Annotated in this window: 50 protein-coding genes and 1 pseudogene (1 of these 51 cut by a window edge); 5 read left to right on the top strand and 46 right to left on the bottom strand. The window is 38.5% G+C overall.

The features are described 5' to 3' along the window. The 4 genes from U5921_RS10980 to U5921_RS10965 form a co-directional block, all read right to left on the bottom strand. On the bottom strand, positions 1-812 hold the 5' portion of the coding sequence (locus U5921_RS10980; protein ID WP_324823288.1) for a HAMP domain-containing sensor histidine kinase. 331 nt of this gene lie to the left of the window's left edge; 812 of the gene's 1,143 nt are visible here — the first part of the coding sequence; its start codon is at positions 810-812; its stop codon lies off the left edge, out of view. Next, positions 812-1,564, bottom strand: a complete 753-nt coding sequence (locus U5921_RS10975) for an ABC transporter permease (RefSeq protein WP_324823286.1) — start codon at positions 1,562-1,564, stop codon at positions 812-814. The genes U5921_RS10980 and U5921_RS10975 overlap by 1 nt, the downstream gene beginning before the upstream one ends. A gap of 53 nt (positions 1,565-1,617) precedes the next feature. Continuing rightward, positions 1,618-2,352, bottom strand: a complete 735-nt coding sequence (locus tag U5921_RS10970) for an ABC transporter ATP-binding protein (protein WP_324823284.1) — start codon at positions 2,350-2,352, stop codon at positions 1,618-1,620. A gap of 80 nt (positions 2,353-2,432) precedes the next feature. Continuing rightward, positions 2,433-3,278, bottom strand: coding sequence for a hypothetical protein (locus U5921_RS10965; protein WP_324823282.1), 846 nt, complete (start codon positions 3,276-3,278; stop codon positions 2,433-2,435). Between the two features lie 240 nt (positions 3,279-3,518). Here U5921_RS10965 and U5921_RS10960 point away from each other — a divergent pair, with 240 nt between their 5' ends. After that, positions 3,519-3,974 (top strand): DMT family transporter, encoded by a 456-nt coding sequence (locus tag U5921_RS10960; protein WP_324823280.1) that lies wholly within the window; start codon positions 3,519-3,521, stop codon positions 3,972-3,974. Between the two features lie 10 nt (positions 3,975-3,984). Here U5921_RS10960 and U5921_RS10955 read toward each other — a convergent pair whose 3' ends face one another. From U5921_RS10955 to U5921_RS10835, 26 genes and pseudogenes are all read right to left on the bottom strand, one after another. After that, entirely contained in the window at positions 3,985-4,884 is a 900-nt protein-coding gene (locus U5921_RS10955; protein ID WP_324823278.1) for a YitT family protein, read from the bottom strand. A gap of 2 nt (positions 4,885-4,886) precedes the next feature. Further along, positions 4,887-6,275, bottom strand: coding sequence for a site-specific DNA-methyltransferase (locus tag U5921_RS10950; protein WP_324823276.1), 1,389 nt, complete (start codon positions 6,273-6,275; stop codon positions 4,887-4,889). Positions 6,276-6,301: 26 nt separating this feature from the next. Continuing rightward, complete coding sequence (locus U5921_RS10945; RefSeq protein WP_324823274.1) at positions 6,302-8,086, bottom strand: YgiQ family radical SAM protein; 1,785 nt, start codon at positions 8,084-8,086, stop codon at positions 6,302-6,304. A 69-nt stretch (positions 8,087-8,155) separates the two neighbouring features. Then, the gene (locus tag U5921_RS10940; protein ID WP_324823273.1) at positions 8,156-9,115 is read right to left on the bottom strand and encodes an ABC transporter permease; all 960 of its coding nucleotides are present in this window, start codon (positions 9,113-9,115) and stop codon (positions 8,156-8,158) included. After that, positions 9,115-10,272 carry an ABC transporter permease gene (locus tag U5921_RS10935; RefSeq protein WP_324823271.1) on the bottom strand — a complete coding sequence of 386 codons (1,158 nt, stop codon included), beginning with the start codon at positions 10,270-10,272 and terminating at the stop codon, positions 9,115-9,117. The genes U5921_RS10940 and U5921_RS10935 overlap by 1 nt, the downstream gene beginning before the upstream one ends. Beyond that, complete coding sequence (locus U5921_RS10930; protein ID WP_417765008.1) at positions 10,269-11,807, bottom strand: ABC transporter ATP-binding protein; 1,539 nt, start codon at positions 11,805-11,807, stop codon at positions 10,269-10,271. The genes U5921_RS10935 and U5921_RS10930 overlap by 4 nt, the downstream gene beginning before the upstream one ends. A 325-nt stretch (positions 11,808-12,132) precedes the next feature. Further along, positions 12,133-13,212: a BMP family ABC transporter substrate-binding protein gene (locus tag U5921_RS10925; protein WP_324823269.1), complete on the bottom strand. Its 1,080-nt coding sequence runs from the start codon at positions 13,210-13,212 to the stop codon at positions 12,133-12,135. A gap of 77 nt (positions 13,213-13,289) precedes the next feature. Continuing rightward, positions 13,290-14,111, bottom strand: a complete 822-nt coding sequence (locus U5921_RS10920; RefSeq protein WP_324825990.1) for a carbon-nitrogen hydrolase family protein — start codon at positions 14,109-14,111, stop codon at positions 13,290-13,292. Positions 14,112-14,243: 132 nt separating this feature from the next. Next, positions 14,244-15,035: a CAP domain-containing protein gene (locus U5921_RS10915; protein WP_324823267.1), complete on the bottom strand. Its 792-nt coding sequence runs from the start codon at positions 15,033-15,035 to the stop codon at positions 14,244-14,246. Between the two features lie 96 nt (positions 15,036-15,131). After that, on the bottom strand, positions 15,132-15,779 hold the full coding sequence (locus U5921_RS10910; protein ID WP_324823265.1) for a CoA pyrophosphatase: 648 nt from the start codon (positions 15,777-15,779) through the stop codon (positions 15,132-15,134). 75 nt (positions 15,780-15,854) lie between these two features. Then, complete coding sequence (locus tag U5921_RS10905) at positions 15,855-16,274, bottom strand: hypothetical protein (RefSeq protein ID WP_324823263.1); 420 nt, start codon at positions 16,272-16,274, stop codon at positions 15,855-15,857. 90 nt (positions 16,275-16,364) lie between these two features. After that, positions 16,365-17,387 carry a 23S rRNA (adenine(2503)-C(2))-methyltransferase RlmN gene (gene rlmN, locus U5921_RS10900; RefSeq protein WP_324825989.1) on the bottom strand — a complete coding sequence of 341 codons (1,023 nt, stop codon included), beginning with the start codon at positions 17,385-17,387 and terminating at the stop codon, positions 16,365-16,367. A 356-nt stretch (positions 17,388-17,743) separates the two neighbouring features. After that, positions 17,744-19,063, bottom strand: a complete 1,320-nt coding sequence (locus U5921_RS10895; protein ID WP_324823261.1) for an acetyl-CoA hydrolase/transferase family protein — start codon at positions 19,061-19,063, stop codon at positions 17,744-17,746. A 359-nt stretch (positions 19,064-19,422) separates the two neighbouring features. Then, on the bottom strand, positions 19,423-19,614 hold the full coding sequence (locus U5921_RS16225) for a hypothetical protein (protein WP_417765007.1): 192 nt from the start codon (positions 19,612-19,614) through the stop codon (positions 19,423-19,425). A 439-nt stretch (positions 19,615-20,053) separates the two neighbouring features. Then, positions 20,054-20,131: pseudogene (locus tag U5921_RS10890) on the bottom strand (GTP-binding protein); the annotation flags it as partial. 10 nt (positions 20,132-20,141) lie between these two features. Then, positions 20,142-20,984, bottom strand: coding sequence for a metal ABC transporter permease (locus tag U5921_RS10885; protein ID WP_324823259.1), 843 nt, complete (start codon positions 20,982-20,984; stop codon positions 20,142-20,144). After that, on the bottom strand, positions 20,985-21,755 hold the full coding sequence (locus U5921_RS10880; RefSeq protein ID WP_324823257.1) for an ABC transporter ATP-binding protein: 771 nt from the start codon (positions 21,753-21,755) through the stop codon (positions 20,985-20,987). Further along, positions 21,755-22,645 carry a metal ABC transporter substrate-binding protein gene (locus U5921_RS10875; RefSeq protein WP_324823255.1) on the bottom strand — a complete coding sequence of 297 codons (891 nt, stop codon included), beginning with the start codon at positions 22,643-22,645 and terminating at the stop codon, positions 21,755-21,757. The genes U5921_RS10880 and U5921_RS10875 overlap by 1 nt, the downstream gene beginning before the upstream one ends. A 126-nt stretch (positions 22,646-22,771) precedes the next feature. Next, a complete protein-coding gene (locus tag U5921_RS10870) occupies positions 22,772-23,203 on the bottom strand; it encodes a transcriptional repressor (RefSeq protein WP_324823253.1) in 432 nt (143 codons plus the stop codon). A gap of 306 nt (positions 23,204-23,509) precedes the next feature. Continuing rightward, entirely contained in the window at positions 23,510-27,013 is a 3,504-nt protein-coding gene (locus tag U5921_RS10865; RefSeq protein WP_417765006.1) for a molybdopterin-dependent oxidoreductase, read from the bottom strand. A 17-nt stretch (positions 27,014-27,030) separates the two neighbouring features. After that, positions 27,031-28,782 (bottom strand): NADH-quinone oxidoreductase subunit NuoF, encoded by a 1,752-nt coding sequence (locus U5921_RS10860; RefSeq protein ID WP_324823249.1) that lies wholly within the window; start codon positions 28,780-28,782, stop codon positions 27,031-27,033. A gap of 11 nt (positions 28,783-28,793) precedes the next feature. Continuing rightward, complete coding sequence (gene nuoE / locus U5921_RS10855; RefSeq protein ID WP_324823247.1) at positions 28,794-29,315, bottom strand: NADH-quinone oxidoreductase subunit NuoE; 522 nt, start codon at positions 29,313-29,315, stop codon at positions 28,794-28,796. A gap of 245 nt (positions 29,316-29,560) precedes the next feature. Next, on the bottom strand, positions 29,561-30,454 hold the full coding sequence (locus U5921_RS10850) for a DMT family transporter (RefSeq protein ID WP_324823245.1): 894 nt from the start codon (positions 30,452-30,454) through the stop codon (positions 29,561-29,563). A gap of 63 nt (positions 30,455-30,517) precedes the next feature. Beyond that, positions 30,518-30,682 (bottom strand): hypothetical protein, encoded by a 165-nt coding sequence (locus U5921_RS10845; RefSeq protein ID WP_324823243.1) that lies wholly within the window; start codon positions 30,680-30,682, stop codon positions 30,518-30,520. A 48-nt stretch (positions 30,683-30,730) separates the two neighbouring features. Further along, entirely contained in the window at positions 30,731-31,786 is a 1,056-nt protein-coding gene (gene holA, locus U5921_RS10840) for a DNA polymerase III subunit delta (protein ID WP_324823241.1), read from the bottom strand. Between the two features lie 33 nt (positions 31,787-31,819). Beyond that, positions 31,820-34,201 carry a DNA internalization-related competence protein ComEC/Rec2 gene (locus U5921_RS10835; RefSeq protein ID WP_324825988.1) on the bottom strand — a complete coding sequence of 794 codons (2,382 nt, stop codon included), beginning with the start codon at positions 34,199-34,201 and terminating at the stop codon, positions 31,820-31,822. Between U5921_RS10835 and U5921_RS10830 the strand changes: the two genes are divergently transcribed. Then, complete coding sequence (locus U5921_RS10830) at positions 34,098-34,385, top strand: hypothetical protein (RefSeq protein WP_324826034.1); 288 nt, start codon at positions 34,098-34,100, stop codon at positions 34,383-34,385. The genes U5921_RS10835 and U5921_RS10830 overlap by 104 nt on opposite strands. Here the strand turns inward: U5921_RS10830 and U5921_RS10825 are convergent. Beyond that, complete coding sequence (locus tag U5921_RS10825) at positions 34,382-34,798, bottom strand: HutP family protein (RefSeq protein ID WP_324823239.1); 417 nt, start codon at positions 34,796-34,798, stop codon at positions 34,382-34,384. The genes U5921_RS10830 and U5921_RS10825 overlap by 4 nt on opposite strands. A 264-nt stretch (positions 34,799-35,062) precedes the next feature. Here U5921_RS10825 and U5921_RS10820 point away from each other — a divergent pair, with 264 nt between their 5' ends. Next, positions 35,063-38,521, top strand: coding sequence for a PBP1A family penicillin-binding protein (locus tag U5921_RS10820; protein ID WP_324823237.1), 3,459 nt, complete (start codon positions 35,063-35,065; stop codon positions 38,519-38,521). Between the two features lie 81 nt (positions 38,522-38,602). Here the strand turns inward: U5921_RS10820 and U5921_RS10815 are convergent, their stop codons facing one another. From U5921_RS10815 to U5921_RS10770, 10 genes are all read right to left on the bottom strand, one after another. Next, positions 38,603-39,802 (bottom strand): transglutaminase-like domain-containing protein, encoded by a 1,200-nt coding sequence (locus tag U5921_RS10815; RefSeq protein ID WP_324823235.1) that lies wholly within the window; start codon positions 39,800-39,802, stop codon positions 38,603-38,605. A 132-nt stretch (positions 39,803-39,934) separates the two neighbouring features. After that, positions 39,935-40,357, bottom strand: a complete 423-nt coding sequence (locus tag U5921_RS10810; RefSeq protein ID WP_324825987.1) for a pyridoxamine 5'-phosphate oxidase family protein — start codon at positions 40,355-40,357, stop codon at positions 39,935-39,937. A 94-nt stretch (positions 40,358-40,451) separates the two neighbouring features. Then, positions 40,452-40,811, bottom strand: coding sequence for a helix-turn-helix domain-containing protein (locus U5921_RS10805; RefSeq protein WP_324823233.1), 360 nt, complete (start codon positions 40,809-40,811; stop codon positions 40,452-40,454). A gap of 116 nt (positions 40,812-40,927) precedes the next feature. Further along, positions 40,928-41,410 (bottom strand): GNAT family N-acetyltransferase, encoded by a 483-nt coding sequence (locus U5921_RS10800; RefSeq protein ID WP_324823231.1) that lies wholly within the window; start codon positions 41,408-41,410, stop codon positions 40,928-40,930. A gap of 81 nt (positions 41,411-41,491) precedes the next feature. Further along, the gene (gene ftsY, locus U5921_RS10795) at positions 41,492-42,388 is read right to left on the bottom strand and encodes a signal recognition particle-docking protein FtsY (RefSeq protein ID WP_324823229.1); all 897 of its coding nucleotides are present in this window, start codon (positions 42,386-42,388) and stop codon (positions 41,492-41,494) included. Positions 42,389-42,417: 29 nt separating this feature from the next. Continuing rightward, positions 42,418-45,969 carry a chromosome segregation protein SMC gene (gene smc, locus U5921_RS10790; RefSeq protein ID WP_324823227.1) on the bottom strand — a complete coding sequence of 1,184 codons (3,552 nt, stop codon included), beginning with the start codon at positions 45,967-45,969 and terminating at the stop codon, positions 42,418-42,420. A 3-nt stretch (positions 45,970-45,972) separates the two neighbouring features. Further along, on the bottom strand, positions 45,973-46,659 hold the full coding sequence (gene rnc, locus U5921_RS10785; protein WP_324823225.1) for a ribonuclease III: 687 nt from the start codon (positions 46,657-46,659) through the stop codon (positions 45,973-45,975). Then, positions 46,652-47,665 (bottom strand): phosphate acyltransferase PlsX, encoded by a 1,014-nt coding sequence (gene plsX, locus U5921_RS10780; protein WP_324823223.1) that lies wholly within the window; start codon positions 47,663-47,665, stop codon positions 46,652-46,654. The genes rnc and plsX overlap by 8 nt, the downstream gene beginning before the upstream one ends. A gap of 298 nt (positions 47,666-47,963) precedes the next feature. Next, on the bottom strand, positions 47,964-48,575 hold the full coding sequence (locus U5921_RS10775; RefSeq protein WP_324823221.1) for a single-stranded DNA-binding protein: 612 nt from the start codon (positions 48,573-48,575) through the stop codon (positions 47,964-47,966). Between the two features lie 22 nt (positions 48,576-48,597). Continuing rightward, positions 48,598-49,404, bottom strand: coding sequence for a polysaccharide deacetylase family protein (locus U5921_RS10770; RefSeq protein WP_324823219.1), 807 nt, complete (start codon positions 49,402-49,404; stop codon positions 48,598-48,600). Between the two features lie 150 nt (positions 49,405-49,554). Between U5921_RS10770 and U5921_RS10765 the strand changes: the two genes are divergently transcribed. Then, positions 49,555-50,457, top strand: a complete 903-nt coding sequence (locus U5921_RS10765) for a fumarylacetoacetate hydrolase family protein (RefSeq protein ID WP_324823217.1) — start codon at positions 49,555-49,557, stop codon at positions 50,455-50,457. Positions 50,458-50,481: 24 nt separating this feature from the next. Continuing rightward, the gene (locus U5921_RS10760; RefSeq protein ID WP_324823215.1) at positions 50,482-51,837 is read left to right on the top strand and encodes an MATE family efflux transporter; all 1,356 of its coding nucleotides are present in this window, start codon (positions 50,482-50,484) and stop codon (positions 51,835-51,837) included. Here the strand turns inward: U5921_RS10760 and U5921_RS10755 are convergent. The 5 genes from U5921_RS10755 to U5921_RS10735 form a co-directional block, all read right to left on the bottom strand. After that, on the bottom strand, positions 51,834-52,268 hold the full coding sequence (locus U5921_RS10755) for a GNAT family N-acetyltransferase (protein ID WP_324823213.1): 435 nt from the start codon (positions 52,266-52,268) through the stop codon (positions 51,834-51,836). The two genes, U5921_RS10760 and U5921_RS10755, sit on opposite strands and share 4 nt — an antisense overlap. Further along, positions 52,262-53,185 carry a YegS/Rv2252/BmrU family lipid kinase gene (locus tag U5921_RS10750; protein ID WP_324823211.1) on the bottom strand — a complete coding sequence of 308 codons (924 nt, stop codon included), beginning with the start codon at positions 53,183-53,185 and terminating at the stop codon, positions 52,262-52,264. The genes U5921_RS10755 and U5921_RS10750 overlap by 7 nt, the downstream gene beginning before the upstream one ends. Then, entirely contained in the window at positions 53,163-54,506 is a 1,344-nt protein-coding gene (locus U5921_RS10745; protein ID WP_324823209.1) for a folylpolyglutamate synthase/dihydrofolate synthase family protein, read from the bottom strand. Before U5921_RS10745 ends, U5921_RS10750 begins: the two co-directional genes overlap by 23 nt. Further along, positions 54,503-57,190 (bottom strand): valine--tRNA ligase, encoded by a 2,688-nt coding sequence (locus tag U5921_RS10740; protein WP_324823207.1) that lies wholly within the window; start codon positions 57,188-57,190, stop codon positions 54,503-54,505. Before U5921_RS10740 ends, U5921_RS10745 begins: the two co-directional genes overlap by 4 nt. Before the next feature lie 87 nt (positions 57,191-57,277). Beyond that, positions 57,278-57,454, bottom strand: a complete 177-nt coding sequence (locus U5921_RS10735; RefSeq protein ID WP_324823205.1) for a hypothetical protein — start codon at positions 57,452-57,454, stop codon at positions 57,278-57,280. Between the last annotated feature and the right edge of the window lie 217 nt (positions 57,455-57,671).

Here is a 57,671-nt window from a genome sequence, read left to right as displayed (position 1 = left end):
TTTAGCTTACTGCGGTCCGCAACAATCGTCAGCGGTTCATTTAATAGAGAGAATTCAAATTTCAGGTCTGCCAATTCAATATCTCTTTTGTAATCCTCGACTAAATCCTTTAAGTAAGCGGTTAAATCGACGTATTCAAACGCGTATTGCATGCGCCCCAACTCCAGCTCAGAATACTCTGTCATATTATCCAATAAACGCTCCAGAATCAAGGTTTTACTATAAATCGTATCTAAATACCTTGACTGCTTTTCCGGCGTATCTGCTACACCATCCTTAATTCCTTCTAGATAACCTTTTATTGTGGTTACAGGTGTCCGCATATCATGTGAAAGATTAGCCATAAGCATGTTCCGCTCTTCTTTATTCTGATGCTGCTGCTCTGCAGAAGTTTTTAATTTTTTACGGATTTCATCAAATGACTGACAAAGTGCATTTAACTCACGATCTTCACAAGCCATCACTTCAAAATCCAAATTACCCTCAGCTATGTTAATTGCCGCATCTCTAAGCTCTTGAATGGGTGCCAATACACTTCTTGAAAGATTTATACTCAGCATAATACAAGTTAATAATACCATTCCTCCGACTAGAACAGACCATGCAAATAAATACAATGTTAATTCATTCTTTCTTTGAAAATCACCATGAAAAATTTCTTCAAATCCCTGAATAATGTGAACAAAACCATCCGGCCGGCTCAATGAAAAAATAAATAACAGCAGCAATGACACCACAAATATCAATACTGCTGAAATAATTACCATCATTATGTTTGTTTTAATAAAACGTCCCTTGATTGACCGCATCATTATACTTCTCTTCTTTCAAATAAATAATAACCAATACATCCAAAAATCATCCCATATCCAACCAACACACCCATCTTCGTTACCATTGCCATAAAAGGTATCGTAATCCCAATCCAGAGATTATGCCATTGCAGATACCCCGTAAAAAGCAAACCGCTCATAACTGGAATCAAAATTCCAGTTATACTGAATGCCAAATATGCAATAACACATATAACGATGGAAAGCGATGGACTACTTGTAAATTGGTTTAACATCGCAGCAAATAAAATAAGTACAATTAACGGAAGTAAATCTAAGGAATAGGCCAAGAAATCGCCCCCCAATCCACTTACAGAATGGGCAGTAAATGTTTTTATTATTGTTGTAATTATAAGAAGCCCGCCTAAATATACTGCTGCTAATATTAAAATTGCCAGTATTTTTGAGAAAAATTGTTTAAACCTGCTAACCGGACGCATAAAGGTTGCACGGATAGTTCCATCATGCACCTCTCCGGCAAACAAATCACAAGTTGCCATAAAAATAATAATCGGAATATAGATTTGAATAAAAAAGGACAACATTCCCATAGGCATATTCGAAAAAACAAGAGACATCGGAATCATTCCCGAAGAAGCCTTGCTGACTGCCAAACTAATAAAACTACTTAATAAACAAATTATAATTTCTATTATAAAAAACACTAAAAACTTTTTTCTCGTTGTTACTTTTTTTAATTCATTCTGTAAACTTGCTGTAAAAGTTTTCACAAAAAATCCTCCTAATCACTGATCGATATCAAATAGAATAAGTACAATATGTCTTAGATAAGAACCGATCCTCTTTTCTCTTTTACAATCGATAGAAAATAATCTTCTAAGGAAGGATTCAGCCTCAAAGCTTCCTCCATCGTTTCAAAACTCAATAAGTCTCCTTCATGCACTACCGCTACTTTATTGCATGTTTTTTCTATTTCAAAAGCGAGATGGCTTGCAATTAAAAAAGATGTTCCCTTTTCCTCAGCCATTTTTTTTATCATTTCACGTATTTCAACAGTTCCCTCAATATCCAATCCATTTGTTGGTTCATCTAATATAATAAGCCTCGGATCTGACAAAAATGCCATAGCCAGTCCCATTCGCTGCTTCATTCCTAATGAAAATTTACCCGTTTTATCCTTCTGATATTTTCGCATTCGCACAATATCAAGAACATGATCGATTCTCGCATCATCAACAGTTGGATAAAAGCGTGCCATCATTTTCAAGTTATCTCTTGCCGATAAATATTCATAAATAGCCGGTCGTTCAATCAACCCTCCTACATTTTTCAAGGTTTGTTCTGCATTTTGCTCGATATCATTTCCAAAAATTTTTATGGTACCCTCATTTGCATGGCATAATCCCATAATTGTTTTCATTATAGTAGTTTTACCTGATCCATTGGGTCCCAGTAATCCGACTACATCTTGTTTTTCAATCGAAAAGGTGATGTTTTTGACACCTCTCCCGTTTTTATACATCTTTGTGAGATTCTCTACTTGTAATATTTTCTCCACAGCTTCACCCCTTATTTCATCACAAGATTCCGATGGATATAACCATCGGAATCTTGTATAATATTCTCTATTTTCTCTATTTAATTTTCCTTCACTTTTCCTTCTGGATCAAATACATCTGCTTTTGTACTTTCATAATCTGTAATATCTACAGTAACTTCCATTGTTCCTTTATGCTTTTTCCCATTTTGATCTATACCTACTAGACTTGCTTCAAGTTCATTATTGATTAATCTGCCTTTTTCATCTAAAGTTACTCTCATATTTACATTATCAATATAAGGCTCATTCCCAAATTTAGAGGTCACATCATTCTCATAATCTTCACTGTTACTTGCTGTAAACGCTAAAGATAAGCCTGCATTTACAATTTCCGGAATCTGATTGCCTGAAACATGTATGCTATATTCCTTCACACCATCCTTTGAAGATTCTAAGATGACATTATTTTTTAGATCTCCAATCAAAGTATCTGCAAGCAGCTCAGTAAACCGTACTGCTTTTTTCACTGTCGCATCATCGCTTCCCATCAAGCTTCCACTTCGGTCTGAGGAAATTTTTCCTTCATAGTACGTATTTGTTTCTGGGTAATAGCTGTAATATTTATTTCCCTCTGTAAAAGTATAATAGTCATACACACGAGATTTTTCATCAGATGAATCCCCGCTTTTCTCATAGTGGCTTCTATTCTTTCCAGCCAACTTTTCATTACCTATGAGTGTTTGTATCATTTCATCATCCATCTTAATTTTTGCTTGATAGTTCAGCGTGTAGTTATCTGCCTCAAACAATAAATGTTTTAAAGAATCCTTATAGTTTGTATACCCCTTTGCATCATCATAATTTGCATAAACTGCAGTTGTCAGCACAAGCATACCTACTACTAAGCATACTAACGTGACAAAATGTTTTTTGTGTCTCAGCATCCCATTTCCTCCTTAATAAAACTTCACTAATCTTAAATACAATTTTTCAATTGAAAAAGTATTCGCAGCCGGCATCATAAATATTTTTTCAATCTTACTATCCTTATTGTAAACAATAACACTTAATATACTATAGCTCATTTCTTAACAATTAATAAACAAAGATTAATTCCTCCGACTTTAATAATACAAGCTGTGCTATAATGAAATAATCCAGCAATTACAACAAAGGAGTACAATATGAATCTTTTTTACAGCCTATGGAGTTTTCTGACCGGTATTTCACTTATCATACAAATCGGAATTAACGGAAGATTGAAAGATGTAACCGGGAATTCTGTATTTTCAGCCCTTACAAGCTTTGCCGTCGGTACTCTAACACTTTTAATTGCACTCATAATTGGTATTAAATGTAATCGATTGACGTTCCCATCTTGGGAAATTCTAAAGCAAACAAGTTTTTGGATGTGGAGCGGCGGCATCATTGGTGCTTTTTATGTCTTTGCCGGAGTTATTATTCCCGGTAAAATTGGCTTTTCGAATTTTTTTACTCTTCTGCTTTCCGCACAATTAATTACTTCTGTTATTGCTGATCATTTTGGTTGGTTTGGAAATCCGGTACAGCCAATTTCTTTTTTACGTGTTCTTGGAATTGCCTTTATGATAGTCGGTGTATTCTTCATCCAAAAGAATTAAATAAAATTCCTTATTTTGTTTCAGCAATATTGCTGAAGCCTTTTCCCGCTCCCCATACCGTTTCTACGTGTAACACAGTTACAAATGCATTGCGGTCTGTTTCTGCTACAAATCGTTTAATCAGCATACTTTCTCTCGGAGAGCAGATGGTAATCAATTTGTGTTTCGTTACCTTTGAATACTCACCTTTAATCATCACCGTTGTAACCCCTCGTCGGATTTCATTTAAAATATAATCAATTATAACTTGATTTTTATCACTGATAATTTCAAGCTGTACCACTTTTGGATCAAAACCATACAACAACATCTCTGTTGTCTTTGAAAAAATCACAGAAGAAACCAGTGCATATAATGCTACATTTTTTCCATACACAAATCCAGAGCAAATGATAACCGCAGAATCAAGGCAAAGTAGTATCTGACTCATTGCAATATGAGGAAATATTTTTATTTTAATAATTTTAGCTACAGTATCTGTCCCTCCTGAAGAATAGCCTCTTACAAAAACTAATCCACTTCCGATTCCTGCAATGATTCCAAAGAAAATAGAGGCAAGTGTCATGTCCTTTTGTTCCAAAAGAACAAAGTCAAGTCGTTCAAACAACACAAGAAAAGCCGGATACAGCACCGTCATAAGGATAATTTTTTCTGCCTCTTTTCGTCCAAGTAAAATCCAACAGATAATTAAGATGACCATTGCACCGATGTAATACAGCAAGGAAAAATCAATATTGATATATTGCTGTAAAATACGCACAACGCCAGTGATTCCTCCGCTTGACAAGCCATTAGGTATCATTACACCTATAGACGCGAATGCACCAAAAGCACATCCAAAGCAAAGAAATATTATGTCTAAAATGAGCTTATTCCATTTAAAATTCAAAAATTTAGCTCGTAATTTCATTCTCACTCCCCCATTTTACAAAATGTTCGGCTCCCAAATACATCTACCACGCAAAGCATTACACAGGAAATCCCTTCCTCATCAATTTGTGCCTCCACCTCCAATGCTTTTTTTAATCTCTTATAATATGCAGTTGGTTTAAAAGTTTTTCCATCATAATGAAAATCAATCATCCAATAATCTACAAGAAGAAGCGGTTCTTCTTTTGTCACACGCTCCAATAACTTTTGATGTTCTTCATCCAGTATATCAATCTTTGAAAAACATGGTACATACGACACTAATTTAACTGTAAATAGAGTCTTTCCTTTAGAATCTTTCTTTTTACTAAAGTCTGCTTCTATCTTAGCTTCGTTTTGATTCTCCGTTTTTTCTAGTCTCTTTATTTTTCCTTCCGGATTCCTTTTCCATTCATAATATTGAAATGGGATTTTATTAAAAATAAGCCGCTTATATGTATGTGCAAGGGATAAACTTCCAATATCGCAATGAATAAAAGCCCTTCCCATCTTATGCGCTGCTGCTGCCAGAGTTCCGGAACCTCCGAAAAAATCAGCGCAAATATCTCCTTCTTTTGTGCAGCTTTCTAAAATATTTCTAATGAGAAGCTCTGGTTTTTGTGTCGCATATCCCGTACGTTCACCGGATGTTCTTCCTACCATGTCAATTTGCCAAACATCTTTTTTATTTACCATGGTATACCAGCCAGTTTCATCCTGATATTCTTTCACTCCTTTAAAGCGATACGGTTTGAATCCTCGATTGTAAGATTTTTCTTTTTGTGCTTTAAAATAGTAATTGGGCGTTTTTGAATAGTAGAGCAAAGTATCATGTTTCCTCGCAAAATAGCGTTTGCTCACACCTCCTGATTTATAATTCCAAACGACTTCATTTATAAAGTTATCTTCTCCAAAAATTTCATCCATAATTATCTTTACATAATGGACTACATGCCAATCCAAATGTACCCAAATTCCACCGTCTTCCGCTAGTAGATCTTTCATAAACAGCAAACGGTAAGTAAGCATTCTCAGATAATCCTCCATTCCATTCTGCCAAGTATCCTGATAAGCCGTTTGCTTTAAAATAGGAAGCTTACTTATTTTTTCTGACTCCAGTCGAATTTGCGTCCCATAATCTGATTTCGAATAAAAAGGCGGATCAATGTAAATAAGATTAAGTTTACTTCTTAACTTCCTATTTTTCAACAGGTAGTCCATAAAAAATGCATTGTCACCTTTTGCAAAAATATTTTTAAATTGAGTATTTCTGTTTTCTCCTTCTCCTATCTGCTCTGTCAAAATGAACCCTGTTGGAGCTTGCGTAGTATTCCGTTGATATTCATCCTTGCATTCTTCCAATATTGCTGGGAGCTTTGCCAATAAACCCATCCATTTCCTCCGTTATAAATTTTTCTTCAGCGAAGAATCGAAATCAACTCTTCTTTACCAATCTTTCTTAACGCTTTTTCCACCAAGTGTTTATTTTCTTTCTTATGAAAGTGCATCAATGCCCGCTGCATCTTTTTTTCTTCGATATCTTTTGCTACGTAAACAGAATGCATCGTAAATGGGTCTATCTCCGTATAGTACATACAGGTTGCTAACGTACCGGGCGTTGGATAGAAATCCTGTACTTGGTCCGGTATGAATCCTGTTTTTTTCAAATATAAAGCGAGCTCAACCGCCTCTTTTAGTCCCGAACCTGGATGAGAAGAAATAAAATATGGTATTAAATATTGTTTTTTACCCAATTTTTCATTATTGCGTTTATATTCACTGCAAAACCGTTCAAAAACATCATTTTCCGGCTTTCGCATCATTTTCAGCACTTTCTTAGAAACATGTTCCGGTGCAACCTTTAATGTACCACTCACATGATGTTCACAAAGCTCTTTGATAAAAGTATTTTTCGAATCCGCCATTACATAATCAAATCGAATGCCTGAACGAATAAATACCTTTTTTATTCCGTCAAGGCTGCGAATTTCACGCAGAACTTCCAAATATCCTTCATGATCCACCTTCATTTGTGGACACGGTTTCGGATACAGGCAGTCACGATTTTTACAGACTCCAGCTTTTAATTGTTTTTCGCACGCCAGCGTGCGAAAATTAGCCGTAGGACCTCCGACGTCGTGGATATACCCCTTAAAATCTTTATGCTGACTCAACCTGCGTGCTTCCTTTACAATCGACTCCTTGCTTCTCCCGCGAACCTCTCTTCCCTGATGATACGTTAATGCACAAAATGCACACCCACCAAAGCAGCCACGATTTGCAACAATACTAAATTTCACCTCATGAATAGCGGGCACGCCGCCATCCCTTTCATAGACCGGATGGTACGTTCCCTCATACGGCAATTCGTATACATCGTCTAATTCCAATGTGTTTAGCGGCTCCATTGGAGGGTTTTGTATTATACAAAGTCCTTCATCATATCTTTCAATTAAGCGTTTTCCCATTATCCAATCATTATTTTGGTATTGCAATAGAAAACTTTCTGCATACTTTTTTTTATCTTCTTTTACCGAAGTAAAAGCAGGGAGCAAAATCGTATCTGCCTCCCCTTTCCATTCTGCATCGGTGAATCCTCCTAATTCTTTACAGACAGTTCCACGAATCCAGCCAATATCTTTTACATCAATTCCGGAATCCAGCGCTTCTGCAATCTCAATTACAGCGCGTTCTCCCATCCCGTATATCAATAAGTCCGCCTTTGCATCCAATAAAATAGAGCGACGGATACTTTCACTCCAGTAATCATAATGAGAAAATCGCCGAAGGCTCGCCTCTAAACCTCCGATGATAATTGGTACGTCCTTATATGCTTCTCTTACCCGATTGCTGTAAACAATCACTGCCCGATCTGGTCGTTTTCCTGCGATACCACCCGGTGAATAACTGTCACTCTTTCTTTTATGCTTAAAAACAGAATAATGGTTGACCATAGAATCCACATTCCCTGAATTAACTAAAAATCCTAATCGCGGCCTTCCAAAACGCATAAAATCCTTTTTATCCCGCCAGTCAGGCTGTGATAAAATCGCGACCCTATACCCATATCGTTCTAAAAGACGACTGATAATCGCATGACCAAATGAGGGATGATCCACATAAGCATCCCCTGTAACTAGAACAAAATCGACCGACTCCCATCCTCGTTTCTGCATATCCTCTTGATTCATCGGTAAAAACATAGAAATCCTTTCTAATAAAGCAACAGCCTTCTCTAAGAAAAACAATATCTTATAATCAGGCCTTTTCTTTTATCGGCTCCCCTTATCATACGGAGTCGCAACTGCTTTTGGCGCTTCTGAAGATTTCGAGCTAAAAGCCAGTACGATTAACGTCGCAATAAACGGTATCATTTTATATACATCGCTTGGAATATTTGCAGTCGAAAGCAAAGGAATTACGGAATATGCGGATGCGATTGTTTTCATTAAACCAAAAAATATCGCAGCGAAAAAAACGCGAATTGGCTTCCACTGTCCAAAAATCATAACTGCCAATGCCAAGAAGCCATAACCTGCAACACTTGCATTAAAATTTGTGGAAGTCGGAACTACAAAAATCAAGCCTCCAAGCCCCGCCAATGCACCGGAGATCACAACCCCGGCATAACGCATTTTATAAACATTAATTCCAACTGAATCTGCTGCGTGCGGATGCTCTCCACATGCACGAAGCCGGAGCCCAAACTTCGTTTTATAAATGATTACAACCGACAAAACCAAAATTCCCAGTCCAATATAAGTTGTAATATACGCATTTTTAAAAAACAAATTTCCTATAAAAGGAATCTCTCCCAATATCGGAACGGATTTGATCCGAAAAGTATTCGTAAATCCAATCTGCTGTACACCGTTATCCTGAATCATCCGGGCAACATAGATGGCGAAAGCCGGTGCAAACAAATTCAACGCCGTTCCGCTGATGATCTGATCCGATTTCAAATTAATAGAGGCATATGCATGCAGTAAGGAGAAGATTGCTCCGGTCACTGTAGCAATTAACATGGCAATCAGCAGCAACGTTTGGCCACTCATTTTATCTTGCATCTGATTGATGAAAAAAATACTTGTAAAAGCGCCCATAATCATCATACCTTCCAGTGCAATATTCGTTACGCCACCTCTCTCAGTAAAAACTGCGCCTAAGGCAACGATCAGCAATGGGATGGAAAATAACATCGTCTGTTGTACAATTAAACTTAAAACACCCATTACATTTCACCTCCCATTTCCTTGCTTCCTTTCTTTTTCTCCTCCGAGGATCGAATCCGTTTTTTTACAAATTCAGCAAGAACATCTTTGAAGAACAATGAAAATGCACTAAAGTAGATAATGCAGGCTATAATAATATCGATTACTTCCGGTACAAAATCTAATGACTGAAGATAATGCCCTCCCTGCGTTATGTAGGAAATAAAAACAGCAGAAAAAATAATGCCGATTGGATTAGAAAGCGCCAATAAAGCTACAGGAATTCCATTAAAGCCTTCCACTGCTAAGACGTCTACCACTTTAATGCGCCTTCCATTTCCTCCTGACAGGTACAAAAGTGCCCCGCCTAATCCGGCAAGCATCCCTGCTATCACCATAGAAAGTACAATATTTCGCTTATCATTAATACCTGCGTATTTACTTGCATCCTGACTGTATCCACACGCTTTCAGCTCATAGCCAAAGGTTGTTTTATTCAATATAATATATATAATCACTGCTACTAGAATCGCAATAAAGATTCCACAGTTTACAGTCGATAAATCCCTAGTGGTTCCCAGCGTATTATAAAAGACTTGATCCAGTCCTGCTTTAGGCAAGACCGCCGTATCCGCCACATTCATAGAAAGTGCTTTTTTCGAATCGTAGATGTGCGCCTTTACTAAAAAATTTGCTGAATACATACCAATATAATTCATCATAATCGTCGATATAACCTCATGCACATTCAGATAAGCCTTCAAAATTCCCGGAATTAACGCCCAGATTCCGCCTACAACGGCCGCTCCCAGCAATGCAAAGATCCAGTGCCAAGGTGCCGGTAAAAAAGTCCATTTCACCCCGATGTAAACTGCAGTAAACGCGCCCATGATAAACTGCCCTGGCGCTCCGATATTAAATAATCCTGTCTTGAACGCAAATCCAACAGAAAGCCCTGTTAAAATTAAAGGGGTTGCAAAGTATAAAACCTGCCCAATCCCTTTTGCATGTGCACTGAATCCGCCTTTCAAAATAATTAAAAAGCCATCTATCGCCTGTGACGGATTACTAATAAGTAAAATAAGGAATCCAAATAAAATACCAACGAGTATCGAAAAAATCGAAGAAATTGATCGGTTGAAGCTATCCTTTTCAAATATAGATTGTAACCATTTCATACGACTTCACCTCGCTTTGATCCGGCCATATATAATCCTAGTTCATTAACCGTAATTTCTTTTGGATTTAGATTTGCTACAATTTCGCCTTCGTACATAACTAAAATGCGGTCACTGACGTTCATAACCTCATCCAGCTCTAATGAAACAAGCAGAATTGCCTTTCCTTCATCACGCTGCGCAACAAGTTGTTTATGAATGTACTCAATCGCGCCTACGTCAAGGCCTCTCGTTGGTTGCACCGCAATCAATATTTCCGGATTTGCATCAATTTCTCGTGCCACAATTGCCTTTTGCTGATTTCCGCCTGACATGCTGCGCGTTTCGGTTTGCCTGCCTTGTCCGCTGCGAATATCAAATTGGTCAATCAATTTATCTGCATATTCCTCTGCCCTATGAAAACGCAGGAATCCGTTTTTTTGAAATTCTGGCATATAATATTTTTTTAAAATCAAATTATCTTGTAACGTATAATCTAAAATCAACCCGTCTTTATGCCTATCTTCCGGGATGTGCGCCATTCCAGATTTGTTTCGACGACGAACAGAGAGCCGTGTAATATCCTCTCCATTTAATATAATCTGCCCTTCTTCAGTCGGTAGAAGGCCAGTCAAGGCATAAACCAATTCCGACTGTCCATTTCCATCAATTCCAGCAACACATACGATCTCACCCTTACGAACTTCAAAAGTCACATTGTTTACTGCTTTCTTTAAACCCTGTTTCCCTGCAATCACCAATTTTTTTACTTCTAGCACAGGTGTTCCTACTAAAATTTCGCTTTTTTCAATTTTTAAGTCTACCTTACGTCCAACCATCATCTCAGACATTTCCTCTTTTGACGTATCAGAAACCCGAATTGTATTGATACATTTCCCTTTACGAAGCACTGTGCAACTATCTGCTACTTCTTTAATTTCATTCAGTTTATGCGTAATGAATAAAATAGACTTTCCTTCCGCGGTCAGTTCCTTCATTATTTTCATCAATTCTTCGATTTCCTGCGGTGTCAAAACAGCTGTCGGCTCATCAAAAATCAAAATTTCATTATTCCGATATAGCATTTTTAAGATTTCTACACGCTGCTGCATTCCTACTGTGATATCAGAAATCAATGCATCCGGATCTACCATCAAGCCATAACGGTTTGAAAGCTCCACAACTTTTCTTCGTGCTTCATCCATTTTTAAAAAACCATACTTTGTTGTCTCTACGCCCAGTATGATGTTTTGTAAGACCGTAAAATTATGTATTAGTTTAAAGTGCTGATGCACCATACCAATTCCCAATGCATTGGCATCATTCGGGTCATTGATTTTAACTTCTGTTCCATCTTTCAGTATGGTGCCTTTTTCTGGTTGATACAGACCGAAAAGAACACTCATAAGAGTCGATTTTCCCGCTCCGTTTTCACCTAGCAAGGCATGAATTTCACCTTTTTTTAATTGAAGTGTAATATCATCGTTGGCAATAATACCCGGAAACTCCTTTGTGATATGTAGCATTTCAATTACATATTCAATATGATCTCCCATCCTATTTTTACCCCCATGCAGTGCTATCATGTATTTATGTTTCACTATACTATATATTATAATCGATTTTATGAAAAAAAGAAATCAATTTAAAGGATTCCTGTCTCTTTCTTACTCTCATTTAAATGCTTTTTAATTCAATTACGTATCTAGACAAACATCTAAAAGTCATCCTCATGATTACAATTTACAGATTCTATCTGTAAAATCAGTATTTAGATAATAGAAAAGCCATAAGACTGCATAAGTCTTATGGCTTACATCAGAATAACGCTTGTGGACGCTACTCTTTATTTCTGCTTTTTCTTTTCTGATTCAAAACATGCTATTCAACAAGCTGTAATTTTACAATATTCAACGCTAAATCAGAAGGTTTCAATTCTGTGCCATCTGATTTTTCATCTTTTTGTAAGGTGATTTCATTAGAAGCTAACCTTGCATATACAGCATCATACTCTTTTTGTGTAAATTTTTTAAATTTAGAAGTTTCCATAGGAAGCATTACACCATCCTTGTCTGCCCCCTCAACCAAGCTCTGACCGCCTGGGAATTTTCCTGCATAGTAAGCACTTAGAGCAGACTGTACCGAAGCTTCCAGCCCCTTCATAGCAGAAGTTATTACAGTTTCCGACTCACTGCTCTGATCTACATCAACGCCAATTACAACCTTATCCACTGCTTCTGCTGCAGACATAACGGAATTGCCGACTCCGCCGCCACAAGCAAAGATACACTCAGTTCCTTCGGAATACCAAGAAGCTGCTTTCGTCTGTATTTCAGGAGTTGCTTCAAATCCTCCTGTATAATGGTATTTTAAATCAATTGACTCAATTTCCATTTCCTTTGCGGCTGCTTCCGCACCTTGCGCAAATCCATACCCGAAACGAGTAACCGCAGGCACTTCCATTCCACCCATAAATCCAAGCTTTGTATAGCCTTCTTTCACAGCAGCATAACCTGCTAAATAACCAGATTGCTCTTCGGCATAAACAATACCGACTGTGTTATCATTTGTTCTATAATTATCGTCTCCATCATGCGGATTTCCATCAATTAAAATAAAAGTTACGTCTGGATACTGATCTTGTGCCACATATATCGGTTCTTCAAATAGATATCCGGGAGTTACCACAATCTTCGCCCCGCTTTGTACAGCCAGCTCAATTGCAGCAAGGTAAGCATCATTGCTTTGCTCGGTCGGTTTATAATACTTGTGCGTAATATTATTTTCCGTCGCATAAGCATCAATACCTTCCCATGTGCCTTGGTTAAATGATTTGTCATCGATTGATCCTATGTCAGTAATCATAGCAATTTCATAAGTTTCCGGTTCGGTGCTGTTGCCACATGCAACCATCCCCAAAGCCATTACCATTACCAACAGGAATGCCAATACTTTTTTCATTTCATTTTCCTCCTATAAATTTATGTGTAATCACCATTTCCATTATATCTCATTTTTTCCATACTGCAAGCAAGTTTTTACTGAGAATATAATTCAATCTTCCTTTGCTTTAATAAAGGAAGTTCTTTTCGAATACGATCCAAATATTCTAAATCTATCGTTCCATATGCAATTGCCGGGTTGGAATCGAGCTTTGCACAAAATTCACCCCAAGGGGTCGTTATGCAAGAGCTTCCAAAAGAATGATAACTGCTTTCCAAATTGCGTGCTGGCGATACCCCTGCAAAATAGATTTGATTATCCAAGGCTCTTGCTCTCATCGTAAGATCCCAATGAGCGGGGCCTGTAGTCATATTAAAGGATGCCGGTAAAACAATAAGCTTCGCGCCTTTTAAGGTCATGTTCCGAAACAATTCAGGGAATCGAACATCATAGCAAATTCCGATTCCCACATCACAGAATTCAGTTGTTACAATCGTAACTTCTTCTCCAGGTTTAAAAATATCTGATTCCATAAAACGGATTCCACCCTTTACATCGACATCAAATAGATGCGCCTTCCTATGTTTTCCGATTAAATCTCCATTCGGTCCAAAAACAAAGCAGGTATTATAAAGTGCATCGCCTTCTTGCTCTGCAATCGAACCCCCTATCAGATAAACATGACACTCTTTTGCAAGGGACGCCAACATCGTTACTGATCTGCCATCCGCTTTTTCTTTATTTGCTGCAATACTTTTTAAAGAATAAGGGGTATGAAACATTTCCGGCAGTGCAATCATTTCTGCTCCGTTTTTAGCTGCTTCACGTACCATTTGAGAAGCTCGTTCACGGTTCTCTTCCGGATTAGCTGTTACAAGCATCTGACAAAGAGCCAATTTAAAACTCAAAAAAATCACATCCTTTCCGTTACCACTTCTATTACTACTTCCATCATAGTATAAATTCCCAAAACAATCATCATTAAAAATAAAAATATACAAAAAACCTCTTTCATCTTATGATGAAAGAGGTTTTTCTCTTTTAATGTCCTACGGACGAATAAACATCTGCACCCAGTATGTATTACCATTGCTGTCGGTTACATATCCAACACCAATTTCAGTGTAATTTGCATTTAAAATATTTGCTCTGTGTCCCTCCGAATTCATCCATCCGTTCATAACGGATTCTGGGGATTTCTGACCCATTGCAATATTTTCGCCTGCTGATTTGTAGCTGATACCAAACTGTTTCATCATATCAAATGGTGAACCATATGTTGGTGAGGTATGAGAAAAATAATTTTTATCTCTCATATCCGCAGCTTTTGTCTCTGCAACAGAAGATAGTTCTGTATTCAGGGTAAGCGGTGAAAGTCCCTGTTTTGCTCTCTCTTGATTTACAAGATCTGCTACCTGCTGTTCATATGTACCAATGGATTGGTTCTGTGTTGGTTCTGGCTCCTTTGTCGGATCCGTCGGGTTATTTACTTCCCCTTGATCTTCCGGTGAATTTGTCGGCTGTTCTACCGGTTTAATCGGTGCCGTCACCTCAAAGCAGTTTGTCCATGTATTGGTTGGTATAATTGCTTCTGCACAATTTTGTGGCAGATCACCAATCTCACATGTAAAATTTTCAAAAAACTTTTTTTGAGCATCTGTTTGATTTTTAACACAGTTCAAATCAAACGATTCTAGCTTATTGATATTGTTGAAACAATTATTGTAATCTTTTACTGCGTCTAAACAAGTTTGATCTTTTTCGGCTGCTGAGGCTTGTATCGGTACCGCTACCACCATTAACATGCATAAGGGTACCAACTTTTTAACAAAACGATTCATAGAATTTGTCCTCCTTTTTTTTCTGAGTATTTTGTGTCTACTTACCGCTTGCTTGTCATTATAGTTTAACAAAAACCCCTATTCCAACCCTCAAAATTATCCAATTTTAAATTCTTCCATAAAATGACATAATATACGTGCTGTCATACCCCATATTACATATTTTTTATAATGAAAAATAGGTACGGTATACTCTCCCTCCAGCCACTTATATTTTTCAGGTGAGTTTAACATGTAATAGGGAAAATCCTCTTTAATTTGGGGTTTTACAGCAAATGGATAGACATAGGGTTTCTTATTTTGAAAGAAAGAAATCGGCACAAGAAACAACTCCTTAACCTCACCTAAATTGGAAATATAATCTGCTTTTCCACTATTATCAAAATTTAATAAATTTATCGCTTTTTTGGATATTGTTCCTATAAATGTGTGTATTGTTACATTTGTATAGTTATGCAGGGTATCAAACTGTCCATAAATTTCAATATCCTCCTCATGAATACCTAATTCTTCCGCAGTCTCTCTACAGGCACACTCTTTCAAGGTCTCTCCTTCTTCTCGCCTGCCGCCGGGAAAGCAGACTTCTCCGGGCTGATGTTTTAAAGTATCAGAACGTACTTCAAAAAGCAGTGACAACTCTCCGTTCCATTCTATTATAGGAAGAAAAACTGCATTTTCTTTCTTGATTTCCATAATGCGCGGGCTTCTGTTTCCTAAAGTTTCTTTAATATCACTAATATTCATAAGTTCTTGATTTCTCCTAATTTTTTCATCAAAAAGGCGGTAATTGTTTACCGCCTGATACCATACTCAAATTTTTCAATTTAAGATTTTATACTTCTTTATAAAATCACCAAGTTCTTGCATTTCTACACTAATGCTTACAATAAAATCAGGCCCATATTTTTGTGAGATTCGATCCAAACGCGTTAAAAATTCTTCTAAATCCTTTAATTGAATATCTGCATATTTTAATATGCTCTCAATGTAGATTTCCTCAATATCATGATCCGAACTGATTATACCATACACAAACCCAATGTATTCATCTGAATTCGTTATATGTTCGTAATCTTCCATACAAACCACCCGTATACGATGATTTAAGTCCAGCATAAGTCTATGATTTCTGTTAATGAATACGATGCTGCCATCTTTGGCGTCAACACTTTGGTTTGCAAGAAATATCATTTGTTTGGTCTTTCCGCTACCCTTGTGTCCAATTAATAATTTAACCATTTGAACCGCCTCCTCATTTTCACAATTTTGAGATAATTAAATTATACACTAAGCACTCAAACGGAGCAAGGAAGAATAATGAATCGATTACTATTTTTGATTTAGCCGTAATTGCCCGCATGCAGCCGAAATATCACTGCCTAATTCTCTTCGAATCGTGACAGGAATACCTTTTTGCCCTAGTATTTCCGCAAATTGTCCGGCAAGCGCTCTCTTCGTTCCCCTCCAATTGTTTTCACTCACTGTATTTAAAGGAATCAGATTTACATGACATAGAATCCCAGACAGCTTACTTCTCAATTGCTGTGCATGTTTTGGTGTGTCATTTACCCCTGCAACTAAAGTATACTCAAAGGTAATGCGCCTGCCCGTTTTTTTCGCATAGTCCCTGCATGCCTGTAACAGTTCTTCCATTGGATAACGTTGATTAATCGGCATAAGCTGATTGCGAGCATGCTCATCTGCTGCATGCAGAGAAACCGCAAGATTCACCTGTGGAAAGTCCATTGAAAATTCTTTTATTTTCGGAATGATCCCACACGTAGATACTGTAATATTACGAAGTCCTATATTCAGTCCGTCTTTATCATGAATCAGTTCTATAAACCGGCATAAATTTTCATAATTGTCAAATGGTTCTCCTGTCCCCATTACTACAACATTGCTGATTTTAGAAGCGGTATCCTTCTCCACCATCAATATTTGATCCACCATTTCGCCGGCAGTCAAATTTCGCTGCAACCCATTGGCCGTAGATGCACAAAAACGACACCCCATACGACAACCCGCTTGTGAAGATATGCAAATAGAATTTCCGTGCTTATACTGCATATAAACTGTCTCGATCGCATTTCCATCTAGAAGCCCGAATAAGTATTTACGCGTCCCATCTTTTTCTGAAACTTGTTTTTTTCGTATATCCAAATACTTAATCTGCGCATCACAATCCAATTTTTCTCTTAAATGCTTTGGTAAATTTGTCATTTCTTCAAAAGAAAAGGCCCCACGATACATCCATGAAAACACTTGTTTTGCACGAAATATCGGTTCCCCCATATTCTTAAAAAAAGTCTCGAGTTCTTCTTTGTTCATATCTTTCATGTTTTGTTTCATCTTATTTTCTATACCATATGAAGTCTGAATGGTATCCCTTTCTTTGGTAAATCTTTTTTCTTTTATTATACCACAAATAATCAAGTTATCCTCTGTATTCCGCTATACAGCTATATTTTTATCAAAATGAAAAAAGCATCCTATATAATATAGAATGCTCTTTTATAAAACTAGATAAGTTATCTAGTGCTTCTCACCTTCATGTACGGTTATACTGAGTCGCCTAAGAGCTCGCCATTTCAAAAATGGAGTAAAAAAATTTTTGAATTCAGCTGCCACTATCTTTCAGCAAATGGGGAGAAGCGTTTTAACTCGGATATCACACATCTTTCAAAAGCTTCATAAAAGTCTTTTACTTAGAGTGTTTCACCAAATTTTTTCTTATATAAATCCTTCAATTCTTCACGGAACTGCGGGTGAGCAATTGCGATTAAATTTTTCGCCCGCTGCCGTAGCGTTTTCCCTTTTAATTCAGCAATTCCATATTCAGTAACAACATAATCCGCATCCTGTCTGGACGTTGTCACAGCAGCTCCCTGTTGAATGCATCCTGTAATTTTAGAAATCATCGTTCCATCTTTCTTTACAGTAGCCGATGGCATCGCAATAATTCCTTTTCCTTTCTGATCCAATGACATAGCAGCACCACGCATAAAGTCTACTTGACCGCCGACACCGCTAAATTGCATATCTCCAATCGTATCAGAGACAATCTGCCCCATAAAGTCAACCGACAGCGCTGAGTTAATACATACCATATTGGAATTTTGTGCAATGATAATCGGACTGTTTACATAGTCTACCGTATGCATCTCTAAAACCGCGTTTTTATGTGCAAAATCATACAGGCGCTTCGTTCCCATTAGGAACGTAACGATCATTTTGCCTTTGTGTAAAGATTTCTGAGAGTTATTAATCACTCCCGCTTCATATAAGTCTACAACACCATCTGAAATCATTTCTGAGTGAATTCCAAGATTTTTTTTGTCCTTTAGGGATTGCAGTACTGCATCTGGAATTGCACCAATTCCAAGCTGTAACGTAGCTCCATCCGGAACTAAAGAAGCACAATATTTTCCAATAGTAAGCTCAATGTCTCCGATATGCGGTAAGCTCATGTTTGGAAGCGGTTGCGAACGCTCTACAAACGCATCGATTTCACTTACATGGATATATGTATCTCCAAAAGTCACAGGAACCTGGTCATTTATTTGCGCAATAACCGTTTTGGCCGAACGGATCGCCTGCACTGAATAATCTGCTGAAACTCCTAAATTGCAATAGCCATGTTCATCAGGAGGAGATACCATAGCAAGACAGACATCAACATGAAAAATGTCCTTTCTAATATAATGTGGCACTTCGTGGAAAAATACCGGTGTAAAATCACCTCGATGCTCTGCCACACAACCTCTTGTACATGCACTGAGGAACCAACCGTTAAATTTAAAACGATCTTTATACTCAGGCTTTGTATACTCTCCTTTTCCTAGCGTAACCATTGTACTTATTTCAATATCCCTATATGCATCTGCATTCGCAACCATCGCATCAACCAGTGCAACGGGCTCGGAAACCGCATGAGACAACACTACTTTATCCCCTGATCTTATTAATTTAACAGCCTCTTCTGCTGTCGTCAGCTTCTTTTTGTAATCTTCTCTCCAATTTAACATGAAATCCTCCTATTAACATAGCTACAATCAGATATTTGATTTATTTTTTCAGCAAATAAATCAATATCCTCTTTCCGAATTCATTTATGTAAAATAGTATATCTGTAAAGGTTCATAAATTCAACCCATTTTTGTTTTTTTTTTAACAATAACTTTAGATTTTCTCACTTTACAATGAATTGTTTTATTTATTCACATATGAAGAACTTTATTCAGAATTAATTTTATATATTATCATTTTACCCTGTAATTTTTTCGCACGTTAAAAAGAAAATAAGAGTATGCTTCAAACATACTCTTACTTGTGCTACTATCCATTTTTCTCACTCCGTACCTCTTATTTTATTCGATACACTCGCTTAAAACGGGTAAACATAATACTCACTCGCTGGTTCCGTCGGCACTGTAGAGCTTATATCAATTTGCACGACAGAATCATGAACTGCAATTTTTCCCTCTATCTGTATCCAATCGTCCTCAGCCAGCTGACTGGCAGATTCATAATTACAGATAAAGCCGATGTATGCTACATCTGCAACACAACACGTCATCAATGGGCGTACAAGAGAAAATTGATTTTTTGAAGCTGCTTTCGTTCATACTGGCATCACCCGCTGCGTTATCGATTGGTTCCAATTCCTCCTCATCTAATGATGTTATATTATTCTTTTCTTTGCTACCATCACTCTTTTCTGACGTTAATAATCCGGAAGAATAACCCCCTAAGTCAGTTTCTTGTAAAGATGCGGACTGGGTCAAACTAATCATCAAGACAGGAATAATAAGAATGAAACAATGCATATGCTTCTTTTTAAATCTCCCTTTTATATCTTTTAATAAGTTTGAAGCACCCCAGACTATAAACACGACAACAGAAAAGCAAAGGTAAGGAAGCATTTTAGGCGTAACATAAAACAGATAAGCTCTGCTGCATCCGAGGAAGAGCAAAGAGAGAGTAAAAAAGCAAAGCTCATCATGGTGAACAAAGAGATACCCCTCACGAATCAACTTTTTTAGCAATGTTGTTTTTCCCGCACCTAGAAATCCAGAAATAATATCTACTTTAATATCTTTTAAATTAGATGGAATTTTTCGCACCCTCTTTTTCCTTTCTTCTCCTCTTTGAGATATACACAGTAAAAAGAACTGCATAAACCAAGACCGATAATATGATAATCGTAGCACCAGAAGCAATTCCAAGTTTATAAGAAATCAAAAGCCCGGATAAACAGAACAATGCCCCCAAACCAGAAGCAAGGATCATACGTAATTTCAAGTTATCTGAAAGCAGAGATGCACAAGCTGCAGGAGCGGTAAGCAGCGCAATGACAAGAATAATACCTGCAACACGCATAAGTACAACCGCTGTCAAGGCAATCAGCACTAGAAGCAGATATTCCATGAAGCAGGTTTTCATGCCTAAAATTGTGGCGAAACGGCTATCAAACAAGAAAGACTTCCAATCATTAAAAAACGTAATGATAACAAATACGACGATCACGGTAAGCAGTACCATCATATAAAGATCCGAACGCGTCACAGTCAAAATATTTCCAAAAAGGTATGAATTGAGGTCTGGAGGATATCCTGGCATAAATCCGATGAAAGCAATTCCCAATGCCATTCCCAGCGACCACAATAATGCAATCATAATATCGGTATAAACACCGCCTTTTCTGTGTACATATCCGATTCCAAATGCGGAAGCAACAGCAAACAAGATTGCACCAAACATAGGCTCAAATCCGATAAGATAACCTAATCCGACTCCACCATAAGCGGTATGTGCAATCCCCCCACTCATCATCACTAACTTTTTTTCCACTACAATTACACCAATAATTCCACATATAATGCTTGCAAGCAAACTGGAAAGGACTGCATTCTGCAAAAAATTGTATTTAAACAATGTTTCAATCACTTATATTTCTCCTTCGTCATGGTTTCGTAAGACTCTATGGGGAACCCCATGAGCAATCAAATCGATCGGACAGCCATACATGGCAGTGCAAACATCATCCGTCAGTTGAGGTTCCCCATGATATACAATCCGATGGTTTAGGCACGCGAGTTTATTAATGGACGAAGCAACTGCAAGCATATCATGAGTTACCATAACAATCGTCATTCCAGCATCATTTAACTTTGAAAGTAAATCATATATTTGCGCCCTCGATGCCGGGTCAACACTAGCCGTTGGTTCATCCAACAACAATATTTTCGGATCTGCTGCAAGTGCTCTTGCAATAAGAAGCCTTTGAAATTCGCCACCTGACAACTCAGAAACTTGACGGTGTGCAAGCTTGTCAATCTGCATTCGCTCAAGCTGCTCCATAGCTCGATATTCATCCTTTTTTTTATAAGTAAAAAATGGATGGAATCCATTTTTAAGAAACGCAGTCATCACAGTCTCCAGTGCCGATATGGGAAATTTTTTGTCCATCTCGGCAATTTGCGGTACATATCCAATATAGTCCCGCATATTCTTAACTGCACCATTATAAATTTTTATATTTCCGCTGGTCGGCTTTATCAGTCCCAAAACAGAATTCAAGAGTGTTGTTTTTCCTCCGCCGTTTGGGCCAATGATGCCAAGATATTCGCCTTCCTGCACATTCAAATTTATATTTGTAATCGCAGGTGTATGTCCGTAAAAAACACTCAGCTGGCTGATTTGTATTGCATCATTCATCACTGCATACTCTCCGCCATTGTATTAGCCATACGGCTTAAATTATCGATATAATCTTCCGCTAAAGGAGCAAGCATAATCGTTTCTCCACCAATTTCTTCCGCAAATGACTTTGCTTGTCCTTCCGAAATTTCTGCCTGATAGAAAATTACCTTAATCCCTTCCTCTTTGGCAAAATCGATCATTTCTATCAGCCTATCTGCTGTCGCCTCTTTCCCTTCTTCCTCAAGTGCATACATTTCAAGATCATAATCATCAGCAAGATAGCCAAACGCAGGATGATAAACAATGAATTTCCGATTTTTCACATCACGGAGTGCATCTTTTATTTCTTGATCCACTGCCTCTAGTTTTGCAATATACTCTTTGGCATTTGTTTGGTAAACTTCTTTATGTTCAGGCTCCAATTTGCTCATCTCGTCTGCAATGGTTTCTACTATAACAATTGCCCGCTTTGGCGAAAGCCAAATATGAGGGTCACGACTCTCACCAATCATACGATCAGCGTATACCGACGATACCGCCTCTTTTAATGGAACAACCTTTGTGTTTTCTCCTACATTAGGCATAATATTTTCCTTCTCTGTAGGTACACCGATTGAAAAGTAAATCGATGCATCAGAAAATTTTTGTATTTCCTGTGGCGTTGGCTCGTAATTCTCCGGACTATTGCCAGGAGGAATCATTGTCACAACTTCTGTCAAGTCGCCGCAAACTGCTTTGACAAAACTTGCTTCTGGTACGACAGATACAGCCACTATTTTTTTTGCCCCTTCTTCCTTTATCCCCGGTTCAGCAATCTCTTCATTTTTTGCGTTACACCCACTCAGCACCGCTAGAACCAGAATCATTCCGGTTATCAATACTGTCCATTTTTTGTTTATTGCCATAAAGCGCTCCTTTACATAAAAAAATGAATTCGCAAATAATTTGCAAATTCATTTTAACACCTTCCTATATTAAATGTCAATCTAAAAATGCAATCCATTTGCACATTTGACGGATTGCATTTATTCTTATTTATTTTTTTCTTTTGCAGCATGTTTTTGACGACAATGCCCGCATTCTCCATATAATACTGTATTATCACATTTCAGCTCAAAATCGTGTTTTTTTATGAGAAGTTTTACAAATTCATCTGAGCATTCGCAATCAAGATGAATGAGTTTCCCACAACTAATGCATTGCAAATGTAAATGTTCAAAACACGATCTCTGCTCATTATTCCAGATATAAACAGAAGCCTTTCCATCATCGGAAACATACTTCAATACTGCCTTATCCAAAACGAGGCGCTCAAGGTTACGATAGACGGTTGAAAGATTCATCTGTTCACCAAGAGATAAAAGATACTCATAGATCTCTTTTGCTGAAACGGACGTATTCTCGTTTTCTGTCAGAAAATCCAGTATGTTTTGCTTTAATTTTGTGTTATAGCTGCTGCGCATCTTGATTTCTCCTCTTTTTCATTCCAGCATTGTAAATGCAAAGCAAACGAATATAGACACTCTGACTATTTTGGAATCATGCAAAACTGCATAACGATAGTCAGCTATATAGTATACTGCCATATCTTTGTGAATGCAAGTTTTTCAGCCCATGAATTTTACAAATCCTCAAAATCTATTATTTTCATTGCTTTTATATATGCCTAATCTACTTATTTGAAAAAAATAGATCATACTTTCCGCAATATAAAACAAGCTGCCTTAAAATTTAAAGCAGCTTGTTAGATTTCAATTTGACAGACAGACTTATTTTACCGGTTTTGGCAGTCTTTCATCCATCATATTCATTAGATTATCACTATTTTTCATTTCTTCTACAAATGCTGCTTTTTCTACAGGCACTAAGGTTGGATCTTCACACGAAAGTACTCCCCCTAGAACCTCACCGATTTGCGCATAACGGTAGCTTAGAAGTAAGTCATCCATTTCTCTGGAAATATCAACCTCATCATCAAACGGCATTTCCACTTCAAATACATGAGCCAACTCTGCAGCGAGTTCCCAATTATTAAATGAAATCTCTTCATTTACAGCTTGATTTACAGCCTGAAGTCTTCTTTCTGTATTTGTAAAAGTACCATCTGCTGACGCAAATCCAGTTCCAGGCAAGATTACATCTGCCTTTTCAGCTGTTTCGGTCATATGTGTATCAGAAACCATTAAGAATTCCAATGCAGATAAATCTGCATCCGGATCTTCACCAAATACCAATAAGGCTTTCACGCCGTCCAGTGCCTCTTTGCCTGCACGAATACCCAAGTCAATGAGTCCTTGGCTGTTGTTCTTAGCTTTCACTTGCAAGATACCATCTCTCGGTGATCCAACGTGTCCGGAAACAACTGCAATATCAGCAAGCAGTGTAGCTGCTTCAACCGTAACAAGGTTCTGCTGGAATACGATCATTGCTTTCTTTGCATTTGCATATAATTCAGCTACTTCTTTCACATCTTCTGTGATCTCGGCTTTTTCTACAGAAGCTTTTAATGCTTCTAAGCCGTTCATTCCGTTACCTTTACCCATCCCAATCAAAGCATTTGCAACGCCTTGCAGGAAGGATAAATCATTATCCGTATATACAACTTTAGTTGCATAGTTAAAGAACTTATCTTGATTATAATCTACAGGGTTAACGAGAATAACTTTTGCTCCATTTTCCGCAGCCTGTTTTATCTTTAATTCAATAACCGGATTTTTCATTGTAGCAAAACCAGTGACTAAAATCACATCGGTTGACAGCAATTCATCTATCGTATTTGGAGAAGCATCATAGCCAAGAACCTTAGAAATACCACTTTCTCTATGGTTAAAGCATAAAGTTTTTGCGCCGATTGCCTGTGCAAATTTCTTGATTACATAAGCTTCTTCATTGGTATAACGATCAGAAATGGAAACTGCAACTGCCTGTTTCCCGTATTTTGTACCAATGGATTGTGCTTTCTTAGCCGTCAATACCAATGCCTCATGGTAATCTGCTTCTTCAAAGGTTCCATTTTTCTTAATCATTGGATCAAGAATTTTTCCTTCCAGCTCTACACAATCAAAACCAAATTTCCCTTTGCCACAAAGAAGTCCCTTATTTACAACGCCTTCTTTATCCGGCACAGACTTGATTAACATATCTCCGCAGGTCTCAAGCTTCATGCTGCACCCGACAGAACAGAAAGAGCAAGTTGTTTCTGTTTCTTCCGTCTTAAGAGGAACGGATTTTGCAATAGTAAGCCTTTCCTGCAATGCTCCGGTTGGACATACGCTGACACATTGTCCGCAAGAAATACATCCAGACTCAGCAAGCGGTAATTCCAAAGTAGGTTTTACAACTGTATCAAATCCTCTGTGAACAAGTCCTAACGCACCAATTCCCATTACCTCATCGCAGACACGTACACAAAGTCCGCAAAGAATACATTTATTAGGATCTCTTAAAATGAACGGATGGTCATCCTCATATTCGACCTGGTTCACTTCTCCTGCAAAACGATCCGGTTTTACATCATACTGATTTGCAAAGTCAATCAGCTTACATTCAAAATAGTCATGGCATCCACATTCCAAGCAGCGGGAAGCATCTTCTACAGCCTGTTCCATATCATATCCAAAAACTACTTCTGTAAAGTTATCTTTTCTTTCATCCGCTTCCAGCTGTTCCATCTTCGGACGACATTCTCTTTCTCTGTCCTCAAATGTTTTTTCTGTGATATCATGTCTTTCTACTGTATATGGTTTTTCATATTTAACATCTTCACCAGCTAAATATGCATCAATAATATAGCTTGATTTTTTCGCATCCGCGATGGATTCAATCGCAATGGAAATTTTATCGTTTCCACAGTCACCACCTGCAAATACGCCAGGGATACTGGTCATAAACGTATCCTTATCGTAAACAACACCCTTCTTTCTTGTTAAATCAAGTCCGTCAAATCCACTTGGATTAACCGCTTGACCAATTGCAAGAATTACGGTATCGATATCTAATGTCTCTGTCTTTCCTTCGATCGGCTTCGGTGCTCTTCTGCCGCTGGCATCCGGTTCGCCAAGCTCCATAACTTGAAGCACAACCTGCTTTGCATGACCGTTCTCATCCTTGACGATTTCAATCGGATTAGTCAGATTTTTAAAGATAACGCCTTCTTCTTCACCCTCTTCAATCTCGATCCGATCAGCAGGCATTTCATCTTTCGTACGTCTATAGATATTATAAACGTTTTTCGCTCCCAATCTTACAGCGGTTCTGCAAGCATCCATCGCTGTATTTCCGCCTCCGACAATCGCTACATTCTCACCAAGCTTGATTTCTTCGTTACGCACAACCTTTCTCAAAAAGTCAATACCACCGATTACACCTTCTGCATCCTCGCCCTTGCATCCAACACCGGTAGATATCCACGCACCGATACCAATGCATACCGCATCAAAATCTTCACGAATGGTTTCAAATGGAATGTCCACACCAATTTTCGTATTCGGTCTTAGTTCCACACCCATTCTTTCAATCAAGTAGATTTCTTCGTCTAAAATTTCTTTTGGAAGACGATATTCCGGAATACCGTAACGCAGCATACCTCCAAGTTTAGGCATTGCTTCGAAAATAGTAATCTCATGGCCCATTCTTCTTAGGAAATAAGCAATGGAAAGTCCATAAGGACCACCACCGATTACAGCAACACGCTTCCCTGTCGGAGCTGGAATTTCTGGCAAGAAAGGATCTTCTCCGAACATATCGGTATCAGCAGCAAAACGCTTCAGCCACGCAATGGAAATCGGCTCATCAACCAATTTTCTGCGACAGTGGTCTTCGCAAGGATGTGGACAAACCCTTCCAATCGCTCCCGGTAGAGGAATTTTGTCTTTAATCAGCTCAATCGCTTCTTCGAACTGACCATTTGCAATTAAGCCCACATACCCTTGACAGTCTGTCTGAGCTGGGCATGCCAACACGCAAGGAGGTCTGCAATCACCAACGTGATTGGAAAGCAAAAGCTCTAAATTTGTTTTTCTGGATTCAATAACTCTGCTTGTATCCGTTTTTACCACCATATTCGGCGCAATGGTTGTAGCACAAGCTTTGCATAACTTCGGATTGCCTTCCACTTCTACCATGCAAAGTCCGCACGAACCGTAAATTTCAGTTCTTTCGTCAAAGCAAAGAGTAGGAATGAAAATATCATTTTCTTTTGCGATGTCTAAAATCGTTTGACCTGCAACACCCAAGACTTCTTTTCCGTCAATGTTTAGTCTAAGTTTATTCAAGATGCTCACCTCTCTTCTTATTCTCTAACGACTGCACCGAACTTACAGCCTTCTTCACATTTACCGCACTTAATACATTTTTCCTGATCAATCACATGTTTGTTCTTAACCGAACCCGTAATCGCATCTACCGGACATCTTTTTGCACACAGCGTACAGCCTACACAAGCATCTGTAATTTCGAAATGAATTAATGACTTACAGGATTTTGCCGTACATTTATGGTTATAAATATGATCTTCATATTCATTTCTAAAATATTTGATCGTAGTCAATACTGGGTTCGGAGCTGTCTGTCCCAGACCACACATCGATCCATCTTTGATTTTTGCTGCCAGTTCTTCCAACAGTTCAATGTCTCCGTCTTTCCCTTTGCCCTGTGTGATTCTTTCCAGAATTTCCAGCATTCTTTTTGTACCAACACGACAGTAATTACATTTACCGCAGGATTCTTTTCTTGTAAAATCCAAGAAATATCTTGCCATGTCTACCATGCAAGTATTTTCATCCATTACAATCATTCCACCGGATCCAACAATTGCACCAGTTTTATTAATGTCTTCATAGGTTACCGGCGTTTCGATTAATTCTGCTGGGATGCAACCACCAGAAGGCCCCCCCATTTGAACGGCTTTAAACGCTTTATCCTGTTTAATGCCACCACCGATACCATAAATAACGTCCTTTAGAGGAAGTCCCATCGGAACTTCTACCAAACCGCCTTTTTTAATCTTTCCAGCTAAAGCAAATACCTTTGTACCTTTGCTCTGCTGTGTACCCATTGCCGCAAATGCTTCTCCTCCATTTGCTAATATCCAAGGCACATTCGCAAAAGTTTCTACGTTATTAATATTGGTCGGTTTCTGCCAATATCCCTTTGCTGCCGGAAACGGCGGTTTCAAACGAGGCATACCTCTTTCTCCTTCTAGGGACGCGATCAACGCAGTCTCTTCACCGCACACGAAAGCACCTGCTCCTGCTTTAATACGAAGATCAAAACTGAAGTTCGAACCAAATAGATTCTTCCCTAAGAAACCTTTTTCTCTTGCCTGCTGCATCGCAATTTCAAGTCTAGCAATTGCCAAAGGGTATTCTGCACGCACGTAAATAATTCCCTCGGTTGCTCCCATTGCATAACCGCCGATGGTCATTCCTTCAATTAAAGAATGTGGATCTCCTTCTAATACGCTTCGATCCATAAATGCGCCGGGATCACCCTCATCCGCATTACATACCATATATTTATCACTTGCCATATTTTGCTTGGCCGCATTCCATTTAAACCAAGTGGGGAATCCCGCACCCCCGCGTCCTCGGAGGCCGGAAATCTTAATCTCCTCAATTACTTCATCCTGTGTCATTGAAGTAATTACTTTTTTTACCGCTTCATATCCGCCTACAGCAATGTATTCCTCGATATGTTCTGGATTAATTACGCCTGCATTTCTTAAAACAACTCTCTTTTGCTGGTCAAGAAACGTTTCATCCTTAACAGAAATTGCGAGTTCATCCACCGGCTTTCCACCAACTATATGTTTTTCTACAATCTCGGCAACCTTCTCCGGCTGTACTTTTACATATCTAGTTAACGTTCCGTCATCGTCATAAATGTCTACAATTGGCTCCAAATAACAAGTTCCGATACATCCGGTCTTATCAATGGTCACATTTGTAAGACCTTTTTCAGCAACAAGCTTTTCGAACTCGTTAGAGGTCTTTTTCGCGCCAGTTGCGATACCGCAGCTTCCCTGTCCGATTATCACTTTCATTTCGTTACCTCCTACGCTTCCTTGCTTTTGTAATCAGTTAAGATTGCCTTGACCTTATCTTTTGTCAATTCACCAAAAGTTTCTTCACCGTCCGCAGCCTTAATCATCATGACCGGTGCCAAACTACAGCATCCCAGACAAGCTACATTGTTTAATGTAAACAATCCATCTTCTGTCGTCTCACCGTCTTGAATGTTTAAGTGCTCATTGATTGCCTCTTCAATCATATCCGCTCCGTTTACATGGCAGGCGGTCCCCTTACATAGCATAATTAAATACTTTCCGATTGGCTTTAAACGAAATTGTGCATAAAAAGTAGCAACACCATAAATTTTTGCAGGCTTGATTCCGGTACATTCGGAAATGTAGTGAATCGCATCCATGGAAAGATATCCATAAATGTCCTGTGCTTTTTGTAAAATGGTAATCAGGCTTCCCGGTACCTTTGCGTACTTTTCCAGTACAGGAGCTAATTCAGAGAAGTCCGCAGCTGCATTACCGCCGCACTGACATCCGTCTTTCTTACAAGTCATACTCTCTCTCCTCCTAAATTCTAAGAAATCGCTTTCTTTTTTCTCTAATTACTGTTCCGTTACTCACAATAAAAAGAATCATTAACCTAATCTGTGATCAGGTGTTTCCGTTTTTATAAGGCATACGGTTTCAGTATATCAAAAAGAATACCGAAATACAAGAAAGCAGAATTGTTTCTGCCATCCTTTTTTTCGATATTCTGTAAAAAAAGAGCAAATATTTAGATAAATTGTCAAACTGTCGGTCACACTTCTTCCAGTTCTTTCTTTTTAGCAAATAGTTTTTTAAAATCAATCTCCATGACAAACAGGCTGCTAACCAATAAAAATGCACCTAGATAAGCACGAGGCGATAAAATTTCCCCTGCAAAAAAATAAGCTACAATTCCTGCAAAAACAGGCTCCAAGGCAAAAATTACTCCAACATGTGCCGCACTGGTGTACTGCTGCGCGATTACCTGCACAATGAAGGCCATTCCTGTGCAAAAAATAGATAGAATCAGCACAGAAATCCATACCTTCGAAGAATTTGGCAATACTGGTCTTTCAAAAAAAAAGCTCATAAACAGCATAAAAGTACCTGTAAATCCCAATTGAAATACACCGACCTGAAATACGTTGACCCCTTCCTTTTTTACTACCCGCTCTGTCATTAAAAGATCAATTGCATAAGCAGCAGCGCACATTATGCATAAAAGGTCTCCCACTCTAGGCTTTAGTGACTCAGTCAGGGTGAGCAGAGCAATCCCTGTAAAAGCCATCGCAACTACAAGGGCTAATTTTTTGCTGGTTTTCTGACGCAAAAATAAAAATCCGAATAACGGCGTTAAAACAACGGTCAGCGCACATAAAAATCCTGCATTTGAAAGACTTGTATAAAGAACCCCAAAGGTTGCACCAATATATACAAAGAGCAAAATAAACCCTAATAATGCACTGTATTTTAACGTAATGCGATTCACGGTCCTTACTTTTGGGAATGCACAAATGGCAGCAATAAAAAAGGCTCCCAAAAATCGGTACGCATTTAGTGTGAAAGGGCCCATTGCTTCTAAACTGATATCCATTAGTAAATATGAAATTCCCCAAAAAAGAGTCACCAAAACTAACATTCCGTCTGCTTTCATCTGCTGTGTCATATTTTCCTCCCAAGAATAGCTCTATCATCATTACAGCATTAACTATTTCCATTTATAAGTCACTTATAAACTCAATAGTGCGGTGACGATAATAACACTGCAGACCATAAGTGCAAACGTCCAAGTATCTGTTTTTTCTTTATCACGAATGGCTTTAAGCAATCCGGTTAAGATTGCCGGTGCAGTAAATGCGCAAACCGATACAACTAACGACATAAAAACGCCCATTTCATCACTCCTTCCATTACACATTAAATTTTCTCACTTTTCAAGCAGCTAACTTTCTGCAACCAGCAGCTCCAAGGCCAAGCCTTGTTCCAGCTCACCTGATTTTATATTCTTGTCAACTTCATATGCACGCTTCAGCATCTTTCGCAAATGATCCACTGAGTAACGCTGTGCGAACTGTACCGCTTTTTTGATGCGAAATTCATGCACTCCAAGCGTATTTACCATTGCCGAAAGCGTAAGCCCTTCCGTTTGCATCTCTTTCACGCAAAACATCAGTTCAAATTGTGAACAAATTAAGGCAAGGATTTTATATGTGTTCTCGCCTGACTGTAAAATGTTATGCAGCAATAAAAATCCTTGCTGTTTATCCCCTTTGCTTAAAGCATCTATCATCGCAAAAACATTGGTATCCATATTTGCAGAAGCGGTTCCTGTAAAATCTGCTAGTGTCAGCTCAGGGGTCTGACTAAAAAACAAAGCCTTTTTAATATCATTTTCAAGGCAATACAGATCATAATCGCTTTCTTTATCATAATATCCGGTATAAGAAATAAATTGTGTGATAGCAGCCGGTTTGGCAATCCGCTCTGCACTCTTTAAACGTTTTTGGATAAATGCAACAAGCTGCTTTTCTTCTAATGGACTAAATTCATACGCCGCTCCTGCCTCAGCCACACCTTTATAAAGTTTTCTTCTCTTATCCGCCGTATCAGCCATAAAAACAAGCATTGTCGTTTTCGGTAAATCTTTAATATACTCTATCAGCTTTTTCTCATCTTCTTCAGTAAAGCCTTTTCTTTTTATTCCGGAGAGGGGTACGAAATCTTTAACGATAACAAGTTTCTTCTCAGAAAAGAGCGGCAGTGTTTCGCACGTGTTAATCAGGTCCCTTACGTTGACAAGCGTTCCATCAAACTGAGAGACATCCAACTCTTTTGAAACAGGGCTGATATATTTGCTAATCAATGCCTCTGTTGCCCAATTGGAAAGATAAGTTTCTCTTCCATAAAAAAACAACACCTGTTTCAGCTTGCCGTCTTTCATTTCTTTCTGTACTTTTTGGTAGGCGTGAACTGTCGGCTGTTTTCGTTGATATGCCATAAATCTTCCTTTCCTCTTTCCTGCTTTCTGCACCTATTTGCAAAATTTTTCTATTTTTATGGTTTTAGATGAGAGATTATCCAGAAAAACCGCACCGTCTAAATCATTTCTAGCTAACATTATATCGTATTTCTGAAATAATTCAATCACGCGTGAAGCTGGATGACCAAAATTATTTTTTCCGACTTGGATCACAGCAAGACTAGGCGAAACTGCATTTATAAATTCCTCAGAGGTAGAATATGCGCTTCCATGATGTCCAACCTTTAACACATCACAGTGCAGTTTCTTAAAATTTTCAACCGAATTCATCAAGCTCTGTTCTCCTTCAAATCCTAAATCACCAGTCATCAAGACTGTACAATTCAAATATGACACTTTAATGATTAAACTAGTTGCATTTTCATCTTCCGCATCGAACAGGTTTTCATATTCCTTTAAAGACATCTCTCTTGGCGCCAAAACATCAAGCCAGATTCCTTCGTCCAGTTTAATCTGATCTCCTTTTTTCAGATAAAGAGTCTCTGTCTTCTGAATTTTTTGCCGCTTCGTAAGTTCATTCATTCTTCCTTCTTTTCCTGCATACTCTGCCCCCAAAGAAAATTCCTCTTCCCGAATTTGGTTGCCTTCATAAGTAGCTAAGTAAGTAATGGGCATAAAAATAGAAAGCCCCTGAATTCCTTTGAAATGATCTGTGTGAAGGTGCGTTACGACTGCAAGATCAATGTGGTCTACTCCATTTTTTAATAAGTAAGGTAAAAGGATCTTTTTTCCTGTATCAAAACTGGCACTGCCCCCGCCATCAATCAAAATATTTTTTCCGTTTGGTGTCCTTATGTGAAGGCAGTCTCCCTGCCCTACATCAACAAAAGTCAATTGATGCAGTCTCCTTGAAAAAGGATGAGGCACATCAGCAATTCCTAAAACATACGGTAAAACACAAGCACATAACATAATTACTGTAAAAATAATATAAATCCGCTGTACCTTTTTTCTTCTGTACAGAATACAGTGCATTTCAGTACAAAAGAAAAAAAGTATCCCATAAAATAAAATTAAAACACCGTAGGGCGGACTCACAACCCAAAAATACCCGTTGCCCCATCTTGTAAACAGTTCATTTAAAAACAACATTGCTTCCAGCAGCAAATCAGCAGATTTTGCCGCAATCCCAAAAAGGAACCCACCCGAATAGGGCAGCCAGCAAAGAAAAAGCAGACTCATCCCAATCGGAATGAGCATTCCGGCAAAAAATAAAATGGGTATATTTAAGAAAAAAGCGGAAAATGAAAAGGTATTAAAATAAAATGCAACCATCGGCCCCATCATAATCTGTAATACAAGTAAAGGAGAGAAAAATCTTCCTACATTCCCAATCCATTCATTTCCTGTCTTGAGGATTAATCGGTCAATGCGGCTGTCAACCCAAGGCAATACAACTGCTAAAGAATAGACAGCCAGATACGATAATTGAAACCCAACATTACATATTACATATGGATTATATAGGATCTGAAGAAAACAACTAAAACAGATTGCACTGAAGAAGTCATATCTCTGCATCAAAAGAGAAGCTAAGATATGAATTCCTATCATAAGAGAGGCTCGTACCACAGATGGTGAAAATTCTGCGAGCGTCGCATACAAAAACAAGAAAAGCAGTATCAGCAGGCTTCTTTGTAATTTCGCTTCTCTTTGTAAAAAACGGCTGATGTACAGGTATAGTAAGTGAACATGTATACCGGAAACCGCCAAAATATGCGCAGTTCCATTTTTTTGGAAGGACTCATATAACTCTTCCTCCATATAGTTTTTATCCCCAAAAAGCATTGCAACGAGAAGTCCGCACTTTTCCTCAGTCAAAACTTGCTGCAAGCTTTTGATTCCCTTTTCTTTAAATTGGGCAGCCAACCATACTACTTTATTCGTTTTATTCTGTTTCATTTCAAAATGCCCATAACCCACAGACATAACCCAGTCAATTTTTTTGCTTTTCAGATATTCTGCATAATCAAACATTCCGGGGTTTTTCCCTTGCTGTGGCTTCTCTAATATTCCTTTTACACAAATTTCTTCTCCATATAGACATTTTTCATCTAGCCCATCCTGTTTCCTTATTGTTAATAACACGCGCGCGGAAACGCACTTCCAGTCACCCTCATATGCATTTGCTGAAACTGCATTACTCTTCAATAAGATACGCATGCTATTTTCCTTTTCACTTACCGAGCATACCATGCCTTTTAATACAATCACCTCTCCGGCGTATTTATCTAAAGCTGAATGCAGCTGAAAAAAGGAGGGATACTGAATGCCAATAAAAAATACAAATAAAAAAAAGCCTGCCCTTATCACAGACTCTCTTCTATTATTTTTTTCTAAGAAACAAAAGCAAGCAATAAAAATACCGCTCACGACCTGTAAAAAAAAGGCTGTCCTGGCTTCTGAAATCACAATGTTTTCCAAGACCCCTGCTGCAAAGGAAAAAAACAAAAAAGCAAATAGTCTTCTCAAGATTAAACTCCCTTTCATCGAAAACTACTCTCATGTTGTATTCCCCAATGTCATTTTACAATTTATGTTAATAATTGTCAATTAATTGCCAGGCAAAGAACGATGCCCCAGACCAATCACAACTTCATTTAAATGCAGCAATCCAATACTCATAAACACACAAACGCTTAGATGTTCTTTGTGGCGGCAAATAGCGATCTTTCCGCCTCCATTTAGTCCCGTAGCTTTTGCAATGATTTGTGTCAACGCTTCTCTGGTCGCTCCCGCAATTGCTCCATCCTCCACGTGACATTCCTTTGTTACACTGTTTTTTCTGGAGGCTAAAATCGCCCGTTCAATAATAATATGAATGGAATTGACCACGTCACCACCAACATCAACTGCCGCACCGAATATATCTCTTTCCTTCAACCGTAAAATCATCTGTTCTTCAGCACTTCGAGTCGATGTAACTGCCAGCTTAACGGCAGCTCTAGCTACATCTATACTATCATACATATTTACTCTTTTTCCTTCCTTATTCTTCTCTGTTGAAATGATTATACTACGTCAATCAAATCTATTGCAATGTGAATTCTTCTTTCGTTTCGGAACATTTTCCGTCCTTTTGCTGTCAAATAATTGTATAGTGTGCTATACTATATGCTGGTAAATTAGAATTACTTGTGTAGTATGCGCACATCATCACTGCTAGTTAATTCAAAAAGGAAAGGCAGCAATGACAAGAAAATATAAATCTGACAAGAAAGGTTGGTGATCCTTTTGGGCGATGACTTTAAAAATAAAGACGATTCAAAGCGAGAAATTGATGATTTTCTCCGTCAATTTGAAGAAGTACCCGCCGCTGATAAAAAAGCGGAGCATCACAACATAAATTCAAGCGAATCACACAGTGAAAAAATTGAAGATCGTTTTGATAAAATCAGCAACGATTTCGATCGAAACTACAGAAAAACAAATGATTCCGATGAATTATTTCGGAAAAACATGGCAAAACTCGAATCAGAAACAACGAGGCCTAGCCGAATGCAGCGCCTTCACGGAGATCAAAAAAGCGCAGCTTCGAATAAAATTGTAAAACCATTTTCAAAATCAACTCAAGAAAAAAGGAACTTGCAAACGCCTATTTCTTCGTTACAGCACTCTGAAAATTCCTCCGATCAGGGAAAACAAGGTTTTTTCATGCGTGTAAAATGCTTTCTTATCTCTTTATTAATAAACGCAAAAATTCTGGAACGAAATGATGAAATGCAAGATTCGGAAAGTAACATGAGGACAACAATGGGTGACTCAAAAAAGAAAAAGAAAAAATATCGAATTAACACGAAGCAGCTGTTTAAATTTCTCATTTCCGCAGGACTGGCGTTCTGCATTATTATCGCTGCTATCGTCGTTTCCATCATTGTAACGGCTCCACCGATTGACCCGGATAATATCTATGCTCTTTTATCTGAGAATTCCGTCCTTTATGATGACGAAGGAGAAATTGTAGATAGCTTAAATCAAGGGAAAGGTCTTCGTACCAACGTATCCTATAATCAGCTTCCGCCTGATCTTGTTAATGCCTTTGTATCAATAGAGGATAAAACTTTTTGGAAGCATCATGGATTTAACTTTATCCGTATCTTTGGTGCTATTTTTGAGAGCATAACACAGGGAGAAAAGATTGGTGGTACCAGTACGATTACACAGCAATTAGCTCGTAATTTATATCTCGCAGAAAGTAAATCAAAACGTTCTATGACACGTAAAATTAAGGAAGCTTATTATACGGTTTGTTTGGAGCGTAAATTGACCAAAGAACAAATTATTGAAGCGTACTTAAACACAATATTCTTAGGAAGCCACGCAAACGGGGTGCAGGCTGCATCGCAAGCATATTTTTCTAAAGATGTAGAAGACCTGACTCTTCCGGAATGCACACTATTAGCAACACTTCCGCAACTCCCAAATGCCTATGCCCCTGTCAAACAGGAAAAAAATGAAGTCTTGGATACCGAAGGTCTGGATATTTTACGCCGTGGAGAAGAATACACCGTTTGGTATAACGATTCTTTTATTCCAAGGCAACAACTCGTACTCAAGTTCATGAAAGAGCAAGGCAAAATAACACAAAACCAGTATAAGGAAGCCATTGACTATGACATTCGAGCTTCGATTAATCCAGCACAGGATAATACAAATGATATATCCTCTTATTTTGCTGATTATACCATCAAGCAAGTTCTTAAAGACTTGATTGATAAAAATGGAATGAAGGAAGCCGATGCCCGAAATCTGCTTTACAACGGCGGACTGCGCATTTATACGACGATGAATGTTAACATGCAGAAAATTGCTGAAACAGAATTTGCAAGTGCCTCAAACTTTCCAAAGGTGGTATCCTTAAATAAAGATAAATCCGGAAACGTACGTGATAAGAAAAATCGAATTCTCTTATACAGCAAATCTGCGTACTTTAACCGCGATAACAGCTTTACCATAAAGTCGGGTGAATATCAGAAAAATTCAGACGGGAGTTTGACTCTGTTAAAAGGAAACAATTTAAAATTTATTAAAACACAGGTACACAATGTCGTTGACTACAATATTGAATTTAAAAATAATCTATATACGGTTGAGGATAATATCTTTTATAGTATTGAAGGCGGAATCATTCAAGTTCCTGCGGAATATAAAAGTAGAGACGCAGACGGGAATCTTACCATATCAGCAAAATTCTTGAAAGAGCGTCCACAATTTTTCCAGTTGGACGAAAATGGGAATTTGACGATAAGCAGCGACCATTTTTCATTAAGACAAAAAATAATGCAGCCACAATCAGCAATGGTCATAATGGATAATAAAACAGGCGGTATCAAAGCAATGGTAGGCGGACGAAGTATTGAGGGAAGATTACTCTTCAATCGTACCACCGCAACCCGTCAACCAGGCTCCGCAATTAAACCGATGGCTGTATATGCTCCTGCACTCCAAAGTGCAGTTGACGGGCAGACACATTGGACTGCAGGCAGCGTGATCGATGACGCACCTCTGTACCTACAAGGAAAACTATGGCCGAAAAACTGGTATAACAGCTACCGTGGTCTTCATACACTCCGGGAATCCGTCGAGCAGTCCGTTAACGTCAATGCAGTTAAGGTTTGGATGGACATCGGTGAAAAACGTTCCTTAAACTTCTTAAAAAAATTAGGAGTTACATCTGTTGTCGAATCCGGCTCAGTTAATGATATGAATGCTGCTGCGTTAGCTTTAGGCGGTATGTCTGATGGTATTTCTCCTCTTCAAATGTGTGCGGCTTACAGTACCTTTGCAAATCAGGGAGTTTATAATGAACCGACTTGCTATACAAAAGTCACGAACAAAAAGGGCGAGATTATTTTAGAAAATAAGGCTTCTACTGAGCAAGCTATGGATCGTGGTGTAGCTTTCATTATGACAGATATTTTACGAACAACCGTAACAAATGGAATTGCAAAACGTGCCGCTATTTCGAATCAGCCGGTTGCAGGAAAAACCGGTACGACTACAGATAATTATGATGCTTGGTTCGTAGGATTTACGCCGCAATATTCTGCTTCTGTTTGGATTGGAAACGATGTAAACATTAAGTTAAGTCAAGGTAGCGCTTCTGCTACAAGACTATGGGGTAAAATCATGCAACAGGTTCATGCAAATATTCCTACCGGAACCTTCCCGACTGCTGATGATGTCATCAAAAAAGCCATAGATACCAAATCCGGCAAGCTCCCTAGTGAATACAGCTCTATGGATCCAAGAGGAACGGTAAAAAATGAATATTTTGTTTCCGGTACCGAACCAACTGAAATCGATGATGTCCATGTTCCGATTACAGTTTGCAGCAGTTCCGGCTTACTAGCAACTCCTTGGTGTCCAAATCCAGTTCATAAGGTAGCAATCAAAAGACCCGGAGGTAATGTCTCAGGTGTAGCAGATGCCATTTATGACGTTCCATCTGCTTACTGCCACCTACACAATTTAGATACTTCAAAATATCCAATTAGTAATAACGCTACAGTAGATCCTGACTTTGTTCCACCAGGCTCTTCCGAGGATGGAGAAAACGATACAGATGGTTCAACAGATGGTTCAACAGGTGGTTCAAATGAAGACAACAATCAAACAAATACCACCCCTTTACCTCCTGTTGTAACGAATACACCAAGTAATCCATCAAAGCAACCGGATTGGCTAAATTAAATTGAAATAAATTGATACAAAACAAAGAGGTTATCTCCTGATGGGTTCTACATCAAGAGATAACCTCTTTTCTATATTCTGTTACCATTCACCCTGAATGACTTCATATTTATGACTTTCGGAGAAGTCCAAGTTGTCAAAATAATTTACTCCACCACTTCCAAAGGTTGTATCGACAGGAATCCAGCTTTCTTCCTTGGAATCATAAACTTGATTCCATGCATGTTCCCCCCACTGCACACCATTAAATCCCATTCCTGTAACAAAACGAACCTTGATATCAACCGCCTGGCACATCGTGACGTAAAGGCATGCGTAATCAAAGCAAACCCCTTTTTTTTCCACATACGTTACAATCGCTCCAGAATTTATATGAGAAGAATTTTCAGATATCATTTCAGCTTTCTCTTTATCATACTGAATATTCCTTCGAACCCAATCATAGAGCAAATATGCTTTTTGTCTTTCATTTTCCTCAGTCCCAACAATTTTTCTTGCCATATCATCAATCTCAGTATTCGATTTTACTGCCTCATCCAGTGTCACCCCATTAAAATACTTTATAACCGTTTGTTTCCAATAATTTGAGTCCATGCTTCCATCCTGATTGGAAGACGTAAAATCTTCGTTCGCTTTTTTGATGGAATCGAAAACTGCAACCGGTATATTTTTAGCCAGATCTATGCTGAAAAGAGGGTTCAATATACGCTCACGCACTTGTTGATAAGCAATAGAACGATTAATATAATTAACAGCAGTCGGGTTATTTACATAATTGATATAAAAGCTCAACAACAAAGAAAATACTACAATCATACAGATCGACTTTGGTATTCCCCACGCGATACTCCATACTCGTTTCGCTTTTTCACTCATTGGCTGAACGAAGACAGAAATTTTATTTTTTAACGGATACATAATATACCGATAAAACGGAATTGCACAAAGGTCTAAAATCCATAGAATCATGTATAATAATATAAAAAATACAATGACATAAGCTACGATATCATGCTCATAACGAAACATCCAATTTTTTAAAGATGGATTTAGTTGGTACAACTTCTCGAAAAAACGGTATTCTTCATTAAAAAATATCATTCTAAAAGAATGAAATGTTAAGAGAACTCCTAATATAAATTTAAAATTATTTACCATAGACAATAGAGAATGATATATTCGGCTGCCTGATATCGGATTCAATGCACCAACCACTATGGGCATCAAAAATATTCCAATCATAATAATCGTAATCATGTTAATATCGTTAAATACAGTCATGGCAACCTCTCTTTCTCTTAATTTATAATTTGCGATAAACGCTCACTTTTTTCTATTTACGTTTATTATACATAAAAAATACAAAAACAGCCATCAGCAGAATCTACCAAAACAGAAAAGACAGGACAAAAACTACTCAATGAAGAAATTTTCTGATTTGAAATTAGAATAATACCTTCCCTCACTAACCGTGAAGCGTAAAACACAATAATCCGGGTCCGTTACTCCCTGGTGGTAATACATGGTATCGCCATCTTTCCAAATCATATTTTTGCTCTGAGCATCTTCCAATGCTTCTACTATGCCTTTTAACATAACACCACGAAAAAATCTCTTGTCGCAAAAATAGATACACGCTTTAGAATTGACCCGGTATTGTGATACACGCAATGAGGATGTATTGGTTGAAAAATAGAAAACTTTTATACCCTCTCTTTTTCGTGGTGGTAGCATTGCCTTTGTGTTTGGAAATCCATCATCATCCACAGAGCTAATAAAAGCAATTCTTTGCTTATCAATCAAGTTACCAATCGTTTTCTCCGCATCTTTTAAGATCGTATCACCTCACTATATAATCTTAGATCTTCACCTATGTCAACCATATCATGACACAATGAGAAAGTAAATTACTCACTTTTTTGTGGGTATGTTAATCTATAAATCCATTTTCACGCAGTACATCAAACATACTGTTTTCTTTCATAAAGTCAATACCAATCGTTTGCATAATCGTAATTGCTTCTAATAGTTTTTGTCCACGCCCTGTTAATGAATATTCTACTTTTAAGGGATAGCCCTCAAATGCTTTCTTTTTAATTATTCCAAAATCTTGCAACTCTTTTAGTTGCTCGATTAGCATTTTTTGGTTAATACCGTTTATTTCGCTTTCAAGTTGTGCCAGTGACCGCTTGCCTTTACCAAGCTGCCATAAAATAATAGGTTTCCATTTTCCCTTTATTATGTCATGTGTTAATTCTAATGGACAAGTATATTCATCTCGTATTTTCATGATTTCACCTCAGCGATTATAAAAGAAAAACGGCATAGCCAAAGTCGACTATGCCGTACAAAAACTTACACATTGGAGCCACACTTTACGCAGCTCCATATCCTACTCTTTTTCCTCTAGTTTACACGCATACCGTTTTTCTTATTTGTACCTACAAATGCAAAGCCAACCGAATGCCAGAACAATGCATCTTCTTCATTTGGATTCATCATTAAACTTTCTTCTTTACAGTAATCATTAATCACATATTCCATAAAATGCTTGCCGATACCACCTCTGCGGTAACTCTGGGCAATCATAAAATCTCCTACAAAATACTTTGCATTAATTTCAATTCCGTAGACTTTAGACACACTCTTCTGATATTCTTTGTCATCTAAATTATGAAGAACCGCATAACCTACCGGTATTTCTGCATCTTCATCCTTTTCAACTACCAACAACACGCTAATTGCCTCTGTCAACGGCTGATAACGTAATGTATCAAATCCGCTTGTACGCTTAATCATCGGGCTTTTACGCATTTCCAGATACTCTTCTTCATCCTTCTTTTCGTAAACTTTTACATAAAAATTTCCATTCACCTTTACTTCTTTCATCTTTTCTCCTCCTGTTTTCCAAAATTTTCTCTAAAATACTATATGCTAGTATTGTTTTATTTATCAACAATCCTTTCAGATTTATGATTCGAACAAGCTCTTCGCAAATTCCTGCGGATCAAATTCTTTTAAGTCTTCCATTCCTTCACCCACACCGATAAATTTTACCGGCATATTGTACTCATCTGAAATGGTAATGACAATACCACCCTTTGCCGTACCGTCAAGCTTTGTCAAAACAATTCCAGTTATATCGGCAATTTGCCCAAATTCTTTTGCTTGAGACACTGCATTTTTTCCAGTTGCAGCGTCTAATACAAGCAAAGTTTCTCTTTCTGCCTGTGGATACTCTCTTTCAATAACCTTATACATTTTCTCTAATTCCGTCATTAAATTTTTCTTTGTCTGCAGTCTCCCTGCCGTATCACAAATTAAGATATCAATCTCTTTTGCTTTCGCAGATTGAATCGCATCAAAAATGACAGCCGATGGGTCTGCACCTTCTTGATGCTTAATCACATTTACGCCAAGACGTTCTCCCCAAACCTCAAGCTGTTCGCTTGCAGCCGCACGAAACGTATCTGCTGCTGCGATCAGAACCGATTTCCCTTGTTTTTGAAATTTATAAGCTATCTTTGCAATGGAGGTAGTTTTTCCCACTCCGTTTACACCAATCATTAATAGAACCAACGGTGTTTTTGACGAAATCAAATGAGCTTCCTTTTTATCAATTAAAGCTTCTACAATTTTTTTAATCTGTTCCTTCACACCCTCTGCATTGTTAATCCTCAAACTTTTGATATCGCTTCGAAGCTGTTCAATGATTTTATTTGTTGTCTCCATCCCAATATCTGATGTAATCAAAACCTCTTCCAAATCGTCAAGCATTTCTTCATCAATCTCTGGACGCATAAAAATGACATCTTCTATTTTTTCCTGCAATCGTCCAAAGAAGGATTTTTTTATTCCGAACGCCATAACTCTATTCTCCCTTAAATTTTTTTCAGCTATAACTCAAAACGGTCTCCAAATCGCAACGAGATTACTTTTGATACTCCTTGCTCCGGCATAGTTACACCATACAATACATCCGCAAATTCCATTGTTGCCTTTTGATGTGTCACTAACGCGAATTGTATTTCATGAAAATTTCTTAAATACTGTGCAAAGCGGTCAATATTTGCTTCATCTAAAGCTGCTTCTACCTCATCTAATATACAAAATGGGGTTGGCTTTGCTCTTAATACTGCAAACATCAGTGCAATTGCGGTCATTGTCTTTTCTCCGCCCGACATTAAATTAATATTCTGCAATTTTTTACCTGGCGGCTGTGCTACAATCTCAATTCCGCACTCCAAGGGCCTTGTTTCATCTTCCAAACGAAGCTCCGCTGTTCCGCCTCCAAATAGCTCCTGAAACGCTTTTTCAAAATTTGCGACTATTTTATCAAAGCTATCCTTAAAATTATTTCGTATGGTTTTATCCATATCTGATATGATCTGTTTTAACGCATCTATTGCCTGCAACAGGTCAGAACGCTGCTCTGTTAAAAATTCATATCGTTCTTTAACAGTTTCATATTCTTTAATCGAACCGAGATTAACCTCTCCTAACACTTTCATACGGCTTTTAATTTCACGGCTTTCCTTTACCGCTGTATTCATAATAAATTCTTTTTTTGAAAATTCCATCGCTTGAATATAAGAAATTTCAAAGTCTTCCCAAAGCTTATCCTTAAAAGAATTTACCTGTGTTTCATTTTTTGCCAGCTTCAATTCCAAATCGTGTTTATTTGTCTGTTCCTGTAAAAGCTTCTCATCTATGGATGCTTTGATCTTCTCTGCCTCTTCTAAAGATTGAACAAGCCTTTTCTTTTCTTCTTGAAGATTGACAAGCATCTGTTCCAGTTCTAACTTTTCTTTTTCTTTGGAAGAAACCGCAGATTTCAAATCACCGCCACCCTGCTGTAACAGAGCTTTTCTTTCCTCTATACTGTGAATAGCCGCTTCTTTTGCTTCTTTCTCCTTTGTCAGCTCTTGCAAATAGTCTTCAATCTTCTGATCCATTTGCACAAAACCATTGCACTCGTTTTTTAATGTATTCACTTCAATATGCAGCTTTGTTATGTCTTCCTGCATTTTCTGCAATTCTTGTTTCTTGTCTCTGAATTTTTCTGTTTGTTCTTCAACAGAATCCTCTAAAGCAGATTTTTCCTGCTCTGCACTTGTTATAACCATGCTGAGTTCTTCAATCATCGACCTTGCAGACTGCTCTTCATTTGTTATATGCTCCAGCTCTCTGATCCAGCGGTTTTCACTGCTTTCTGCTTCAGTCAGCTGTAGAGAAACATGCTTCAATTCATTTTCGGTACGCATTGATACCATTTCCGTTTCTCTATATTCTTTTTCCTGTGTTTCTAATGCTGCTTTAGACTGATTGATACGAGCATGCAGTTCTTCTAAAGCTCTATCTCCCTGTGTTTTTTCCTGTTCCATCTTGGATAAAGCATCTTTCAATTTAACGATTTCAGTTTTTCGCTCTAATAAATTCGCCGTATTGTTGCGGTAAACACCACCTGTTATTGCACCGCTCGCATTCAATACTTCACCTTCAAGTGTAACAAATCGAAATCCACCTGAAATGCTTTTGGATAGAGCAACTGCATGTTCTAATTTTTCTACAAGGATCACTCTTCCAAGAAGATATTCCATAATTTTTTTATATTTAGGATCAAATCCGATGCAGTCTACTGCAACCCCCTTAAATCCTGTCGCATTGTTCAACCGGTCATCTCTTGCGTGGTTCCCTGCTCTTATACTGGAGAGAGGCAAGAAGGTCAAACGCCCTGCCCGATTTCTTTTAAGTGCCGAAACTGCTGCCTGTGCACTTTTTTCATCTTCACAGACAATGTTTTGCATTGCTGAGCCCAATGCCGTCTCAATCGCTGTTTCATAGCCCAGCGGCACTTCTATTAAATCAGTAATGACTCCATGGATTCCCGTTAATTCTTTGGAACGCATAATGAAGCGAACTCCATGGTTGTAACCATCATACGCCTGCTCCATTTCTTCCATCATTTTTTGGCGAGTCGTAAGCTGCCCCATTGAAATTCTTAAATCTGCAAGCTTTTGACCTAGTGTTTTTTCTCTTTGTAAATCTTCTTCATACTGGATTTTTGTCACTTGTAAGTTTTCTTTTATTTGTTTCAAATGATCCAAAGCTGCACGATTTTCAGATTGCACCTTTTCAAAAGTCTGTCTCATACCCTTATTCGAAAGAAAAGTCGTTTCCTTCTCTGTATTTAATTGTTCTTGCCTGCTTTTCAGTGTATTCAGCAGACTCAATAAGCTGTTAGACTCTGCTTTTTTACTGCTCATGATTGAATGGAGCTCGTAAATGCGATTTTTTTGCTCTTCCGCCACTGCTTCTTGTGTAGTTACCTCTGAAGAAAGCATTTCATAAGATTGTGTTTTATTATGTAATTCATCCTTATATTTCTGCCATTCTTCTTTGAGCTTATCATATTTCTGCTCGAGCTCTTTGCGGTTGACCATTTCTTTATCGGTTTTTTTATCCAAATTAAGGATTTCCTCTTTTAAACGTTCAGCGTCCTTTTCCATCGTCGATAATTTCTCATCACTTAATTGACTTTGATTTACCAGCGAATTGATTTCTTCTACCTTCTTTAAAAGCAAATCCCTTGTTTCCAACCCCTGTATTTCCAATTGTTCATTGTTCATACGGCTTTCACTCAGTTCTGCATCAACTGTCTTTTTTTTCTCTTTATCGTTCTCTATTTGAATATTTAATTCCGTCAAATCGTCTTTTAAAGATTCATTCTTCAACTCAATTGATTCAATGTTTTTTAATGTAATATTAATCTCTATTTCTTTGTATTTATCACGAAGCACCATATACTCGGATGCTTTCTCACTTTCCTCTTTTAAGGAATCAATACGGCTTTCAATTTCACCAACAATATCGTTGACACGGTCTAAATTATTTTGCGAAGATTCTAACTTACGTTCGGCTTCCGCTTTTTTACTTCTATATTTTACAATCCCAGCGGCTTCTTCAAAAATTTCTCTGCGGCTTTCGGGCTTATTGCTCACTATTTCAGAAATCTTTCCTTGTCCAATCAATGAATAGCCGTCTACTCCGATTCCGGTATCCATGATCAGCTCCCGAATATCTCGCAAACGGCAAGGATTATTATTAATCGAATATGCACTTTCTCCGGACCGATACATCCTTCTCGTTATAGCAACTTCTGCGTAATCAATGGGTAAAACGCCTGTACTATTATCAATGACAAGCGTTACTTCCGCCATCCCTCTCGACTTACGGCTTGCAGTCCCTGCAAAAATCACTTCTTCCATTTTTCCGCCTCGAAGCATTTTGGGACTTTGTTCACCCAGTACCCATCGTATGGCGTCAGAAATATTACTCTTTCCGCTTCCATTCGGGCCTACTATACATGTGATCCCCTCGTGAAATTCGATGCTTACTGGGTCAGCAAAGGATTTAAATCCATGCAGTTCAATTCGCTTAAAGTACAAAAATTAACACCCCATTTTTTTTATTGCAGCTCTCGCAGCATGCTGTTCCGCCTCTTTCTTGCTTCTCCCCTGACCATGCCCGATTATCTTTTTATTTGCAGTCAAGCAAACATAAAAGGTCTTATCATGATCTGGACCTTCCTCTTTCTCTACCTCATAAAGAATGGAAACCTCACCATTGATCTGTAATCTTTCCTGAAGCTCTGTTTTATAATCTGAATATAGTCTCCCAGCCAGTGCATCCTCTATCGTATCCCTAAAAATGTGCAAGATAAAATCTACAGCTGCCTTCCAACCTCCGTCAAGATAGACTGCACCAATCACCGCTTCCATCGCATCTGCTAAAATGGAAGTGCGTTGTCTTCCCCCACTGTTTTCTTCACCTTTACCTAAATATAAATGTTTCCCAACTCCCAATCGAGACGCACATTCCATTAAAGAACGTTCACAAACAACCAAAGAACGCAGCTTTGTCAGTTGACCTTCTTCTACCTCACTCAGACGCTGGTATAAGTAATCACTGATAACTGCATCTAAAATCGCATCTCCTAAAAACTCAAGCCGTTCATTATTATCGCTATATGCCTGCTTGCTTTCATTAATATAAGAGCTATGTGTCAATGCATTTTTTAAAAGGTGAGAATCCTTAAAGGTATGCCCAATTGTTTTCGAAAAATCAAATTCACTCACTTTGTGTTATTTCCTCCAACTCAAGTACTGAATCCTGAATCACTTCTACTACTTTATTCTCTACATATGGTATCCCTTTAATGATAGCATTTTTTACCGCATTTGCATTTGATGAACCATGAATTTTTAATAATACGCCTTTTACACCTAAAATCGGGGCTCCACCATATTCGGAATAATCAAATTCCTGTTTCATCTCATTTAAACGATTGGATAAAAGCAATGCTCCCATTTTGGAGCGCAGCCCTTGTGTAAATTTTTTCTTCATCAGCTGCAGAATGCTCCATGCCAAACCTTCCGTCAATTTTAAAATAATATTTCCCACAAAGCCGTCACAAACAATGACATCACAAACTCCATCCGGAACCTGTCTCGCTTCTACATTTCCAATAAAGTTCAAATGACTTTTGGTTAAAAGCTCATGTGCTCCTTTTAATAAGGTGGTTCCTTTTGATTCTTCTGTTCCGATATTAACTAATCCAACCTTTGGTTTTGTAATGCCAAAGACACGTTCCATATAAATGCTGCCCATTGTGGCAAATTCCAGCAAATTGGTTGGTTTGCATTCCGCATTTGCACCTGAATCCACCATCAGTGACATGCCTTTACCCAATATCGGATAAGTTGTTGCAATTGCCGGCCGGTCAATTCCAGGAATCCTGCCTAAAATAAAAAGGCCTCCTGCCATAATTGCACCCGAATTTCCTGCGGATATCAATAAATCTGCCTCTCCGTTTTTTACCATATTCAGCCCTTTTACAAGAGAAGAGTCCGTCTTTGTTCGGACCGCTTTTACAGGTGCATCTTTCATAGTAATAACATCTGATGCATGTACTATTTTGATTTGTTCTTCTTTATAAGTGTATTTTTTTAATTCATTCTGTATTTCATCTTCACGGCCAATGATATATATTTCATGCTCTATTTTTTTGCTGGCTTCCACACAACCTTTTACGATCTCAGCAGGCGCGTGGTCGCCTCCCATTCCGTCAATGGCAATTTTCATTCACTTCTACTCCTTTTCATCCAGGAAATTGTAATTCTCACAACTATAAAATATATCACAAAGCCATGTTAATTGCAATTTTCCAAAAAAAAAATGTCTAAATTCCATCATTGCCACAATGAAATAACAGCAGGCACTGATAGCATATTCTATTTAGTATACGCATTCTGTCTGCTGTTATTTTAGATTTCTATATTTATCTTATTTTACACCTTATTTTAAGAAACCTCCTCCGACATAATAAAAACAGCTCCTGTTTGCTGCAGAAGCTGTTAATTAAATTTAATAAAATAAGAATTTATGCTTCAATCTTAAGAATTGAAACCTCATAGGCTGTTTTTATGGTTACATTACCTTCTTCATCCTTTTTACGATACTCTCGACTCTGGATCCGTCCGGTAATGCAAAGCTTACTCCCGACCTCTAATTTACTTGTATATCCTGCATTTCTCCCCCATGCTATACAAGGTATGTAATCCGATTTGTTATACATTCGGTTAACGGCAAGCATGATGTCACAAATCTCTCTGCCTAAAGGAGAAACTCTGCCAATCGGCACCTTGCATACAAATCCCTCGAGAAAAACACGGTTTTCATCCTCTTTGCTTTCCTCATCAATACGAAATTCCCTTGTAAAAACAACCACATTCAGCCGATTCCTTCCCTCTGCCGCTTCATTATAGGTACGTATCTGTCCTACAATATGAGCCCTCTGTCCTACAGAAAAAGGAGTTTTCCAAATAAGGCGTTCGGATACGATTACTTGTATCTCATCCTGATAGCCACTTTTTCGTTCCACTCCCAACATAAAACAATAGAACATCTCCCCATAAGATTTATGGCTGAATACCGCATCGCTTAATATGGTCCCCAATAATTCCACACTGTTTGTCTCTAAGCCGTTTTCCACTTTTCTTCCCCCTTGTCATTTTTTATTCCGTAACGGACGATTTACTTTCCTCTGCATCACGCTTAACCTTTCCACTTTGCTCAAGAACTTGTTTTCCTGCGTGGTCAATGTGATATCCTTTTTGATAAATAATCTCTCCTACAGGAACAATTTTATATCCGTCTTCCTGTAATCTATCTAAAATAATCGGCAAATATTCCTCAACGTGTTCTGCATTGTTGTGAAACAACACAATCGATCCTGGTTTTACATTACGTGTCACTCTCTCTACGATCTGGTTTGTACTGATATTTTTCCAGTCTAAACTGTCAACATCCCACTGAATGACATGGTAACCTTCTTTTTCACAGGTTTCGATTACATTGTTGTTATAAGAACCAAAAGGAGGGCGGAAAAGCACAGGTCTGCTTCCTGTTATTTTCTCTACTTTACCCGCTAAATCGGAAAGCTCCTCTTTCATCTGTTCCTCAGAAAGCTTTGCCATATCCGGATGTGTAGATGAATGATTTCCAATCTCATGTCCATTTTTCGCGATCTCTGCGACATCGTCCGGATATTTATCAACCCAAAGACTGACTAGAAAAAAGGTTGTCTTGACTTGATGCTCTTTTAATATCTCTAAGATCGGCTTTGTATGCTCGTTCCCCCAAGAAGCGTCAAAACTGATCGCCACCTTTTTTTCGGAGGTATCCACTGAATAAATCGGCAATTGACGATCTACCCCGATTGCAACCGGAAAATGAAAAACGGATACGGAAACTGCTGCCATGACTATAATTAGCCCGCATAATAAGAAAGCCAGCTTAGGGAATTTTGATAATACCCTCATAATATTACATTCCTTTCTAAAAGCTTCTATTGCATTCTATTCTGTTTTTACTCAGCTTATGCAAAGAAAACTGCAAAGCACTTTTTCCTATTAATTTTTTGTGGTACACTGTGTGTATAAAATATCTTCCAATTATCAAGGAGATGAAATATGAAGCTATTTACCATAAGAAATGAAAAAGAAGAATTTGTTGCAGTTCTAAAAAAAGACCAGAAAACATTGATCCCAATTTCTGCATTGGGACTTTCTCATAAAGATATGAATCAATTTATTACAGATGCTACCGAAGATGAATTTTCTATGCTGAAAGAATCCATTTCTTTGGATTTTCTGCCAGAAAACGTATCCGAAAACTGTATTGCACTTTCCGATGCAGCCATTTGCGCACCCATACCAAAGCCGAATCAAGACGTGATCTGCCTTGGTATCAACTATATGGCTCATGCAGAAGAATCCGCACGTTACAAGGCGGAAGCCTTCGGAGGCGAACGCTCGTATCCTATTTACTTCTCAAAACGGGTAAATCAAGCCATCGGAACCGAATGTGCAATCTCATCTCACAGCAGCATCGTTGATAGTTTGGATTATGAAGCAGAGCTGTCTGTCATTATCGGAAAAAATGCTTTTCAGATCAAAAAAGAAGACGCCTATGATTACGTCTTTGGTTATACGATTATTAACGATGTCAGCGCAAGAAATCTGCAAACACGGCACAAGCAATGGTACTTTGGAAAAAGTTTGGATGGTTTTCTGCCTATGGGTCCATGCATTACCACTTCGGATGAAATCATTTCGCCGCCCAATTTAAAAATCTGTTCCCGTGTAAACGGAGAACTGCGTCAAAACAGCTCAACCGCCGCCTTAATCTTTGATATCGCCTATGTCATTCACGAACTGTCCCAAGGAATGACCTTAAAGGCTGGCACAGTGATTGCTATGGGAACACCAGCAGGTGTCGGAATGGGCTTTCAGCCTCCAAAATGGCTGCACCCCGGTGATGTCGTTGAATGCGAAATTGAAAAAATAGGAATTTTAAAAAATACAATAAAATAATATAAGAAACAGGAGTTAATAAAAATGGAACAGAACAAACAATCTAATACTACACTTATGACAAAAGGAGTGATCTGGAAACAGCTCCTTCTTTTTTCTTTTCCGCTGATTCTAGGAAATCTATTTCAACAATTATATAATACAGTCGACTCCATCGTCGTGGGGAATTTCATCGGAAGCTATGCGCTTGCTGCCGTTGGATCAAGCACTTCCATCATCAATGTTTTAATTGCGCTTTTTATGGGACTGACGATAGGTGCCGGAGTCGTCATCTCCCAATATTTTGGTGCAGAAAAAGAAGTATATGTACAAGAAACGCTTCAAACAGCCGCTGTATTCACCATACTGTTCGGATTTTTTTTGTCCGTTTTAGGCGTTTTTATGGCTGATCCGATTTTAACCTGGATTCACACCCCAAGCTCTGTGTTTTCACAGGCTTCTATCTATCTTAAAATCTTTTTCTCCGGAATCTTTTTTCTATTAATTTATAACATGGGAGCAGCACTCCTCCGAGCGGTTGGTGATTCAAAAACACCACTCTATTATTTGGGTGCAGCAAGCATCATTAACATCATTTTAGACCTCCTGTTTGTAGTGGTATTTCACCTCAATGTCATGGGTGTTGCACTTGCAACACTTATTTCTCAATCAATTGCTGCATTTCTCGTAGTAAGAAAGCTGGTTTTATCGAAAGAAAACTTCCGACTGGATCTTAAAGCTTTAAAAATATATCCAATTAGGCTAAAACGTATTTTATTATTGGGAATTCCTACCGGAATCCAGCAGATGGTGATTAGTCTTTCTAACGTCATTATCCAGGCTTATATTAATAAATTCGGTGCCACTGCTATGGCAGGCTGGGGTATTTTCAGCAAATTAGATGGCTTTTTAATTCTTCCTATTTTAAGTTTTGGTCTGGCAATGACTACTTACACGGGACAAAATGTCGGTGCAAAAAAAACAGACCGCGTCTATCAGGGCGTGCGAGTCTGCATGCTGATGAACTGCGGTCTATGTATCTTTATGTCTTCTCTTTTTTACATAACAGGTAATTTTGTCTTTCAAATTTTTACGAGAGAGCCGGAGGTTCTAAAGTTCTGTGCTCTCATTATACAGAACATGGTTCCTTTTTACTTTCTTTTAGCTATGATTCATGTTTTCAGCGGCACGATCAGCGGTGCCGGCTACTCTTTGCCTTCTATGCTGATCATTACCGGTAATATGTGTATTCTTAGAATTTTTCTCATTTGGTTGCTCTCTTCAAAATACACTGATGTGTCCGTTATTTTTTATGCCTATGTTCTTTCCTGGTTAGGCTGTATGCTCTGCTTTGCCGTATATTATTTCAAAGGAAGATGGAGGCGAGTTTTGGAAGTTTAAAGAACAAGCTTCATCACTTCCGGAAAACATTTTTGTCCACGCTGAGGACAGGTATAGCAATCGAAAAACGCAGGTGGCTCATCCCATCCAACATTTTGAAACCCTTGTTTTCGGAAAAATTCCGGAGCACGTGCCACTAAAAAAATCTGCTTTGCTCCGAGCTGCCTTGCTTTTTCCACCGCTTGATTCAATAAGGCTTTTGCCGTACCACTTTTGCGGTACGGTTCTTCTACGGCAATTCCGTCTATGATATATTCTCCTTCAAAATAAGCCAAAACACAACCACCGATTAACAGATTTTCTTCTGTCTCCGCTTTCCAGCAATGAAGAATATTCGGAGAAATCAATTCTTCCTCGTCCATCTCCAAATCATTTTTCAAAAATAATTCCATAACGGGAAGATAGTCTTTTGTCTCATTAATCTTTACCATTTTGCGCCCTCCATATTATCATGAATCGTATTGATTCGCAGGCATTGCGGAATCACTTCAATATCCAAAGGAAATTCCACGCCCTTTTCTCCATCAACGTCCGTTCCTACCTGCTGATCCGATTCTATAAACAACTTCTTCGTTTTAAACGCAACCACATTTTTATTTTCTATATGCTGGCCAGTTAAAACATTAATTAACAGAGGCGGCAGATCAATAATCGGCATCTCTCGAAATAGCATAACATCTAATAGTCCATCGTTAATCTCAGCAGTTGGTGCAATTCTCTTAAAGCCTCCGGCTGAGCGCCCATTCATAACCAGCATAAAGTATATCTTTTCCTGCGCTGTATATTCTTCACTGGTGATTTTTATCTGAATCGGACGAAGGTTCGGAATTTCCGAAACTCCTTTTAAATAGTAGGAAATCACTCCCAATGTATTTTTTATATTCGGGTCAGTTTTTTGACTTACATCCACTAAAAATCCCATTGCTGCAACATTTATAAAATATTTCTCATTAACGCGTCCCACATCAGCAAAGGTATATTTTTCATCCAAGGCTACTTCGATCATCTGTTCAATTTCGTGGGGGATATCAAAATAATACGCAAAATCATTTGCTGTACCCGCAGGAAAAATAGCTAAAGGTAAATCAATTTTATTGTTCAACATCGCATTCACCACCACATTAATGGTTCCGTCTCCGCCTGCTGCAATCACTTTCCTATATTTCTTCTTCTCAAGATCACGAAATACCTCCGATAAAAAGTCCGGTTTATCCGCACGAATCGGAATAATCTGCATATCCTTTTTTTGAAATTGCTCAATAATCAAATCCAAACTATTTTTAAACATCCCGTTTCCGGCCTTTGGATTGTATATTAACAATACTTTATGCGCGTTCGTATTCTTCATGATTCCACATCTCCCTAATATTACCAATTAAATATAATGAGCCGGCAAATACAATCGCATCAAAATTGTCTTGCTTCTTTTTTGCATACCGCACGGCCTCTTCCGGTAACCCGGCAAATACACAATGAAAACCCGCTCTTTTTATTTTAAGGCATAAATCTTCTGCATTCAATTTTCTTGGATTATCCGGCTGTGTTGCAACCAAAACAGCTCCGGTATCCGCAAAATCAGAAATCATTTTATCGATTTCTTTATCGGCCAGCATCCCGATAATAAGCAAAATCCTTCTTCCCGAAAAGTGCTTTCGCAAAGCATTGGAAAGCGCTTTTGCTCCATCATCATTATGTGCGCCGTCGATAATCACATAAGGTTTCTTCTGCAATACCTCAAATCTGCCTATCTGCTTCGCCTTTTTCATACCCTGTAAAATCATTTGTTTTGATAGATCTATTATATGCTCCTTTTTCAGGATTTCAAGGGCTGTCAAAGCACACAGAGCGTTTTCCACTTGGTGTTCACCAATCATTGTCAATGCTATATCATCATAAACAGTATCCATTATCTTTGCAGAAAAATGGTAACTATCCATTGTTGTGCGATTCAAGCTCACATTTTGAATCGTACAGTCTTTTGAAACGGAATTGCGATCTGCAAGATCATAAAAAGGTGCATGCTTGTTTTTTGCAATAGAAGCAATTGCTTTCGAAGCATTACGATCCTTCACATTACTTATAACGGGGACCTTCTCTTTTATAATCCCGGCTTTCTCATAAGCAATTTTCTCCAAAGTATCACCTAAATATTCCATATGATCAAAAGAAATCGAAGTAATCACCGCGGCAAGAGGCTTTTTCACAATATTTGTCGAATCGCCTTTTCCTCCCAATCCAACTTCCAGTACAACATAGTCTACTTTTTTCTTCCAAAAGTAAAGAAAAGCAATTGCTGTAATTATTTCAAACTCCGTCGGTGATTCAAATCCATCCTGAATTAATTTTTCTGTCTGCGTCAATACTTCCGCCGTACAAATGCTTAAATCTTTTTCAGAAATAGGCTCGCCATTTCTTTCAATACGCTCTGTAAATTTCTCAATATAGGGAGAGGTATATAACCCCGCCCTATATCCATGCTCCAACAATACGGAATAAAGGTAACGGCAAACCGACCCTTTCCCGTTCGTTCCGGCTACGTGAATCACTTTGAGATAATCCTGTGGATTTCCCAAATAAGCCATAAGTGTACGCATCCGTTCTAATCCTAATTTACTTCCAAATCTTCCAAATTCGTGTATCTTTTCTAATGTTTGTTCATATGTCATCATGATAATTTCTTTTCCACCAATGTGAGACGTGCGATCACTTTTTCCAGCATATCCTCATATTTTTGCATCTTCTCTCTCTCTGCGGAAATGACTGCTTCCGGTGCTTTACTTACAAAGCCTTCATTAGAAAGTTTACCTTTCACACGTGCTACTTCGCCGGTCAGCCGTTTCTTTTCTTTTTGTAAACGCTCTAATTCTGCTTTATAATCCAAAAGATCATCCAGCGGAATAAAAATTTCCACACGATTTATAACCGCAGACATCACTTCTTCCGGAATCTCCGCACGATCATGGATATAATGTATTTCTACAATATTGGCAATGCTTTTTATGTGACGTTCCGTACTCTTTAAATAGTCCTTCTCTTTGCCAGAAGCGAAGATAACCGCATGCAGCTTCTTTGAAGGTGCCGCTTCTGCTTCCGCACGAATGTTACGGATGCTGCGAATCACATCCATTGTAAGCTCTAAATTCTCCACTTCTTCTTCAAATGCCAGTTCCTCACTGTAAACCGGCCAGTTCTCGCCCATAAGGAATTTCTCTGCATCGTCTTCTCGTGGAAGGAAGCTCCAAATTTCCTCGGTAATAAACGGCATAAACGGATGTAGAAGCTTTAACATATCTTTCAGTGCTCTCACGAGAACAAAGCGGGCAACCTTCTTGTCCTCTTCATCATCACCATAGAGTCTTGCTTTCACAAGCTCAATATACCAGTCGCAATATTCATTCCAAATCAATTCGTAAATCTTCTGTGCGCCTAAGGACAGCTCAAACCGTTCCATGTTCGCAGTAATCTCTTTTGCCGCGGCATTTATTTTAGAGAGAATCCACTTGTCTTCTTCTCTTAATGCAATCTTCGGTAAGCCTTTTTTCTCTGCTTCCATTGCTCTCAAGTTTCCGTCTTCATCCTGCAGGTTCATGATTACAAAACGTGAGGCATTCCAAAGCTTATTTGCAAAGTTCCGGCTCGATTCCAGTTTATCTGTCTGAAAGCGCATATCATTGCCCGGTGTAATGCCTGTCATCAGCATGAAACGCAGTGCATCTGCACCAAACTGGTCGATGATTTCCAGCGGGTCAATGCCATTTCCAAGTGATTTGCTCATCTTTCTGCCTTCGGCATCCCGAACCAGTCCATGTACATATACATATTTAAACGGCACTTCACCCATCACATCAAGACCGGAAAATACCATACGGACAACCCAGAAGAAAATGATATCATATCCGGTAACAAGAACATCAGTCGGGTAGAAGTATTTTAAATCTTCGGTTTCATTCGGCCAGCCTAGGGTTGAAAATGGCCACAGCGCGGAACTAAACCAAGTATCCAGCACATCTTCGTCCTGATGGAGGTGTGTACTGTTGCACTTGCTGCAGCTTTCAGGCGCTTCTTTTGAAACCATGAGCGCTCCGCAATCGTCGCAGTAATATGCAGGGATACGGTGGCCCCACCAAAGCTGTCTGGAAATACACCAGTCTCGAATTTCTTCCAACCAGTGCAAGTAAATTTTTTCAAAACGGTCCGGAACGTGTGTAAGTGCCTTTGTTTTCGCGGCTTCAATCGCAGGCTTTGCAAGCTCTTCCATCGCGACAAACCACTGATCACTCACCATCGGCTCTACCACGGTATGACAGCGGTAGCATTCACCGGACGGAATGACCTTCTCTTCTGTTTTTACAAGGAAACCCGCACTTTCCAAATCGGAAACCCAAGCCTTCCTGCATTCGTAACGACTCATGCCTTCATATTTTCCGGCTTCATGGTTCATCGTTGCATCTTCGTTGATGCAAGTCAAATTCTCCAGATTATGACGTTCGCCCACTTCAAAGTCATTCGGGTCGTGCGCCGGTGTAATTTTAACCGCGCCGGTTCCTTTCTCGGGATCCGGATATGGGTCAGCAATCACCGGAATCGCGCGTCCTACGAGTGGAAGAATCACTTTTTTCCCCACGATATCCTGGTATCGTTCATCGCTTGGATTTACAGCGATCGCTACATCACCGAACATAGTCTCCGGCCGTGAAGTTGCCACAACGACACCTTCCCCTCCGTCTTCACCCGGATAACGAAAATACCAATATTTTCCATTTTTATCTTCATGCTCTACTTCTGCATCGGACAAAGAGGTTTTACATTCCGGACACCAATTAATAATACGGCTCCCTTTGTAAATCAAGCCCTTCTCATATAAGCGCACAAACTGCTCTAAGACAGCCTGACTACAGCCTTCATCCATCGTAAAGCGTTCTCTTTCCCAATCGCACGAACTTCCGAGCTTTCGAATCTGATTCTCAATTCGTTCGCCATACTCCTTCTTCCATGCCCAGGCTCTCTTTAAAAACTCTTCTCGCCCGATTTCTTCTTTTGTCTTTCCTTCTTCTGCACGCAGCTTTTCGACAACCTTAACTTCTGTTGCAATGCTGGCATGGTCCGTTCCCGGAAGCCAAAGTGCACAATAGCCTTGCATTCTCTTAAAGCGCGTCAAAACGTCCTGCAAGGTCTGATCTAGCGCATGTCCCATGTGCAGCTGGCCCGTGATGTTTGGCGGCGGCATAACAATGGTAAACGGCTTTTTATTTTCATCTCTTTCAGCGTGAAATGCACCGCTGTTTTCCCAATCCTGATAGATTCGATCCTCAAATTCTTTTGGACTGTAAGTCTTGGCTAAGTTTTTTTCCATCTGGCAATCCTCTCTTTTCTTCCTATTTATGATTCCTTTTCTTTGAAATTATTCTTCTAACTAAAAACGCCCTTTAAGGAATATTCCTTAAAGGACGGATTCTTTCCGCGGTACCACCTTTATTTCAAAGCAATGCTGCATCGGACGCGCAAAGACTGCGCAGGCTTTCGCCTTGCTTTGACTCTCTTTTTTGTTACGCTCCAAAGCAACCTTCCCAAGGCAGAGGCTTTCGAAATCTTTCAGCCACGGATTTCGTTCTCTCATAAAGCATTTTCCCGGTACTCCTCTTTTTCACAGCGTCCTATTCAATTTTACTGTTCATATGGTAAAACAGCTTATCTTTTATTTTATCGCATCTAAGACCTTTGTCAAGTGATTTGTTATTTATAGAAAAAGGAAGGTCACAACAGCAGAAACTACATGAAATGGTCAAGCATTTTTGTAACACCACCATCTAATTAACCCTAATCAAATCTAGCTT

The sequence above is a fragment of the Sinanaerobacter sp. ZZT-01 genome (genome assembly GCF_035621135.1).
Lineage (GTDB): Bacteria > Bacillota > Clostridia > Peptostreptococcales > Anaerovoracaceae > IOR16.
The sequence above is the reverse complement of the archived record's forward strand: the minus strand, read 5'-3'. Positions and strand labels throughout refer to the sequence as shown.

What these genes read in the sequence shown, in the direction of transcription:
- U5921_RS10965 (WP_324823282.1), bottom strand. Translation starts at nt 3,278, where the DNA reads ATGCTGAGACACAAAAAACATTTTGTCACGTTAGTATGCTTAGTAGTA.
- U5921_RS10960 (WP_324823280.1), top strand. Translation starts at nt 3,519, where the DNA reads ATGAATCTTTTTTACAGCCTATGGAGTTTTCTGACCGGTATTTCACTT.
- U5921_RS10955 (WP_324823278.1), bottom strand. Translation starts at nt 4,884, where the DNA reads ATGAAATTACGAGCTAAATTTTTGAATTTTAAATGGAATAAGCTCATT.
- U5921_RS10950 (WP_324823276.1), bottom strand. Translation starts at nt 6,275, where the DNA reads ATGGGTTTATTGGCAAAGCTCCCAGCAATATTGGAAGAATGCAAGGAT.
- U5921_RS10945 (WP_324823274.1), bottom strand. Translation starts at nt 8,086, where the DNA reads ATGTTTTTACCGATGAATCAAGAGGATATGCAGAAACGAGGATGGGAG.
- U5921_RS10940 (WP_324823273.1), bottom strand. Translation starts at nt 9,115, where the DNA reads ATGGGTGTTTTAAGTTTAATTGTACAACAGACGATGTTATTTTCCATC.
- U5921_RS10935 (WP_324823271.1), bottom strand. Translation starts at nt 10,272, where the DNA reads ATGAAATGGTTACAATCTATATTTGAAAAGGATAGCTTCAACCGATCA.
- U5921_RS10930 (WP_417765008.1), bottom strand. Translation starts at nt 11,807, where the DNA reads ATGGGAGATCATATTGAATATGTAATTGAAATGCTACATATCACAAAG.
- U5921_RS10925 (WP_324823269.1), bottom strand. Translation starts at nt 13,212, where the DNA reads ATGAAAAAAGTATTGGCATTCCTGTTGGTAATGGTAATGGCTTTGGGG.
- U5921_RS10915 (WP_324823267.1), bottom strand. Translation starts at nt 15,035, where the DNA reads ATGAATCGTTTTGTTAAAAAGTTGGTACCCTTATGCATGTTAATGGTG.
- U5921_RS10910 (WP_324823265.1), bottom strand. Translation starts at nt 15,779, where the DNA reads ATGAATATTAGTGATATTAAAGAAACTTTAGGAAACAGAAGCCCGCGC.
- U5921_RS10905 (WP_324823263.1), bottom strand. Translation starts at nt 16,274, where the DNA reads ATGGTTAAATTATTAATTGGACACAAGGGTAGCGGAAAGACCAAACAA.
- rlmN (WP_324825989.1), bottom strand. Translation starts at nt 17,387, where the DNA reads ATGAAACAAAACATGAAAGATATGAACAAAGAAGAACTCGAGACTTTT.
- U5921_RS10895 (WP_324823261.1), bottom strand. Translation starts at nt 19,063, where the DNA reads ATGTTAAATTGGAGAGAAGATTACAAAAAGAAGCTGACGACAGCAGAA.
- U5921_RS16225 (WP_417765007.1), bottom strand. Translation starts at nt 19,614, where the DNA reads ATGACGTGTTGTGTTGCAGATGTAGCATACATCGGCTTTATCTGTAAT.
- U5921_RS10880 (WP_324823257.1), bottom strand. Translation starts at nt 21,755, where the DNA reads ATGAATGATGCAATACAAATCAGCCAGCTGAGTGTTTTTTACGGACAT.
- U5921_RS10875 (WP_324823255.1), bottom strand. Translation starts at nt 22,645, where the DNA reads ATGGCAATAAACAAAAAATGGACAGTATTGATAACCGGAATGATTCTG.
- U5921_RS10870 (WP_324823253.1), bottom strand. Translation starts at nt 23,203, where the DNA reads ATGCGCAGCAGCTATAACACAAAATTAAAGCAAAACATACTGGATTTT.
- U5921_RS10860 (WP_324823249.1), bottom strand. Translation starts at nt 28,782, where the DNA reads ATGAAAGTGATAATCGGACAGGGAAGCTGCGGTATCGCAACTGGCGCG.
- nuoE (WP_324823247.1), bottom strand. Translation starts at nt 29,315, where the DNA reads ATGACTTGTAAGAAAGACGGATGTCAGTGCGGCGGTAATGCAGCTGCG.
- U5921_RS10850 (WP_324823245.1), bottom strand. Translation starts at nt 30,454, where the DNA reads ATGACACAGCAGATGAAAGCAGACGGAATGTTAGTTTTGGTGACTCTT.
- U5921_RS10845 (WP_324823243.1), bottom strand. Translation starts at nt 30,682, where the DNA reads ATGGGCGTTTTTATGTCGTTAGTTGTATCGGTTTGCGCATTTACTGCA.
- holA (WP_324823241.1), bottom strand. Translation starts at nt 31,786, where the DNA reads ATGGCATATCAACGAAAACAGCCGACAGTTCACGCCTACCAAAAAGTA.
- U5921_RS10830 (WP_324826034.1), top strand. Translation starts at nt 34,098, where the DNA reads ATGCCAATAAAAAATACAAATAAAAAAAAGCCTGCCCTTATCACAGAC.
- U5921_RS10825 (WP_324823239.1), bottom strand. Translation starts at nt 34,798, where the DNA reads ATGTATGATAGTATAGATGTAGCTAGAGCTGCCGTTAAGCTGGCAGTT.
- U5921_RS10815 (WP_324823235.1), bottom strand. Translation starts at nt 39,802, where the DNA reads ATGACTGTATTTAACGATATTAACATGATTACGATTATTATGATTGGA.
- U5921_RS10805 (WP_324823233.1), bottom strand. Translation starts at nt 40,811, where the DNA reads ATGAAAATACGAGATGAATATACTTGTCCATTAGAATTAACACATGAC.
- U5921_RS10800 (WP_324823231.1), bottom strand. Translation starts at nt 41,410, where the DNA reads ATGAAAGAAGTAAAGGTGAATGGAAATTTTTATGTAAAAGTTTACGAA.
- ftsY (WP_324823229.1), bottom strand. Translation starts at nt 42,388, where the DNA reads ATGGCGTTCGGAATAAAAAAATCCTTCTTTGGACGATTGCAGGAAAAA.
- plsX (WP_324823223.1), bottom strand. Translation starts at nt 47,665, where the DNA reads ATGAAAATTGCCATTGACGGAATGGGAGGCGACCACGCGCCTGCTGAG.
- U5921_RS10770 (WP_324823219.1), bottom strand. Translation starts at nt 49,404, where the DNA reads ATGAGGGTATTATCAAAATTCCCTAAGCTGGCTTTCTTATTATGCGGG.
- U5921_RS10765 (WP_324823217.1), top strand. Translation starts at nt 49,555, where the DNA reads ATGAAGCTATTTACCATAAGAAATGAAAAAGAAGAATTTGTTGCAGTT.
- U5921_RS10760 (WP_324823215.1), top strand. Translation starts at nt 50,482, where the DNA reads ATGGAACAGAACAAACAATCTAATACTACACTTATGACAAAAGGAGTG.
- U5921_RS10755 (WP_324823213.1), bottom strand. Translation starts at nt 52,268, where the DNA reads ATGGTAAAGATTAATGAGACAAAAGACTATCTTCCCGTTATGGAATTA.
- U5921_RS10750 (WP_324823211.1), bottom strand. Translation starts at nt 53,185, where the DNA reads ATGAAGAATACGAACGCGCATAAAGTATTGTTAATATACAATCCAAAG.
- U5921_RS10745 (WP_324823209.1), bottom strand. Translation starts at nt 54,506, where the DNA reads ATGATGACATATGAACAAACATTAGAAAAGATACACGAATTTGGAAGA.
- U5921_RS10740 (WP_324823207.1), bottom strand. Translation starts at nt 57,190, where the DNA reads ATGGAAAAAAACTTAGCCAAGACTTACAGTCCAAAAGAATTTGAGGAT.
- U5921_RS10735 (WP_324823205.1), bottom strand. Translation starts at nt 57,454, where the DNA reads ATGAGAGAACGAAATCCGTGGCTGAAAGATTTCGAAAGCCTCTGCCTT.